Annotated in this window: 47 protein-coding genes and 5 tRNA genes (1 of these 52 running past the window's edge); 14 read left to right on the plus strand and 38 right to left on the minus strand. The window is 70.1% G+C overall.

Annotation, left to right across the window (positions count from 1 at the left end):
- From IEY89_RS26000 to nsdA, 4 genes are all read right to left on the minus strand, one after another.
- Positions 1-752, minus strand: partial view of a [protein-PII] uridylyltransferase gene (locus IEY89_RS26000; RefSeq protein WP_189149919.1) — the 5' end (the start) only. 1,726 nt of this gene lie to the left of the window's left edge; 752 of the gene's 2,478 nt are visible here — the first part of the coding sequence; the start codon lies at positions 750-752; its stop codon lies beyond the left edge, outside the window.
- Between the two features lie 28 nt (positions 753-780).
- Positions 781-1,119, minus strand: coding sequence for a P-II family nitrogen regulator (locus IEY89_RS26005; RefSeq protein ID WP_006379495.1), 339 nt, complete (start codon positions 1,117-1,119; stop codon positions 781-783).
- On the minus strand, positions 1,116-2,456 hold the full coding sequence (locus tag IEY89_RS26010; RefSeq protein ID WP_189149920.1) for an ammonium transporter: 1,341 nt from the start codon (positions 2,454-2,456) through the stop codon (positions 1,116-1,118). Before IEY89_RS26010 ends, IEY89_RS26005 begins: the two co-directional genes overlap by 4 nt.
- Before the next feature lie 309 nt (positions 2,457-2,765).
- Entirely contained in the window at positions 2,766-4,250 is a 1,485-nt protein-coding gene (nsdA, locus tag IEY89_RS26015) for a transcriptional repressor NsdA (RefSeq protein ID WP_189149921.1), read from the minus strand.
- Positions 4,251-4,707: 457 nt separating this feature from the next.
- On the opposite strand from nsdA, the gene IEY89_RS26020 reads away from it, so the two are divergent.
- Positions 4,708-5,370: a bifunctional DNA primase/polymerase gene (locus IEY89_RS26020; protein ID WP_189149922.1), complete on the plus strand. Its 663-nt coding sequence runs from the start codon at positions 4,708-4,710 to the stop codon at positions 5,368-5,370.
- Positions 5,371-5,474: 104 nt separating this feature from the next.
- On the opposite strand, the gene ftsY is transcribed toward IEY89_RS26020, so the two are convergent.
- Entirely contained in the window at positions 5,475-6,674 is a 1,200-nt protein-coding gene (gene ftsY / locus IEY89_RS26025) for a signal recognition particle-docking protein FtsY (protein WP_189149923.1), read from the minus strand.
- Between the two features lie 323 nt (positions 6,675-6,997).
- Here ftsY and IEY89_RS26030 point away from each other — a divergent pair, with 323 nt between their 5' ends.
- Positions 6,998-7,969, plus strand: coding sequence for an LLM class flavin-dependent oxidoreductase (locus IEY89_RS26030; RefSeq protein WP_189149924.1), 972 nt, complete (start codon positions 6,998-7,000; stop codon positions 7,967-7,969).
- A gap of 120 nt (positions 7,970-8,089) precedes the next feature.
- Here the strand turns inward: IEY89_RS26030 and IEY89_RS26035 are convergent, their stop codons facing one another.
- The 4 genes from IEY89_RS26035 to IEY89_RS26050 form a co-directional block, all read right to left on the minus strand.
- The gene (locus tag IEY89_RS26035) at positions 8,090-9,508 is read right to left on the minus strand and encodes a sugar porter family MFS transporter (RefSeq protein ID WP_189149925.1); all 1,419 of its coding nucleotides are present in this window, start codon (positions 9,506-9,508) and stop codon (positions 8,090-8,092) included.
- 186 nt (positions 9,509-9,694) lie between these two features.
- Positions 9,695-13,246, minus strand: coding sequence for a chromosome segregation protein SMC (gene smc, locus IEY89_RS26040; protein ID WP_189149926.1), 3,552 nt, complete (start codon positions 13,244-13,246; stop codon positions 9,695-9,697).
- 303 nt (positions 13,247-13,549) lie between these two features.
- A complete protein-coding gene (locus IEY89_RS26045; protein ID WP_006375438.1) occupies positions 13,550-13,753 on the minus strand; it encodes a hypothetical protein in 204 nt (67 codons plus the stop codon).
- A gap of 390 nt (positions 13,754-14,143) precedes the next feature.
- Positions 14,144-14,425 carry an acylphosphatase gene (locus IEY89_RS26050; RefSeq protein WP_055531124.1) on the minus strand — a complete coding sequence of 94 codons (282 nt, stop codon included), beginning with the start codon at positions 14,423-14,425 and terminating at the stop codon, positions 14,144-14,146.
- A gap of 142 nt (positions 14,426-14,567) precedes the next feature.
- Here IEY89_RS26050 and IEY89_RS26055 point away from each other — a divergent pair, with 142 nt between their 5' ends.
- Both IEY89_RS26055 and IEY89_RS26060 read left to right on the plus strand, forming a co-directional pair.
- Positions 14,568-15,722: a CAP domain-containing protein gene (locus IEY89_RS26055; RefSeq protein WP_189149927.1), complete on the plus strand. Its 1,155-nt coding sequence runs from the start codon at positions 14,568-14,570 to the stop codon at positions 15,720-15,722.
- 91 nt (positions 15,723-15,813) lie between these two features.
- A complete protein-coding gene (locus tag IEY89_RS26060; RefSeq protein WP_189149928.1) occupies positions 15,814-16,209 on the plus strand; it encodes a winged helix-turn-helix transcriptional regulator in 396 nt (131 codons plus the stop codon).
- 13 nt (positions 16,210-16,222) lie between these two features.
- Here IEY89_RS26060 and mutM read toward each other — a convergent pair whose 3' ends face one another.
- The 8 genes from mutM to recG all read right to left on the minus strand — a co-directional run bounded on the left by mutM (position 16,223) and on the right by recG (position 23,740).
- The gene (gene mutM / locus IEY89_RS26065) at positions 16,223-17,083 is read right to left on the minus strand and encodes a bifunctional DNA-formamidopyrimidine glycosylase/DNA-(apurinic or apyrimidinic site) lyase (RefSeq protein WP_189149929.1); all 861 of its coding nucleotides are present in this window, start codon (positions 17,081-17,083) and stop codon (positions 16,223-16,225) included.
- A 124-nt stretch (positions 17,084-17,207) separates the two neighbouring features.
- The gene (gene rnc, locus IEY89_RS26070; RefSeq protein ID WP_189149930.1) at positions 17,208-18,056 is read right to left on the minus strand and encodes a ribonuclease III; all 849 of its coding nucleotides are present in this window, start codon (positions 18,054-18,056) and stop codon (positions 17,208-17,210) included.
- Between the two features lie 19 nt (positions 18,057-18,075).
- Positions 18,076-18,249, minus strand: a complete 174-nt coding sequence (rpmF, locus tag IEY89_RS26075; protein ID WP_030753522.1) for a 50S ribosomal protein L32 — start codon at positions 18,247-18,249, stop codon at positions 18,076-18,078.
- Between the two features lie 2 nt (positions 18,250-18,251).
- Entirely contained in the window at positions 18,252-18,902 is a 651-nt protein-coding gene (locus IEY89_RS26080) for a YceD family protein (RefSeq protein WP_189149931.1), read from the minus strand.
- Positions 18,903-19,031: 129 nt separating this feature from the next.
- Positions 19,032-20,102, minus strand: a complete 1,071-nt coding sequence (locus IEY89_RS26085) for a F0F1 ATP synthase subunit B (protein ID WP_189149932.1) — start codon at positions 20,100-20,102, stop codon at positions 19,032-19,034.
- Positions 20,103-20,228: 126 nt separating this feature from the next.
- Positions 20,229-20,708 (minus strand): pantetheine-phosphate adenylyltransferase, encoded by a 480-nt coding sequence (gene coaD, locus IEY89_RS26090; RefSeq protein ID WP_189149966.1) that lies wholly within the window; start codon positions 20,706-20,708, stop codon positions 20,229-20,231.
- A 26-nt stretch (positions 20,709-20,734) separates the two neighbouring features.
- Complete coding sequence (gene rsmD, locus IEY89_RS26095; protein WP_189149933.1) at positions 20,735-21,319, minus strand: 16S rRNA (guanine(966)-N(2))-methyltransferase RsmD; 585 nt, start codon at positions 21,317-21,319, stop codon at positions 20,735-20,737.
- Between the two features lie 192 nt (positions 21,320-21,511).
- The gene (recG, locus tag IEY89_RS26100) at positions 21,512-23,740 is read right to left on the minus strand and encodes an ATP-dependent DNA helicase RecG (protein ID WP_189149934.1); all 2,229 of its coding nucleotides are present in this window, start codon (positions 23,738-23,740) and stop codon (positions 21,512-21,514) included.
- 171 nt (positions 23,741-23,911) lie between these two features.
- Here recG and IEY89_RS26105 point away from each other — a divergent pair, with 171 nt between their 5' ends.
- Both IEY89_RS26105 and IEY89_RS26110 read left to right on the plus strand, forming a co-directional pair.
- The gene (locus IEY89_RS26105) at positions 23,912-25,756 is read left to right on the plus strand and encodes an HSP90 family protein (protein WP_189149935.1); all 1,845 of its coding nucleotides are present in this window, start codon (positions 23,912-23,914) and stop codon (positions 25,754-25,756) included.
- Positions 25,753-28,695 (plus strand): tetratricopeptide repeat protein, encoded by a 2,943-nt coding sequence (locus IEY89_RS26110; protein WP_189149936.1) that lies wholly within the window; start codon positions 25,753-25,755, stop codon positions 28,693-28,695. The genes IEY89_RS26105 and IEY89_RS26110 overlap by 4 nt, the downstream gene beginning before the upstream one ends.
- 81 nt (positions 28,696-28,776) lie before the next feature.
- On the opposite strand, the gene fakA is transcribed toward IEY89_RS26110, so the two are convergent.
- On the minus strand, positions 28,777-30,501 hold the full coding sequence (gene fakA, locus IEY89_RS26115; protein WP_189149937.1) for a DAK2 domain-containing protein: 1,725 nt from the start codon (positions 30,499-30,501) through the stop codon (positions 28,777-28,779).
- A gap of 279 nt (positions 30,502-30,780) precedes the next feature.
- Here fakA and rpmB point away from each other — a divergent pair, with 279 nt between their 5' ends.
- Positions 30,781-30,966, plus strand: a complete 186-nt coding sequence (rpmB, locus tag IEY89_RS26120; RefSeq protein ID WP_006376789.1) for a 50S ribosomal protein L28 — start codon at positions 30,781-30,783, stop codon at positions 30,964-30,966.
- A 109-nt stretch (positions 30,967-31,075) separates the two neighbouring features.
- On the opposite strand, the gene thiD is transcribed toward rpmB, so the two are convergent.
- Both thiD and IEY89_RS26130 read right to left on the minus strand, forming a co-directional pair.
- Positions 31,076-31,867 carry a bifunctional hydroxymethylpyrimidine kinase/phosphomethylpyrimidine kinase gene (gene thiD, locus IEY89_RS26125; protein WP_189149938.1) on the minus strand — a complete coding sequence of 264 codons (792 nt, stop codon included), beginning with the start codon at positions 31,865-31,867 and terminating at the stop codon, positions 31,076-31,078.
- Positions 31,864-32,829: a thiamine-phosphate kinase gene (locus IEY89_RS26130; protein ID WP_189149939.1), complete on the minus strand. Its 966-nt coding sequence runs from the start codon at positions 32,827-32,829 to the stop codon at positions 31,864-31,866. Before IEY89_RS26130 ends, thiD begins: the two co-directional genes overlap by 4 nt.
- A gap of 217 nt (positions 32,830-33,046) precedes the next feature.
- Between IEY89_RS26130 and IEY89_RS26135 the strand changes: the two genes are divergently transcribed.
- Together IEY89_RS26135 and IEY89_RS26140 are read left to right on the plus strand one after the other, a co-directional pair.
- Positions 33,047-33,280, plus strand: coding sequence for an Lrp/AsnC family transcriptional regulator (locus tag IEY89_RS26135; RefSeq protein WP_164418296.1), 234 nt, complete (start codon positions 33,047-33,049; stop codon positions 33,278-33,280).
- A 20-nt stretch (positions 33,281-33,300) separates the two neighbouring features.
- The gene (locus IEY89_RS26140) at positions 33,301-33,804 is read left to right on the plus strand and encodes a DUF3515 domain-containing protein (protein ID WP_189149940.1); all 504 of its coding nucleotides are present in this window, start codon (positions 33,301-33,303) and stop codon (positions 33,802-33,804) included.
- A gap of 82 nt (positions 33,805-33,886) precedes the next feature.
- Here the strand turns inward: IEY89_RS26140 and IEY89_RS26145 are convergent, their stop codons facing one another.
- Genes IEY89_RS26145 through IEY89_RS26155 form a run of 3 tightly spaced genes read right to left on the minus strand, consistent with a single transcriptional unit; the run spans position 33,887 to position 37,025 of the window.
- Positions 33,887-35,044 carry a D-alanine--D-alanine ligase family protein gene (locus IEY89_RS26145; protein WP_189149941.1) on the minus strand — a complete coding sequence of 386 codons (1,158 nt, stop codon included), beginning with the start codon at positions 35,042-35,044 and terminating at the stop codon, positions 33,887-33,889.
- A gap of 59 nt (positions 35,045-35,103) precedes the next feature.
- Positions 35,104-36,114, minus strand: coding sequence for an NAD(P)H-dependent glycerol-3-phosphate dehydrogenase (locus IEY89_RS26150; protein WP_189149942.1), 1,011 nt, complete (start codon positions 36,112-36,114; stop codon positions 35,104-35,106).
- Positions 36,111-37,025 carry a lysophospholipid acyltransferase family protein gene (locus tag IEY89_RS26155; protein ID WP_189149943.1) on the minus strand — a complete coding sequence of 305 codons (915 nt, stop codon included), beginning with the start codon at positions 37,023-37,025 and terminating at the stop codon, positions 36,111-36,113. Before IEY89_RS26155 ends, IEY89_RS26150 begins: the two co-directional genes overlap by 4 nt.
- Before the next feature lie 215 nt (positions 37,026-37,240).
- Between IEY89_RS26155 and cofC the strand changes: the two genes are divergently transcribed.
- Both cofC and IEY89_RS26165 read left to right on the plus strand, forming a co-directional pair.
- On the plus strand, positions 37,241-37,879 hold the full coding sequence (cofC, locus tag IEY89_RS26160) for a 2-phospho-L-lactate guanylyltransferase (RefSeq protein ID WP_189149944.1): 639 nt from the start codon (positions 37,241-37,243) through the stop codon (positions 37,877-37,879).
- Positions 37,880-37,888: 9 nt separating this feature from the next.
- Positions 37,889-38,101: a hypothetical protein gene (locus IEY89_RS26165; protein ID WP_189149945.1), complete on the plus strand. Its 213-nt coding sequence runs from the start codon at positions 37,889-37,891 to the stop codon at positions 38,099-38,101.
- 113 nt (positions 38,102-38,214) lie between these two features.
- Here IEY89_RS26165 and IEY89_RS26170 read toward each other — a convergent pair whose 3' ends face one another.
- The 4 genes from IEY89_RS26170 to leuC form a co-directional block, all read right to left on the minus strand.
- Positions 38,215-38,865 carry an HU family DNA-binding protein gene (locus IEY89_RS26170; RefSeq protein WP_189149946.1) on the minus strand — a complete coding sequence of 217 codons (651 nt, stop codon included), beginning with the start codon at positions 38,863-38,865 and terminating at the stop codon, positions 38,215-38,217.
- A 138-nt stretch (positions 38,866-39,003) separates the two neighbouring features.
- The gene (locus IEY89_RS26175) at positions 39,004-39,234 is read right to left on the minus strand and encodes an SCO5555 family protein (RefSeq protein WP_189149947.1); all 231 of its coding nucleotides are present in this window, start codon (positions 39,232-39,234) and stop codon (positions 39,004-39,006) included.
- A gap of 266 nt (positions 39,235-39,500) precedes the next feature.
- Positions 39,501-40,094, minus strand: coding sequence for a 3-isopropylmalate dehydratase small subunit (gene leuD, locus IEY89_RS26180; protein ID WP_189149948.1), 594 nt, complete (start codon positions 40,092-40,094; stop codon positions 39,501-39,503).
- Between the two features lie 6 nt (positions 40,095-40,100).
- The gene (leuC, locus tag IEY89_RS26185; RefSeq protein ID WP_189149949.1) at positions 40,101-41,531 is read right to left on the minus strand and encodes a 3-isopropylmalate dehydratase large subunit; all 1,431 of its coding nucleotides are present in this window, start codon (positions 41,529-41,531) and stop codon (positions 40,101-40,103) included.
- A 194-nt stretch (positions 41,532-41,725) separates the two neighbouring features.
- Here leuC and ndgR point away from each other — a divergent pair, with 194 nt between their 5' ends.
- Complete coding sequence (gene ndgR, locus IEY89_RS26190; protein ID WP_055524291.1) at positions 41,726-42,442, plus strand: IclR family transcriptional regulator NdgR; 717 nt, start codon at positions 41,726-41,728, stop codon at positions 42,440-42,442.
- 163 nt (positions 42,443-42,605) lie between these two features.
- Here the strand turns inward: ndgR and IEY89_RS26195 are convergent, their stop codons facing one another.
- Entirely contained in the window at positions 42,606-43,115 is a 510-nt protein-coding gene (locus IEY89_RS26195; protein WP_189149950.1) for a DUF4188 domain-containing protein, read from the minus strand.
- Positions 43,116-43,210: 95 nt separating this feature from the next.
- Between IEY89_RS26195 and IEY89_RS26200 the strand changes: the two genes are divergently transcribed.
- On the plus strand, positions 43,211-43,852 hold the full coding sequence (locus IEY89_RS26200; protein ID WP_189149951.1) for a MerR family transcriptional regulator: 642 nt from the start codon (positions 43,211-43,213) through the stop codon (positions 43,850-43,852).
- Positions 43,853-43,933: 81 nt separating this feature from the next.
- Here IEY89_RS26200 and IEY89_RS26205 read toward each other — a convergent pair.
- From IEY89_RS26205 to IEY89_RS26250, 10 genes are all read right to left on the minus strand, one after another.
- Positions 43,934-44,006: transfer RNA gene (locus IEY89_RS26205), tRNA-Glu, on the minus strand.
- 44 nt (positions 44,007-44,050) lie between these two features.
- Positions 44,051-44,122, minus strand: a tRNA-Gln gene (locus IEY89_RS26210).
- Between the two features lie 19 nt (positions 44,123-44,141).
- Positions 44,142-44,214 (minus strand) — tRNA-Glu (locus tag IEY89_RS26215).
- Positions 44,215-44,276: 62 nt separating this feature from the next.
- A tRNA-Glu gene (locus tag IEY89_RS26220) sits at positions 44,277-44,349 on the minus strand.
- 49 nt (positions 44,350-44,398) lie between these two features.
- Positions 44,399-44,470 (minus strand) — tRNA-Gln (locus tag IEY89_RS26225).
- Between the two features lie 90 nt (positions 44,471-44,560).
- Positions 44,561-45,292 carry an HAD family hydrolase gene (locus tag IEY89_RS26230; protein WP_189149952.1) on the minus strand — a complete coding sequence of 244 codons (732 nt, stop codon included), beginning with the start codon at positions 45,290-45,292 and terminating at the stop codon, positions 44,561-44,563.
- Between the two features lie 31 nt (positions 45,293-45,323).
- Positions 45,324-45,869, minus strand: a complete 546-nt coding sequence (locus IEY89_RS26235; protein WP_189149953.1) for a ricin-type beta-trefoil lectin domain protein — start codon at positions 45,867-45,869, stop codon at positions 45,324-45,326.
- 85 nt (positions 45,870-45,954) lie between these two features.
- Positions 45,955-47,439, minus strand: a complete 1,485-nt coding sequence (gene gltX / locus IEY89_RS26240) for a glutamate--tRNA ligase (protein WP_189149954.1) — start codon at positions 47,437-47,439, stop codon at positions 45,955-45,957.
- The gene (locus IEY89_RS26245; RefSeq protein WP_189149955.1) at positions 47,432-48,208 is read right to left on the minus strand and encodes a fumarylacetoacetate hydrolase family protein; all 777 of its coding nucleotides are present in this window, start codon (positions 48,206-48,208) and stop codon (positions 47,432-47,434) included. The genes gltX and IEY89_RS26245 overlap by 8 nt, the downstream gene beginning before the upstream one ends.
- 208 nt (positions 48,209-48,416) lie before the next feature.
- On the minus strand, positions 48,417-48,605 hold the full coding sequence (locus IEY89_RS26250; protein WP_189149967.1) for a hypothetical protein: 189 nt from the start codon (positions 48,603-48,605) through the stop codon (positions 48,417-48,419).
- Positions 48,606-49,213: 608 nt separating this feature from the next.
- Here IEY89_RS26250 and IEY89_RS26255 point away from each other — a divergent pair.
- Positions 49,214-51,495, plus strand: a 2,282-nt coding sequence (locus IEY89_RS26255; protein ID WP_189149956.1) for a sensor histidine kinase, incomplete at its 3' end; no start/stop codon positions are given.

The raw sequence follows: 51,495 nt of genomic DNA on the forward strand, positions 1-51,495 counted from the left end.
AGGCGGTCGGTGGCGCGGCCGGTGGCGAGGTGGAGGGCGTCGCGGACGTCCAGCAGGCGGCGGCGCGCGTCCGCGAGGCCCTCGCGGGGGGCGTCGGCCAGCCAGGAGGCCGCGACCGCGCGCAGGGCGGTGGCGTCGCGCAGGCCGCCGCGGGCCTCCTTGAGGTCGGGTTCGAGGAGGTACTGCAGCTCGCCCTGGCGTTCGGCCCGTTCGGCGCAGAGTTCCTGGAGTTCGGGAAGGCGTTTGGGAGCCTGGTTGCGCCAGTCGGCGAGGACCGCGGTACGCAGGCCTGCCGTGAGACCGAGGTCACCGGCCAGATGGCGGGCGTCCAGCAGGCCCAGTTGCACCTTGAGGTCCTCGCCCGACACCTTCCTGGCCTCGGACTGTGTCCGGACGGAGTGGTCGAGGGCGAGGCCCAGGTCCCACACCGGGTACCAGAGGCGGTCCGCGAGCGCCGCCACGGCGGCGGAGTCGCTGCCGTCGTGCAGGAGGAGCAGGTCCAGGTCGCTGCGCGGGGAGAGTTCGCCTCTGCCGTAGCCGCCGACGGCGACCAGGGAGACTCCGCGCAGTCCTTGCGGTCCTTCGGTCGCCGCCGCGAACAGGCCGGTCAGCCACTCGTCGGTCAGTTCGGCCAGGGCCGCACGGCGCGGCGGCCCGGACCGCGCCCCCTCAGTGAGGAGGCGCAGCCGGGCCGCCGCATAGCCGCTGGGTCCCGAGTCCTCTGCATCCTTGCGCACGTTCGTACTCGTCACCCAGCGACTCCTGTTCTTCTCTGCTGCCTCAGAGCGCGTCCGGGCCGCGCTCGCCGGTCCGGACCCGGACGGCCGTCTCGACCGGAAGGGACCAGACCTTGCCGTCACCGATCTTGCCGGTCCGGGCCGCCTTGACGATGACGTCGATCAGTCCCTCGGCGTCGTCGTCCTCGGCGAGGACCTCGATACGGATCTTGGGAACCAGGTCGACCGTGTACTCGGCGCCTCGGTAGACCTCGGTGTGGCCCCGCTGACGACCGTAGCCGCTCGCCTCGGTGACCGTCAGGCCGTGGACCCCGAAGGCCTGGAGGGCCTCCTTGATCTCGTCGAGCCGGTGGGGCTTCACAACGGCGGTGATGAGCTTCATGCGTCCACCTTCTTGCTCGCGCCGCCGACAGCGGCCGGGACGGACGTACGGGCCGCGCCGCCGCCGGCGCCGCTGAAGTCGTATGCGGTCTCGGCGTGCTCGGCCTGGTCGATGCCGGCGATCTCGACGTCCTCGGGGACGCGCATGCCGATCGTCTTGTCGAGGAGGAAGGCGAGGATCGCGGAGACGACCAGGGAGTAGCCGAGGACGGCGAAGACGCCCGCGCACTGCTTCCAGAACTGGTCGAGGCCGCCGCCGTAGAAGAGGCCCTGGACCTCGGACTGGCCCTTGCCGCTGGCGAAGAAGCCGATGAGCAGGGAGCCGACGACACCGCCGACGAGGTGCACACCGACGACGTCGAGCGAGTCGTCGTAACCGAGCTTGTACTTGAGGCCGACAGCCATGGCGCACAGCAGACCGGCGATGGCGCCGACCGCGATCGCGCCGACCGGGGTGACCGCACCGCCCGAGGGGGTGATGGCGACCAGACCCGCGACCGCGCCGGAGGCGGCGCCCAGCGTGGTGAACGCGCCGTGGCGGATCTTCTCGTAGATGAGCCAGGCGAGCATGGCGGCGGCGGTGGCGACCTGCGTGTTGACGAACATCAGCGAGCCGACGCCGTCGTCGTTGCCCAGCCACGAACCGGCGTTGAAGCCGAACCAGCCGAACCACAGGAGACCGGCGCCGAGCATGACCAGCGGGAGGCTGTGCGGGCGCATCGGGTCCTTCTTGAAGCCGACGCGCTTGCCGATGACCAGGATCACGCCGAGCGCCGCGGCACCCGCGTTGATGTGGACCGCCGTACCACCGGCGAAGTCGATGACGCCGAGCTCGAAGGCCCAGCCGCCCGCGCCCCAGACCCAGTGGGCGACCGGGAAGTACACGATCGTGGCCCACAGGGCGACGAACAGCGCCCATGCCGAGAACTTGACGCGGTCCGCGAGGGCACCGCTGATCAGGGCGGGCGTGATGATCGCGAACATCAGCTGGAAGACCAGGAAGGCCAGGATCGGGATGGTGTAGCCGTCCCAGAGATCGGCGGTGCCGATGTCGCTGAGACCGACCCAACCCGAGGTCCAGCCGATGAGGCCGCCCTTGTCGGTGCCGAAGGCGAGCGAGAAGCCGTACACCACCCACAGGATGGTGACGATGCCGATGCTGATAAAGCTCATCATCAACATGTTCAGGGTGCTCTTGACCCGGACCATGCCTCCGTAGAAGAAGGCGAGACCGGGGGTCATGAGCAACACCAGTGCCGAACAGATCAGCATGAACCCGGTGTTCGCGGCAGAGAGCTTGGGAGCCTCTGCGGCTAGCGTGATGGCGGCTGATGCCATCGGCGTCTCCTCGTCATTGGTACGGCCCCGTGCGGGCGAAGCCTGAGCGGATTGAGGGGTGGGCCGGTTATGCGCCAGACATTGACGCAGCGCCGTTTCGGTCGACGCCCCTCGATGTTTCGCCGCAGTGACGAAGGTGCCTCGTGTGTTACGGATCGATGAACTGCCGGATGTTGGACGCGCCGATCGTTATCGTGGCGCAACCTTCGCCCGTGACGGTGGGCCGACCGCGGCCGGCCTTCCGATGACCTGGCGGGGGAGCCGAGTCGGGCTGTCGGGAAGGCCTGCCGCGGCCGGGGTTCCGGGGGTTCAGACCGCTTCGGCGGTCTCGGGCAGATCGATCGCGAGCTGGGCGGTCAGGTCCACGACCTCGGCGAGATCCCCGAAGTCGCGTACAGCCGTGTCGACGGTTTTTCGGATACGAGTGGTGACGCGCTCCGAGCGCACCTTCTTGGCGATTTCCATGGCTTCCATGGCCAGCACCGTGGCCCGCTCGGGCTCCCGCTGAAGGAGGTGGACCGTGGCCATGCCGATCAGATTCAGTGCGTACGACCGCTGGTGATCGGTGTCCTTCGCGAACAGGTCGACCGCGTTCCGCATCAGCGGCTCGGCCAGCGAGGCGTAGGTGGGGCTGCGGCCGGCGACATAGGCGAGGTCACGGAACGAGTGGGAGTTCTCGCCGTACAGCTCGGCCCGGGAGAAGAAGCGGATCCAGTCGGGATCCGGCTCGTCCCAATCGTGTACGTCCGCGAACGTGTCCTCGGCCATCCGCACGGCCCGCTTGCACTTTCCGGGTTGCCCCATATTGGCGTATGCGCGCGCCTCCATCGCATACAGCATGGCCTGGGTGCGGGGGCTCGCGCAGTCGCGGCTGCCGTACTGCGCGAGATGGATCAGTTCGAGGGCGTCGTCCGGGCGCCCCAGGTGGATCATCTGACGGCTCATGGACGACAGGACGTACGAGCCCAGGGGCTTGTCACCGGCCTCCTTGGCCGCGTGCAGGGCCAGGACGAAGTACTTCTGGGCGGTCGGCTGGAGCCCCACGTCGTACGACATCCACCCGGCGAGTTCGGCCAGCTCTGCGGCGACCTTGAACAGCTTGCGGGTGGTGGATTCCGGCTGGGGCTCCTGGAGGAGGTCCGTCACCTCGTGCAGCTGTCCGACCACCGCCTTTCGGCGCAGGCCGCCGCCGCACTGCGCGTCCCACTGCCGGAACATCGCGGTGGTGGACTCCAGCAGCTCCAGTTCGGGCTTGGAGAGGCGGCCGGCCCGGCGCGCGGCGGACGGGTGCTCGGGCTCCTCGGGCGGGGCCGGAGGCACCGGGACGAGCCAGCGCTGCATGGGCTCGATGAGGCTGGGGCCGGCGGAGAGGGAGAGCGCGGTCCCGAGGAAGCCGCGCCGGGCCAGCATCAGGTCGCTGCGGGAGAACTCGCTGAGCAGGGCCACCGTCTGCGGGGCGGTCCAGGGCAGGTCGACGCCGGACGCGGACGGCGACTGGCGGGCTGCTCGCAGCCCCAGGTCCTCGACGGAGACGACACAGCCGAACCGCTCGGAGAACAGCTCGGACAGGATGCGCGGGATCGGCTCGCGCGGGTTCTCCCCGTCGAGCCAGCGCCGGACCCGCGAGGTGTCCGTCGAGATGTGGTTGGCACCCAACTGACGTGCCCGGCGGTTCACTTGGCGTGCCAGCTCGCCCTTGGACCAGCCGCTGCGCACGAACCACGAGCCGAGCAGCTCATTCGGGCGCTTGTCAGCGCCAGCCGAAGTCGTCGCGCTTCCGCCGTTGCCGCCCACTGGAACGCCCCCATCCCTGAGACCACTTGTCGCCGAGTGCGCCAAGCCCTATCAGAATGCCGGTAAATAGGCTCCGTGTCCGACAGTTCTCACCCTTCGAACGGGAAGCCGACTTGCCTCCGGCATACCCACAAGAGCATGTGCCCCCAGGCCTCGTGCACTCAAAGTAATCCTGCGATCACGGTCCCGGCCATGGCGATCCGGGAAACGCCACCATTCGCCACCCCTTCGAATGAACTCACGGGCGCCTACACAGGATTCACTTGACAGTGGACGGTCGGGAGTGGGCGGAGCGGTGCACGCGAGGGCGCACGCCGTCGAGCGCACCACCCGAGACACTTCTGGGCGCCGACCGGATCGGGTGAGTGCGGACAGAGGTGACGGGCAGTCGGAAACGCAGGGTTACATTCTGATAGCAGCTCGTAACCACCGGTGCGTCGGACCCGTTGGAGGGGGCATGGGCTTCACGATCGGCAGCAGCCGGGGTATCCGCGAGATCCGGCCCGGCACGCGCCGCCGCGGCCGGTCGTCCGAGTGCACCGCCGTGGCCGAGTACACCGGCCTCTGGGGCTGGGACGTGGTCGCCGGTGCCCGCGCGGCGGGCGGCGCCTGCTCCTGCGGCCTGACCGACTGTCCCGCGCCGGGCGCACACCCCCTGGGCTTCGCGCCCCGGGTCGCGGCCGGCGCCACGCTCGACGAAGTCACCGACACCTGGGGCCAGTTCCCCGGCGCCGCGGTCATGCTCCCCGTGGGCCGCTCCTTCGACGTGATCGAGGTCGCCGAACCGGCCGGCCGCCACGCCCTGGTCCGCCTGGAACGCATGGGCCTCCCCCTCGGCCCGGTCACCGTCACCCCCGAGGGCCGCGCCCAGTTCTTCGTCGCCCCCGGCGCCGCCGCCGAACTCCCCGAACTCCTCTACCGCATGGGCTGGGACGACGCGACACTCGACCTGCACGGTCTGGGCACCGGTACGTATCTCACGGCGCCCCCCTCCGACCGGGGCGGCCTCGGCCCGGTCACCTGGCTCCGCCCACCCGCCCTGGACACGGCGACGAACCCGCCGGCCGCCAGACTGCTGCTGGGGACGCTTGCCTACGTGGCGCACCGGTCGCGGGCGTAGCGCCCAGTTTCACGGCGCGGCGCCGCACAGCAGGGCGCCCGTCCCCAACTGCACCTTGGGGACGGGCGTCTCTTCGTGGGCCTACGGCTTTCCGGAGGTGGTGATCACTCTCCGATAAGAGCGTCAACGAACGCCTCCGGCTCGAACGGAGCCAGATCGTCGGCCCCCTCGCCGAGCCCGATCAGCTTCACCGGCACACCCAGCTCGCGCTGTACGGCGATGACGATGCCGCCCTTGGCGGTGCCGTCGAGCTTGGTGAGCACGATGCCGGTGATCTCGACGACCTCGGCGAAGACGCGGGCCTGGACGAGCCCGTTCTGCCCGGTCGTGGCGTCCAGCACGAGCAGCACCTCGTCCAACGGGGCGTGCTTCTCGACGACGCGCTTGACCTTGCCGAGCTCGTCCATGAGCCCGGTCTTGGTGTGCAGCCGCCCGGCGGTGTCGATCAGAACGACGTCGGCACCGGCCTCGATGCCCTCCTTGACGGCGTCGAAGGCGATCGAGGCGGGGTCACCACCCTCGGGACCCCGCACGGTACGGGCCCCGACGCGGTCGCCCCAGGTCTGGAGCTGGTCGGCGGCGGCGGCCCGGAAGGTGTCGGCGGCACCGAGAACGACGTTCTTGCCGTCGGCGACGAGCACGCGCGCGAGCTTGCCGGTGGTGGTGGTCTTGCCGGTGCCGTTGACACCGACGACCATCACGATGCCCGGGGTGTCGAGGTTCGAGTCGGTCTTCACGGTCCGGTCGAACCCGGGTTCGAGGATCTGGAGGAGTTCCTCGCGCAGCAGCGCGCGCAGGTCGGCGGGCGTACGGGTGCCGAGCACCTTCACGCGCTCGCGCAGCCGCTCGACGAGTTCCTGGGTGGGCTGGACTCCGACGTCGGCGGTGAGGAGGGTGTCCTCGATCTCCTCCCAGGTGTCGTCGTCGAGATGCTCGCGCGCGAGGAGCGTGAGCAGCCCCTTGCCGAGCGCGTTCTGCGACCGGGAGAGCCGGGCACGCAGCCGGACCAGCCGCCCGGCGGTGGGCTCCGGCACCTCGATCACGGGGACGGGAGGTTCCTCGACGGCGACGGACGAGGCGTCCGCACCCCCCGGGAGATCCACCTCCTCTATCGTGCGGCGCGGTTCGTCGCGCGGCGTCTCGGCCTCGTCGCCGACGTGCGGCTCGGCCGGAGGGGCGGTGAGGTCGGGTGTCGTGGGGGGCGCCGGGGGCAGCGGCTTCTTCCTGCGGCTGCCGACGACGAGCCCGCCGAGCACACCGAGCAAGACCACGGCGATGACTACAGCAAGGATGATGGTTTCCATAACACCGCCAGTATGGCGTGACCTCCCGCGCGAGCGTTCGTTTCCACGCGGACAGCAGGGCCCCACGGGCCGGGCCGGCCGGCCCGCTGTTCGACTGCGGTCGGCCCGGAAGCCCCTCGGGGCGGAGTCGCGGCCCGACCGGCGCGCGTCGGCGCCGGCTACGTGAAGCCGCGTCCCCGGGGTGTGTCACGACCCGTCCGGTGGGCCCGTGGCCCACCCTCCCCTCCGACAGCGGTGAGCACCTCGCACGCTCACACCCTGGCCACCTGACGGATCGTCAGTTACCGTCCCCCTTCACACCGCTGACGAAGGGGATCGGTCCCATGCCCGTCACCGTCGTACGTTTCAACCTGGTCGCCCCCGACGCCACCCCCGCCGATCTCCGCGCCCGCTACCAGGCCGCGATCGAGATGGCCGCGTACGCCGACGCCCACGGAATCACCACCGTCCAGACCGAGGAGCACCACGGCGTCGCCAACAACTGGCTGCCCTCGCCGTTCGCCTTCGCGGGGGCCGTGTTCGGGGCGACGCGCCGGATCGCGGTGACCGTGTCGGCGGTGATCGGCCCGTTGCACGACCCCTTGAGGCTCGCCGAGGACATCGCCGTACTCGATCTGCTGAGCGGCGGGCGGCTGGTCACGGTCGCCGGGATCGGATACCGGCCCGAGGAGTACGCGCACTTCGGCGCCGACTGGAAGCGGCGCGGCAAGCTCCAGGACGAGCTGCTGGAGACGCTCCTGAAGGCCTGGACCGGGGAGGAGTTCACCTACCGGGGCCGTACGGTCCGGGTCACTCCGCGCCCGTGCACCGAGCCGCACCCGCTTCTCCTGGTGGGCGGCTCGTCGAAGGCGGCGGCCAGGCGGGCGGCCCGTCTGGGGCTCCCTCTCTTCCCCAGCGCACACCTGCCCGAGCTGGAGGCCTACTACAAGGAACGGCTCGTCGAGTACGGCACGGAGGGCTGGACGATGATGCCGGCCGCCGAGACCCCGCTGCTGCACATCACAAAGGACCCGGACCGGGCGTGGGCCGAGCACGGCCACCACTTCCTGCACGAGGCCCGGACGTACGCCTCCTGGCAGTCCGGCGACATACGGTCCGCCGTGAAGTCGGCGGCCACGACGGTCGAGGAGCTGCGCGCCGAGGGTGTCTACCGGATGCTGACGCCCGAGGAGTGCGTGGCGCAGGGGCTGGACAACTACGTGCTGCATCCGCTGTCGGGCGGGATGCCGGTGGAGGAGGGGTGGAGGAGTCTGCGGCTGTTCGGCGAGCGGGTGGTGCCGGAACTGGCGGGCTGACGCACCTGCTGGAAGCCGCTCCCGGCTCGGGCAGTGGCCGAGCCGGGAGCGGCCGTGGATACGGGGAGAAGGGCAGCGGGGACTTGGCCCTTCTCCCCGGGTCGTGGGGAGGTTCCGGCCCTAGCCCATCTCCTCCAGCGTCTTGCCGTTCGTCTCCTTGACGAACCTGAGGACGAACGGGATCGAGAGCGCGGCGAAGATCGTGTAGATCACGTAGGTCGCGGAGAGGTTCCAGTCGGCCAGCGACGGGAAGCTCGCGGTGATGGCCCAGTTGGCGATCCACTGGGCGGCGGCGGCCACGCCCAGTGCGGCGGCCCGGAGCCTGTTCGGGAACATCTCGCCGAGGAAGACCCAGACGACGACACCCCAGGAGAGGGCGAAGAAGAGCACGAACACATGGGCGGCGACCAGGGCGACCCAGCCCTGTGTGGCGGGCAGCTTGCCGTCGACGAGGTCGTAGGAGAAGGCCCAGGCCTCCAGGGCGAGCCCGATGACCATGCCGACGGAACCGATGAGCGCGAGCGGCCGGCGGCCGATGCGGTCGACGAAGATCATGGCGATCACGGTGCCGACGATGTTGATGATCGACGTCGTGAAGGAGTAGAGGAACGACTCCGTCGGGTCGACGCCGACCGACTGCCAGAGCGTCGCGGAGTAGTAGAACGCGACGTTGATGCCGACGAACTGCTGGAAGACCGAGAGCCCGATACCGATCCAGACGATCGGCTTGAAGAAGAAGGTGCCGCCGAGCAGGTCCTTGAAGACCGACTTGTGCTCGCTCTTCATGGCGTGCTCGATCTCGGCGACCCGGGCGTCCAGGTCGACGCTGTCGCCCTCGACCTCGCGCAGCACCTCACGGGCGCGCTCGCCCCGGCCGACGGAGATCAGGAAGCGCGGCGACTCGGGGATCGCGAAGGACAGCAGCCCGTACAGCACCGCCGGTACGACCATCACCCCGAGCATGACCTGCCAGGCCTCGACACCCAGCAGCTCGCCACGCTGGTCACCGCCCGCCGCGTTCAGGATGCCCCAGTTGACCAGCTGCGAGATGGCGATGCCGATGACGATCGCGGCCTGCTGGAAGGAGCCGAGCCGCCCCCGGTACGCGGCCGGGGCGACCTCGGCGATGTAGGCGGGGCCGATGACGGAGGCCATGCCGATGGCGAAGCCGCCGACGATCCGCCAGAAGGCGAGGTCGTACAGCGCGAAGGGCAGCGCGGAGCCGACGGCGCTGATCGTGAAGAGCACCGCGGAGATCTGCATACAGCGGATACGGCCGATGCGGTCGGCCATGCGCCCCGCGGTGGCCGCGCCTATGGCGCAGCCGATCAGCGCGATGGCGATGACCTGCGCCAGGGCCGCTGAGCCGACGTCGTAGCGGCTCCGGATGGCCTCGACGGCGCCGTTGATCACGGCACTGTCGTAACCGAACAGAAAGCCACCCATCGCGGCCGCCGCCGCGATGAAGATGACATGTCCGAGATGCTCGGGACGAGCCGTTCCGGCTCGTGACTTGAGTGTCTGCTCAGCGCTGGTCACGTTCAACTCCTCGGGCCACCGGCAACGCCGCCGGGTGGGGGACCCTCCCAGGTAGGTGGTACCTGAAGGTAAAAAGGGCATTATCGAGACTATGCCTTCAAGTTTCCACTTCAATCACGGGAAAGATGTGAGATGGAAGGCAGTTTGAACCGACTTGCATTCAAGTCTTGAAGGAGAAGGGAAGGGCTAGCGGAGCCGCTGTGAAATCACCTTCGACACGCCGTCCCCCTGCATGGAGACGCCGTACAGCGCGTCGGCGACCTCCATCGTCCGCTTCTGGTGCGTGATCACGATGAGCTGCGAGGCTTCCTGGAGTTCCTGCATGATGCGGATGAGCCGCTGAAGGTTGGTGTCGTCGAGGGCCGCCTCGACCTCGTCCATCACGTAGAAGGGACTCGGTCTGGCCTTGAAGATCGACACCAGCAACGCCACGGCGGTGAGTGAGCGCTCGCCACCGGAAAGCAGCGACAGCCGCTTGACCTTCTTGCCCGGGGGCCGGGCCTCCACGTCCACACCGGTGGTGAGCATGTTGTCGGGATCGGTCAGGATCAGCCGTCCCTCCCCACCGGGGAACAGCCGGCTGAAGACACCCTCGAACTGCGCCGCCGTGTCCCGGTACGCCTCCGTGAAGACCTGCTCGACCCGCTCGTCGACCTCCCTCACCACCTGAAGCAGATCGATGCGCGTCTTCTTCAGGTCTTCGAGCTGCTCGCTGAGGAACTTGTGGCGCTCCTCCAGCGCCGCGAACTCCTCCAGCGCCAGCGGATTGACCTTGCCGAGCTGCTGGTAGGCCCGCTCGGTCGCCCTGAGCCGCTTCTCCTGTTCGGCCCGGTGGAACCGCTTCGGCTGGTTGCGCGGGTCCTCCGGGTCCTCGGGCAGCTCCTCGCCCTCGGCGGGGGGCGAGGGCGGCACCAGCTGGTGCGGGCCGTACTCGGCCACCAACCCCTCCGGTTCCACACCGAGTTCCTCCAGCGCCTTGGTCTCCAGCTGCTCGATCCGCAGCCGCTTCTCGGCGCCGAGTACCTCACCGCGGTGCATCGAATCCGTCAACTTGTCGAGTTCGGCCTTGAGATCACGGCCGGCGACGCGAGCGGCGGTCAGTTCCTGCTCACGCCGGGCCTTGGCGGCGTCGGCCGCGGTGCGCTCCTCGTCGGCCCGGGAGAGGGATACCTCGACATGCGTGAGCAGTTGCCGCGCCCCGGAGGCGACGGCTTCGGCGACGGCCGCCTCGTGTCTGAGCCGCGCCCGCCGCTGCTCGGCACGCGCGCGCGCCTCCCGTTCGGCACGCGCGGCCCGGTCGAGCGAGTCGGCCCGTCCGGCCAGCCCCTTGACCCGTTCCTCGTGCGTACGGACCTGAAGCCGGGCCTCCATCTCGGTCTGCCGCGCGTTGGCGCCGTCGGCGGCGAGGCGATCCCGTACTCCCGTGTCGGGCTCCTCCTCGACGGGCATCTCCTCGGCGACAGCCAGCCGTTCGGCGAGTTCCTCGGCATCCTGTACGGCCCTGTCGAGCGCTTCCTGCGCCCTCGCCGCGGCGGCGGTGGACCTCTCGGCCTCTCCGGCGGCGCCCCTGGCCTGCCCGGCGAGCCGCCCGAGCTGCTGGGCGACCGCCGACTTCTCCCGGTCGGCGGTCCGCCGCCGCTCCCCCAGCTCCTCGACGAACGCTGCACACTCCTTGCGCCGCTCCCCGGCGAGCCGCTGTGCCCCGGCCAACTCCTCGCACCGCACGGCCAGTTCCCCCAGCTCGGTGGCTGCCTCGTCGACGGAGGCCTGCACCTCCAGCAGGCTCGGCGCCCCGGCGGACCCGCCGTGCGCGAAGTGGGCGCCCAGCAGATCCCCTTCGGCAGTCACCGCGGTCAACTCCGGCCGCGCGTACACCAGTTCCTCAGCGTCTTCGAGCGTCCCGACGAGCACGATCCCGCGCAGCAACCGGCGTACGGCGGGCATGAGTTCGGCTGGGCCACGGACGAGGCCGGCGACGGGGGCGCCCCCCGGCCCTCCCGGAGATTCCGTCTCCTCCGGCGCGCCCGCCAGCAGCAGTGAAGCGCGTCCTGCGTCCTGCTTGCGCAGCAGGCGGATCGCGGCTGCCGCCGAGGCCGGGGTCGTCACCGCGATCGCGTCGGCCGCCGCGCCGAAGGCGGCGGCCACGGCGACCTCGTGGCCCGGGGTGACCGTCAGCAGTTCCGCCGCCGGGCCGAGCAGTCCGGTGAGGCGGTCCTGGGCGGCCAGCAGCACGCCCGTGCCGTCCTTGCGGCGCAGGCCGAGCGCCAGGGCCTCGTGACGGGCCCGGGTGGCGGCGCGCCGGCGTTCCGCCGCCGTGGCCGCCTCGCGGGCAGCCGTGAGGGCCGCTTCCGCGTCGGCGAGGGCGGCCCTCGCCGTGTCGTGCCGCTCCGCGAGGTCCGCGTCGCCCGCGTCGAGGCCGTCGACCTCGGCCTGCAGGATCTCGTACTCCTCCTGGGCCGCGACCGCCCGTTCCTGCGCCTCGTCGCGGGCGGCGGCGAGCCGGTCGATCTCGGCCTGGGCGCTCGCCGCACGCGAACGGGCGGCGTTGACCTGGCCGTTCAGCCTGGCCAGGCCTTCGCGGCGGTCGGCGATCGCGCGGGCCACGTCCTTCAGGCGCCGTTCCTCGACCGCGAGTTCGCGCTCCAGCCCGGCCCGGTGCTCGACCGTGTCCTCCAGCGCGTGTTCGGCCGCTTCCAGGGCCGCTTCCAGCTCGGCCTCCTGCTCACGGATGCGCGCGGCCTCACGCTCCATGTCCTCGGGCTCCCGTCCGCGCCGCTCCTCGTCGGGGGCGGAGGTGGCGCTCTTCACGCGTGCGTCGGCAAGCGAGACGGTGCCGCGCACCCGTTCAGCCAGCTGGGAGAGCTCGTACCAGGTCTGCTGCGCGCGCTGGAGGCGGGGCGTGAGCTGCCGTACCTCGTCCTCCAGCAGTGCCTCGCGCTGGAGTGCCTTCCTCAGCTCGGCCTCCGCCGCGTCCTTGCGTTCCTTGAGCGCGGCCTCGTCCGCGACCTCCGTCCGGAGGGCCCCCCGCAGCCGTACGAGATCGTCGGCGAGGAGCCGCAGCCGGGCGTCGCGCAGGTCCGCCTGGATGACCGCGGCCCGGCGTGCGACCGCCGCCTGCCGCCCCAGCGGCTTCAGCTGGCGCCGTAGTTCGTCGGTGAGGTCCTGGACACGGGCGAGGTTCGCCTGCATCGCGTCCAGCTTGCGCAGCGCCTTCTCCTTGCGCTTGCGGTGCTTCAGTACGCCCGCCGCCTCCTCGATGAAGGCGCGGCGGCCCATCGGATCGGCGTGCAGTACGGAGTCCAGCTGGCCCTGGCCGACGATGACGTGCATCTCGCGGCCGATGCCGGAGTCGGACAGCAGCTCCTGGATGTCCAGCAGCCGGCAGGTGTCGCCGTTGAGCTGGTACTCGCTGCCGCCGTTGCGGAACATGATCCGCGTGATGGTGACCTCGGCGTACTCGATGGGCAGCGCGCCGTCGGAGTTGTCGATGGTGAGGGACACCTCGGCGCGGCCGAGCGGCGGGCGCCCGGTGGTGCCGGCGAAAATGACGTCCTCCATCTTGCCGCCGCGCAGCGACTTGGCGCCCTGCTCGCCCATGACCCAGCTGAGGGCGTCCACGACGTTGGACTTGCCCGAGCCGTTGGGCCCCACGACACACGTGATGCCGGGTTCGAACCGGAGCGTGGTCGCCGAGGCGAACGACTTGAACCCTCGGAGGGTCAGGGCCTTGAGGTGCACGCCGCTGGACTCTACCTTCCGCCGGTATGTCACACGATGAACCCCTGGATACCCCCCGGCGGTTTCACCGATGAACGTGCAGGGCACATCAGACGTTAAAGAGAGTGGACGCCCTGGGGAAACAACCACTCCGGATCATGGGGGAGCAGACGGGCAGCACGGGGAAATAAAGAAGGGACGCCGAAGCGTCCCTTGCAATACTCTGGCCAAACTCTGACAGCTCAGCGGTCGATACGGGCAGCTCGACCACTGGGTGCCTGGTGCGAAGCGCAGTGCTGATGCAATGCGTTACCGATGCAGGGATCAGGTGAGCGCGGGCTCCGCCTGGCGTGCGTCGATGCTCTCGAGAAGCGAATCGTGAGAAGCGGCAGCCGTCAGCTCGTCGTTCTCAGCCTGGATGCGTCCGAGTTCGGATTCCAGGTCCTGTACGCGCTGCTGGAGCCGTCGCATCTCGGCGAGGAGTCGCGGGTCAGAGCCGCCGACGTAACCGAGAAGCGCCTTTGCCATGATGGATGGTCCTCCACACTGAGTGACCGACCGAAGCGGTGTGGGTCGTGAGGGAATCGCACCCGCGATGCTTGGCACAGTGGAGCTCTTGCTTGAGTTTTACTGCCGTTCATACATGCCAAACAGCTAAGGTGCGCGGGGCTTTCAGCGTCTCACCAAAAAGTTTGACGGTCAACACGATCACGCCCCGTATTGGCGGGCGGCGCGGGGCACGCAACCCCTGGCGGGCGGCGCGGCGACTCCTGCGGGGCCCGAGGGCGTGGCACCAAGCTTTTGCCGCGGAGCCTGCCACGACCTGCGCTTCTTGGCAACCACCAGCCAGTTTCTGCTGAGGACAGGTGCGCGTGGCATGTCCACGGGCCGCCGCCTGGGCCTCCTTACAGAACCGCCTCAGCGGATCGCGAAGCCGTCGTAGATCCGGCGAGGTGTGTCCCAGATCTCGGTGACGCCGTCGACGCGGCCGGGCGTGTCGTCACCGCGCAGCCAGTCGAGCAGTCCTTCGCAGTCCTGACGCGCGCCTTCCGCGACCACTTGCACACGTCCGTCGTCCAAATTGAGAGCAAAACCACTCAGCCCGCCGATCTCCAGGGCCCTGGCCCGCGTGAACCAGCGGAATCCCACGCCCTGGACACGTCCGCGCACCCAGGCGACCAGTCGTACATCCTCGTTCATGGACGCACGCTAACGGGCCAATGTCTCTCTGCGCACTTCCTCCCCTTGCGCCATGGGGTACCGTCCCCACCCAACGAATCTCATATGAAACTCACTCGTTCGAGTGAGTAGCCCTGACCGCAAGGACGAGGAAGGCCACAACATGGGACGCCACCGACGCTCCGCCGCCGGAAGCGCCACCACAGGTCGCGCCACGGGGGTCACGGAAACGCACGATTCGGACACGGGTGGTTATGGGTCAGGCCAAGGGCCGTACGACTCCCCCGTCCCGCACACCCCTCACACCGCGTACAGCACGCTGTGGGAGGACGCGCCCACCACGGTGGGTATCGCCCCGTACCTGAACCCCGAGGCGCACTCCGACGCCTACGCGACGAGCGACGCCTACCTCTTCGCGCCGGACGACATGGGTGCCCACACCGCGGTGAACGGCGACGGCTCCTTCGACGGAGGCCGCAACGGTGGCAGCCGCCGGCGCCGCAAGAAGCGGTCGTCCATGCCGGTCCGCACGGGCCTGCTGGGCGTCTCCGCCGCGGTCGCCCTGGGTACCGTCGCGGTCGCCACGGGCGTGCTGCCCGGCGGTGACAAGTACACGATCGGTGGCAGCAGCAGCGGCGACAAGGTACAGGCCGCGGACTCCCCGACGAACGCCGAGACCCAGCAGGGCGGTACGTCCGGCAACGCCGACGAGGACCGCGACAGTGGTACGTCGACCAGCCGCGACGCGGACCGCGACACGTCACCCCCCTCCCCGTCCCCCTCGCAGTCGACCGCTTCGGCCGCCCCGGCGACCAAGGCCCCGCCGAAGAAGTCGGCGGTCACACCCAGCGAGGCACCGAAGACGACTCCGGCGCCCACTCCGACGAAGTCGAAGGAGAAGTCGAGTCAGCGGTCCTCCGCCCCCATCACCGTGTCCGCGCAGGCCGCCGCCGAGGCGGAGGTGCTCCAGCTCGTCAACGAGGAGCGGGCGAAGGTGGGCTGCAGCGCGGTGTCCGCGAACAGCGCGCTGCGCGATCTGGCGGCGGCGTTCAGCGAGGACATGGCAGCCCGGGACTTCTTCGACCACACCGACCCCGGCGGACTCTCGCCCTGGGACCGGGCGGAGAAGGCCGGCATCACCAGCCTCGGCGGCGAGAACATCGCCCGGGGACAGGCCGACGCGGCGGCGGTGATGGAGGCCTGGATGAACAGCCCCGGCCACAAGGCGAACATCCTGAACTGCGACTTCAAGACGCTGGGAGTGGGTGTCCACTTCGGCTCGGGCGGCCCCTGGTGGACGCAGGACTTCGGTTACTGACCAGCACGATCGCCCGAGCCGGCCGAACATCGCACTAACTTTTGGTTAGCGCAATATTCAGGTTAGCGCTGCGCTCGCGTACGCTGGAGTCATGATGAACGCCATGGAGGAGCCACCCCTCCCCTACGACGTGTTCGCCAAGGCCTGTCCGTCGCGCGGCACGCTGGAGCACGTCACGGGCCGCTGGGGCGCGCTCACACTCGGCGCCCTGCAGGAGGGCTCGCTCCGCTTCAACGAGCTGCGCCGCCGCGTCGACGGCGTGAGCGAGAAGATGCTCTCCCAGACCCTCCAGGCACTGGAGCGCGACGGCCTGGTCCACCGCGAGGCCCAGCCGACGAACCCGCCCCGCGTGGACTACGAGCTGACCCCTCTGGGCCACGAGGTCGCCGCACGCCTGCTGGCGCTCATCCACTTCGTGGAGGGCCGCATGGACTCCGTACTGGCAGCACGCGAGAAGTACGACGAGACACGCGCCCCCCGCCGGTAGCGCCCGCGTCCGGCTACGGCGAAAGGCGCGGCGCCCGCTGGCACTTCGGGCAGAAGTAGCTGGACCGGTTCATCCAGGGGCGACGGAACATCGGCGTCGCACAGCGCTTGCAGGGCAGCCCCTCGCGGCCGTACGCGTCGAGCGAGCGGTCGAAGTACCCCGATTCGCCGTTGACGTTGACGTACAGACTGTCGAAACTCGTGCCGCCCACGGCCAGCGCGGCGTTCATCACATCCCGTACGTGGCCCAGGAGTTCGGCCGTACGCGGGCGGGTGAAGCCCGCGGTCGGACGTTCGTAGTGGACGCGGGAGCGCCAAAGGGCCTCGTCCGCGTAGATGTTGCCGACCCCGCTGATCAACGACTGGTCGAGCAGGGCCCGTTTGATGGTCGTACGCTTCCGGCGCAGCGCCTGATGGAAGGCCCCGTCGTCGAACAGCGGGTCGAGGGGGTCACGTGCGATGTGGGCGATGACGTCGGGCAGCCCGTCGGGGGTGTTGTCGTGCAACGACAGTCCACCGAAGGTGCGTTGATCGACGAAGCGCAGCTCCGTGGAGAGGTCGTCGGCGAACCGGACGCGAATCCGCAGATGCTTCTCGTCGGCGGCCTCGTGCGGCTGCACCAGAAGCTGACCGCTCATCCCGAGATGCGCCAGCACCGACTGCCCGGTGTCCTCCAACGGGAGCCACAGATACTTCCCACGCCGACTGGGCGTACCGATGCGATGCCCCTTGAGCCGATGCGCGAAGTCATCGGCTCCGGCGACATGCCGCCGCACGGCCCGAGGATGCAGCACCTCGGCCTCGGCAACGGTGCGCCCGGCCACCCAGCGTTCAAGCCCGCGTCGCACGACTTCGACTTCAGGCAACTCGGGCACAGGACATCCCCGTCTTTAGGGGCGCGGGGAACTGCGCGACAAGCCACAACGGACCCGCGGCCGAAGAACAACCGAAAAACACCAGTGCCCGTCCCGCCAGGGACAGACACTGGTGCACACAACCTCAGGCAGACGTTGAGGATGACGCCGCGGCGTCATCCTCAACAGGCACCGCAGCCTCGACTGCGGCCTCAGCCGCGGCTTCAGCCACCGCCTCCGCGGCAGCGGCCTTCGCACGTTCGTCCGCATCAGCACGGATGGAACGCCAGGCCGACTCCGCGGCCTGCTGCTCCGCCTCCTTCTTGCTGCGGCCGGTGCCGGTGCCGTACGAGACGCCTCCGACGCGGGCGGCAGCAGTGAAGGTCTTCTCGTGGTCCGGACCGGTCTCCGTGACCAGGTACTCGGGCACGCCGAGCCCTTCGGTCGCGGTGAGCTCCTGGAGACTGGTCTTCCAGTCCAGGCCGGCACCGAGGTTCGAGGACTTCTCGATCAGCGGGTCGAAGAGACGGTGGACGAGTTCGCCCGCCGCGTCGAGACCCTGGTCGAGATAGACAGCGCCGATCACCGCTTCAAGGGTGTCGGCGAGGATGGACGCCTTGTCCCGCCCGCCCGTGCCCTCTTCACCCCGGCCGAGCCGGATGAAGGAGCCGAGTTCGAGCCCACGGCCCACCTCCGCGAGCGCACGAGAGTTGACCACCGCGGCCCGCAGCTTGGCCAACTGGCCTTCTGGGAGGTCGGGGTGGGTGCGATACAGCGTGTCCGTGACCACCAGACCGAGCACGGAGTCCCCGAGGAACTCCAGCCGCTCGTTGGTGGGCAGACCGCCGTTCTCGTACGCGTACGAACGGTGGGTCAGCGCACGCACCAGAAGGGCGGACTCCAGCTGATAGCCGAGCCGCCCTTCCAGAAGCGTGTGGGACGAGGCTGTGTCCGCCTTTTTCTTGGCGGTCGAGTCCGCCTGGGCGTCAGACATGAAGCCTCTCACCGGCCGCTCAGACCTCGAGGACCTGGCGCTTGTTGTAAGTGCCACAAGACGGGCACGCGATGTGCTGCAGCTTGGGCTCCTGGCAACGCTCGCACGCAACCAGGGTGGGGACCGCAGCCTTCCACTGCGACCGGCGGTGGCGCGTGTTGCTGCGCGACATCTTCCGCTTCGGAACAGCCACGGCTACTTCTCCTGCTTCTCGTCGACGCCCGCTTCCGCTTCGGCGTCGCTGATCTCGTCCTTCTCGCCGGGTTCGAGTGAACCTGCGAGTCCCTGCAGCGCCGCCCAACGGATGTCGACGGCGTCATGGTGGTGCCCCGGGGCGTCCGCCAGCCGCACTCCGCACTCGGAGCACAGACCGGGACAGTCGTCCTGGCACACCGGCTGCATCGGCAGTGCGAGCACCACCGCATCACGCAGCACGGATTCGAGGTCGAACAAGCCGTCCTCGATGAAGAGCATGTCCTCGTCGTCCTCGGCGTCGTCGGCCGGCTCCGCTTTCACACGGCCCCGGTCGTCGGCGTCAGGGTACGAGAACATCTCCTGGAAGTCCGCTACGAGCTTCTGCTCAAGCGGCTCCAGACACCTTACGCACTCCCCCTTGGCCCGTGCACGGGCGGTGCCTGTGACAAGCACACCTTCCATGACCGACTCCAGGCGGAGTTCGAGCTCCACCGGCGCGCCTTCCGGCACTCCGATGACTCCCTGGATCCCGAGATCACTGGGAGCGTCGATCTCACGGGTCAGGCGCTGCAGCGCGCCAGGCCGCCGGCCCAGCTCGTGTGTGTCGAACACGAGGGGGTTGCGGTGGTCGAGGCGGGCGTTCAGAGCCATTCCTGCTTTCGATCTTCGATGCTCAGCTGCTCGTCCTCCGGGCAGCGGTGATCGCAGAAGTACACGCGACCGAAGAGCCAGGATACTGGACCTTCCGCCCACGGCCCAATCCGGTCCCCGTGCGGGCGTTCACTGCCCGCCGCGCCCCTGTTCGTAGGCGCGCAGCTGCTCGGCACTGATCATGCCTGTGTCGAAGAGACTGGTCTCGTCGAGGGCGTGCGACGGCTGCTGCTGTTCCGGCTGGGCATAGCCCTGCTGGCCCTGAGCGGGGTCGTAGGCGGCCTGCGAGCCGTCGTAGCCCTGGTAGGCGTACGGGTCGGCGGACTGCTGATAGCCGTACTGGTCCTGCTGCTGGGCGTACGCCTGCTGGTAGCCGCCATAGGGGTCGGCGGGCTGCTGGTAGCCGTACTGGTCCTGCCGGCCGTACTGCTGCTGGGCCGGGATCTCCGGCGCCCGGGGCTGTTCCCCGAGGGAGTCCGGGGAGTCGGCGAGGTCGGCCAGGTAGTCGGCGTCGCTGGTGTGCTGCCTGGGGGTGCCGTCGTCGTCCTGGCCGAGGGCGCCGAGGTCGTCGCTGGCGATGCGGCCGTGCAGGGTCTGCCGGCCGCGGCCGACCGCCTCCAGGGTCTTGGCGAGGACGGCCTCGAAGGCGCCGAGCTTCACGTCGACGTATTTGTCGGCGTTGAGGCGCAGGGTCTCGGGGTCATGGCTGCGCTCGGGGGCGTCCTCGTCCTCGTACCCCTGGTCGTCGAGACCGGGGCCGGTGCCGAGCAGCTTCTCGCGTCCGCGGCCGACCGAGCCGAGGGTCTTGGTGAGGACGACCTCGAAGTTGGCGAGCTTGGAGTCGACGTAGTCGTCCGCCTCGGCGCGGACGTCCTCGGCCTCCTTGCGGGCCTCGGCGAGGATGCGGTCGGCCTCGTTCTGGGAGCGGCGGGCGACCTCCGTGTCGGAGATCAGGGAGCCGCGCTCCTCGTGCGCGGTCCGGATGATCCGGTCGGCCTCCTGGCGGGCCTGCTCGACCAGCTGTTCCCGGCCGCCGATCAGCTCCTGTGCCTGCGCGAGGGAGCCGGGCAGGGCCGCGCGCACCTCTTCCAGCATCGCGAGCAGGTCGGCGCGGTTGACCACGCACGAGGCCGACATGGGCATCGACCGGGCACTGGAGACCGAGGAGACGATCTCGTCGAGCTTCTTCTGCACGTCCACCGTGTGCTCGCCACTCTCTACAGCTGTGATGAAGACGGACGGGTCGACTGTACGACTCCTGCCGACCCGCCCGACACCGAGTGACGGATTGCCCGTCCTTCGCCGGTCCGTCCCGTCAGTGCCGCCTCAGTCCTTCCTGAGGCGCCCGTCGAGTGCTTCCAGGACCAGCGGCGGCACGAGGTGGGAGACGTCCCCGCCCCAGGCGGCGACCTCCTTGACGAGCGAGGAGGAGAGAAAGCTGTAGGTGGGGTTGGTCGGCACGAAGAGTGTCTCGACACCGGACAGCCCGTTGTTCATCTGGGCCATCTGGAGTTCGTAGTCGAAGTCGCTGACGGCCCGCAGGCCCTTGACGATGGCCGGAATGTCGCGCTGCTTGCAGAAGTCGACGAGGAGGCCGTGGAAGGACTCGACCCGGACGTTTCCGAACTCGGCGGTCACCTGGCGGATCAGGTCGATCCGTTCGTCGACCTCGAAGAGGCCCTTCTTGGATTTGTTGATCATGACCGCGACATAGACCTCGTCGTACAGACGGGAGGCGCGGGAAATGATGTCGAGGTGTCCGTTGGTGATCGGGTCGAACGACCCGGGACAGACGGCGCGGCGCACTAGTGATCCCTCGCTCTCCGGTCCGGTCATCGTGCGTCTTCGCACGTAGAGGCGGCGCGACCGTACCAAAACGTTCCCTCGCCGTAGCGACGGGACCGGAGCGCTTCGAAGCCGTCCGGCCAAGGGAATTCACCGCCTCTGGTGCTGCGCTCCACGGTGACGAGGGCTTCGGCCGCGAGCCAGCCCCCCGCCCGGAGTGTGAGCAGAATCTCCCGAAGATCGTCGTCGGGTACGGCGTACGGCGGGTCGAGGAAGACGATGTCGTACGGCTGTGCGGATGCCGTCTGAACAACCTGTTCCGCCTTGCCGGCCCGGACCTCGGCGCCGGGCAGCCCGAGCGCCTTCACGTTCTCGCGGACGACGCGGGCGGCGCGGGCGTCGGCCTCCACCAGCAGGGTGTGCCCGGCGCCGCGGCTGAGCGCCTCCAGGCCCACGGCTCCCGATCCGGCGTACAGGTCGAGGACCCGCTCACCGTCCAGGGGGCCGCCGAGGAGGGCCTGCCAGGTGGAGAACAGGCCCTCGCGGGCGCGGTCGGAGGTGGGGCGTGTGCCGGTGCCCGGCGGGACGGCTAGGCGTCGTCCGCCGGCTGTGCCGGCGATCACGCGGGTCATCTGGGGTCCTTGGTCGAGGGATTCGAGGGACGAGTGCGGGTTCAGTTTGGCAGGCGGGGGTGGGGAGTGCCTTGTGTTGTGGGCGACTGCGGGCCTGTGTGGCTGGTCGCGCAGTTCGCCGCGACCCTGGGGTCGCCCCCGCGGGGCTGCCCCCAAAGGCACCGGCCTCCCAGGAGCCAGCGTCAAAGTGCCTCACCCCTTGTCCAAGTACTGCTCCCTCTCCTCGTCCAGTAGCGCGTCCAGGGCCGTACGCAGGCCGGGGAGGTGCTCCAGGTCCGGGTCTGCGGCGACCACGGCCGCCGCCTCCTCCCTGGCCTCCGCGATGATCTCCTCGTCGTCGATGACGGTGAGCATCCGCAGGGAGGTGCGGGCGCCGGACTGGGCCTGGCCCAGGACGTCGCCCTCGCGGCGTTGTTCGAGGTCGACGCGGGAGAGTTCGAAGCCGTCGAGGGTGGCCGCGACGGCGTCAAGGCGCTGGCGGGCCGGGCTCGCCTCGGGCATCTCGCTGACCAGGAGGCAGAGCCCGGCGGCCGAGCCACGGCCGACACGGCCCCGGAGCTGGTGGAGCTGGGAGACGCCGAAGCGGTCGGCGTCCATGATCACCATCGCGGTCGCGTTGGGCACGTTGACGCCGACCTCGATGACCGTGGTGGCCACCAGGACGTCCGTCTCCCCGGCGGTGAAGCGGCGCATCACGGCGTCCTTGTCGTCGGGGTGCATCCGGCCGTGCAGGATCTCGACCTTCAGCCCCTGGAGAGGACCCCGGGTGAGTTGCTCGGCCACCTCCACGACGGCGAGCGGCGGGCGTTTCTCGGCCTCGTCCTCGGGAGACTTCTTCTTCCCGGCCTTCTTCGGGTCGTCCTCCTCGTCGCCGATACGGGGGCAGACCACGTACGCCTGATGGCCGTTGCCCACCTCCTCGCGCACGCGCTCCCACGCGCGTGCCAGGAAATGGGGTTTGTCGGCGGCCGGGACGACATGGCTGGCGATCGGCGAGCGGCCGGCCGGGAGCTGGTCCAGGACCGACGTCTCCAGGTCGCCGAAGACCGTCATGGCGACCGTGCGCGGGATCGGCGTGGCCGTCATCACGAGGAGGTGCGGGGGCTGTTTGCCCTTGCCGCGCAGGGCGTCGCGCTGTTCGACGCCGAAGCGGTGCTGTTCGTCGACGACGACCAGGCCGAGGTCGTGGAACTGGACCTTGTCCTCGATCAGCGCGTGCGTGCCGATCACGAGCCCCGCCTCACCGGTGACAAGGTCCAGCAGCGCCTGACGGCGGGCGGCGGTGCCCATGGAGCCGGTCAGGAGCACCACCTTGGTGGCCCCGTCGGCGCCGCCGAGCATGCCGCCCTCCGCCAGCTCCCCCATCATCTCGGTGATCGACCGGTGGTGCTGCTGGGCGAGCACCTCGGTGGGAGCGAGCATCGCGGCCTGGCCGCCCGCGTCGACGACGGCGAGCATGGCGCGCAGGGCCACCATCGTCTTTCCCGAACCCACCTCCCCTTGGAGCAGCCGGTGCATCGGGTGTTCCGCCGCCAGGTCGTCGAAGATCTCCTTGGAGACCTTCTGCTGGCCGTCCGTGAGGGTGAACGGGAGTTTCGCGTCGAAGGCGGTGAGCAGGCCGTCCGGGGACGGTCTGCGGGGCACCGCCGGGAGTTGGGCGTCCGCGTGGCGGCGTCGGGCCAGGGCGACCTGGAGGACGAACGCCTCGTCCCACTTGAGGCGGTCGCGGGCGGACTCGATGTCCGCCTTGGTGTGGGGACGGTGGATCTTCAGGAGGGCTTCGGGGAGGGTGGCCATGCCTCGGCCCTCCCGAAGGGAGTCCGGAAGGGGGTCGACGGCCTCCTGGGCACTCGGGAGGACCGTCTGGACAGCCTTGGCGATCTTCCAGGACTCCAGCTTCGCCGTGGCCGGGTAGATCGGGATCAGGGCGCCCGCCCAGGAGTCGACCGCCTCCGCCGCCTCGTCGGTGTCGCCGCGCAGCAACTCGTACGCCGGATGGGCCAGTTGGAGGCGGCGGTTGAAGACCGAGGCCTTGCCCGCGAACAATGCGCGGGTGCCGGGGAGGAGTTCCTTGTGGGGTTTGTGGACTCCGTGGCCGAAGAAGACCAGTTGGAGCCGGCCGCTGCCGTCCGTGATGGTGACTTCCAGGCGCTGGCCCTTGCCCCGGGGGGCCTTCGAGGACGCGAAGGTGTGCAGGCGTGCGTCGGCCACCTGGGCGACCACCGTCACGTGCTCGTCCATGGGGAGGTCGGCCAGGTGGGTGAGCTGGCCGCGCTCCTCGTACCTGCGCGGATAGTGGTGCAGGAGGTCGCCGACGGTGTGCAGGCCGAGGTGCTCGGCCATCACCTTCGCGGTGGCGGGGCCGAGCACTGACTTCAGTGGTTGTTTCAGTGGTTCTTCCAGTGCGGGCACGAGATCCATTGCACACCACGCCACTGACATTGCCGTATATGTACTGGGAATCCGCTGGTCAGACGGCTCGTTCGGGGCCTAGGATGGCGCGCCCGGCCATCCCCCGCGGTCACCGCCTCACCGGGACCGCCCGACCCCGCGCCGTCGCCAGAACCTGGTCCCCCCTCCGGCGCTGCGACGATGGACTCCCAGACCTCACAGGCATCCCAGTCACCGCATACGTTCCAGGTCGACCTGCGCGGCCTCGTGGACCTGCTCTCCCATCACCTCTACTCCAGCCCCAGGGTCTATCTGCGCGAGCTGCTGCAGAACGCCGTGGACGCGATCACCGCCCGGCGCGCCGAGCAGCCCGACGCCCCGGCGCGGGTGCGGCTGTACGCCGGGGGCGGCACCCTGCGGGTCGAGGACTCGGGGGTCGGCCTCACCGAGGCGGACGTGCACAACCTTCTTGCGACCATCGGCCGCAGTTCCAAGCGGGCGGATCCCGGCGGCATCCAGGAGGCGCGTTCGGAGTTCCTCGGCCAGTTCGGCATCGGGCTGCTGGCCTGTTTCGTCGTGGCCGAGCGGATCAGGGTCGTCAGCCGCAGCGCCCGTACGCCGGACGCGCCACCCGTGGAGTGGACGGCCGCGGACGACGGTTCGTACACCGTGCGGACGCTGCCCGACTCGGCCCGGCCCGAACCGGGCACGACCGTGCACCTGGTGGCGCGGCCGGGGGCCGGCGAGTGGCTCACCGAGGAGCGGGTGCTGGCGCTGGCGCGGGACTTCGGTTCGCTGCTGCCGTACGACGTGCGGGTGGGCGACGAGGCCGTCACCGATCTGCCGGCGCCCTGGAACCGCCCGTATCCGTCGCCCGCCACCAGAAGGGTGGCCCTGCAGCGGCACTGTCACGACCTGTTCGGGTTCACGCCGTTGGACTCGATCGACCTGGACGTCCCGCTCGCCGGGATCCGCGGGGTGGCGTACGTCCTGCCCTCGTCGGTGAGTCCGGCGCAGCGCGCGAGTCACCGGGTGCATCTCAAGGGCATGCTGCTCACCGAGCGGGCCGAACAGCTGCTGCCCGACTGGGCCTTCTTCGTGCGGTGCGTGCTCGACACCGACAGCCTGCGGCCGACGGCTTCGCGCGAGTCGCTGTACGAGGACGAGACGCTGGCCGCCGTACGGGAGGCGCTGGGGGAAAGGATTCGCTCCTGGCTGACCGGTCTCGCCGCCGGGGATCCGGAGCGGCTGGCCGCGTTCCTGTCGGTGCACCACCTGGGCGTCAAGTCGCTGGCCAGGCACGACAAGGAGATGCTGCGCACGATGCTGCCGTGGCTCCCCTTCGAAACGACCGACGGGCAGCTGTCCCTGGAGGAGTTCGCACAGCGGCACCCGGTGGTGCACTTCACGCGCACCGTCGAGGAGTTCCGGCAGGTCGCGCCGATCGCGTCCGCGCAGGGCGTCGGCGTCGTCAACGGCGGCTACACGTACGACAGCGAGCTGATCGAGGCGCTGCCCTCGGTGCGCCCGGGGACCGTGGTCGCCGAGCTGGACGCCGACACGGTGACCGCGCACCTGGACGCGGTCGACCCGGCCGAGGAGCTGGCCCTGGCGGCCTTCCTGGGGGCCGCGCGCGCCAAGCTCGACGCCCTCGGATGCGATGTCGTGCTGCGCGCCTTCCACCCGCTGTCCGTGCCCGCGCTGCACCTGGACGACCGGGCGGCCCGGCACGAGCAGGCGCGCGCGGAGGCCGAGGAACAGGCCGACGACCTGTGGGCCGGCATCCTCGGCTCGCTGCGGGGCAGCACCCCTCGCGCGCGGCTGGTGCTCAACCATCTCAACCCGCTGATCCGGAGGATCAGTTCGCTGGAGGACCGGGAACTGATCGGCACCGCCACGGAGTCCCTGTACGGGCAGGCCCTGCTCATGGCGCAGCGCCCGCTGCGGCCCGCGGACTCCGCGCTGCTGAACCGTGCGTTCATCGGCCTCCTGGAGTGGGCCACCCACAGCGATCCCACGGAGCCCACGGAGGACGGCCGGCGATGAGCGAGATCAAGGACTTCGACGCCCTCCGCGAGGCCATGGCGCTGAACTCGGAGCAGCCGGAGGGACCGGCCCGCAACGCGCGCGCGGAGCAGTTGCTGGCCGAGGCCGAGAGACTGAACATCCCGCTCGCCGTGATCGAGGCGCTCGGCCACCAGCTGAAGGCCTACAACTACAGCTCCGAGAAGGACCGGATGTTCGTCCCCTTCGCGCGTCTGCTGCGCATGTGGGACGAGCGGCCCGAGGACTTCGACGAGTACGAGGTCCACACGCTGCACTGGGTCTTCAAGTGGATGACCACGGGCATGCTGGACCAGCCGCACATCCCGCTGGCCTCCGTCGAGAAGTGGCTCGGCGAGATGGAGCAGCGCTACCGGCTCGCCGGGCACTCCGAACGGGCCGTGCGCGGTGCCGAGTTCAGTGTGGCCGCCCATGTCGGCGACCTGCCGCGGGCCGAACGGGCGTACGCCGCCTGGCTGGCCGCCGACCGCGACAGCATGGCCGACTGCCACGCCTGCGAACTGCACAGCCAGGGCTGGTGGCGGGCCGAGCGGGGCGCGGACGCCGAGGCGCTCGACCTGTGGCGGCCGGTCCTGGAGGGCGAGTTCACCTGCGCCCACGAACCGCACACCGTCCTGGCGTCCTCGCTGGGCCCGCTGCTGCGCCTGGGCCGCCTGGACGAGGCCCGCGCGCACCACCTGCGGGGCTTCCGGCTGGTGCGGCCCATGGAGAGCATGCGGGGCGCGTACGCGGACCACGTCGAGTTCTGCGCGCTGACCGGCAACGAGGCGCGTGGCCTGGAACTGCTCGCGGAGCGCCCCGCGTACTTCACGGACTCCGGACAGCCGCGCAGCCGGATGGACTTCCTGGCCGCCGTGGCCCTCCTCATGGACCGGCTGACCGCCATGGGTATGGGCGCCCAGTCGGTCCCCGGACCGGCCGAGCGTGCCTGGACGGCCCGCGAACTCGCCGTCCACGCGCGCGAGGAGGCCCTTTCCCTGGCCGCGCGCTTCGACCTGCGCAACGGCACGCCGTACGTCGGCGAGAACATCCGCGCACGCATGGACCAGGCTGCGCTGGTGGACCGGCTGCCCCTGGGCGTGCGGGCTGCGAGGGCCGTCCCCGCGCCCCGCAGGGCGCCCGCCGATTCCACGGTGTCCCCGGAGAAGCCGGCCGACGGCCCGCCGGACCTGCCCGCGCTGCTCGCCGACGCGCGCCGGATGTCGGACGCGCTGCTTCCGCACGCGATGGAGGCGTGGGCGGCCGTCTGGCGGGCCGCCGAGGGTGTGGACCTACCGGCGGCCGACCGGGCGGAGATCGTCGACCACAGGGCCATGGAGGGCGGCCCTGAGGGCATCGCGCTCTTCGAGCGGGCCGCCGAGCTGTACGCCGAGGCGGGCGACCCCGGCGAGGCCCTGGCCGCCCGCGCCCGCGCCGCGTACGCCCGCGCCCTGGAGGGCGACGTCGCCGCGGCCCTGAGAGCCGTTTCCGAGCCGTACGAGGAGGTCCTCGCGCTCTACTCCGACGAGGGCACCGGCGTCCGGCAGGCCGCGGCCGTCCTGATGGGGCGCGCCCGCATCCTCATGCGGCAGGTCGAGGAGGACGACACCGACCAGGCCCTGGCCGCCGCCGAGAACGCCGTACGGGAGCTGCTGGCGCTCGTCGACGGGCACGCCGGGGACGATGTGCGGCTCGCCTCACGCGGCGCGGAGGCGCAGGCCATGCTCGGGGAACTGGCGACGCGCACCGGGGACCTGGCGGGGGCCGCCGAACTGTTCACGTGGGCCACGGAGGCGTTCGTCGCGGCGGGGCTGCCGTGGTTCGCGGTGGAGTACGAGGCGCGGCTGGCCGGGCTCGCCCACCACCTCGGCGACATCGCCGGGGCCGAGCGGGCACTGCGGGGAGCCCTGGAGCACGGCGGGGCGTATCTGGAGGCGGCGGGCCAGGCCCAGCTGAACCTGCAGCTCGCCGAGATCCTCGGGGCGCGCGACGAGGTCACCGAGGCCGCGGACCGCGCCCTGGAGGCCGCGCACTGGGCCGACGAGGCGGGCGAGGGCCCGACCCTGGGCGCCTGGGCCCGGCATCTGCTCGGCGGTTTCCTGCTGCGGCGGGGCCGGTGGGCGGAGGCGGCCGAGGTGCTGGAGTCGGCGCTGCCGGACCTCGGCACCGAGACGCACGGCGAGGGAGCGGTCGTACAGACGCTGTGGTGGCTCGGTGACTGTCTGGGCGAGCTGGGCGAGCACCGCGAGTCCGCCGAACGCCGGCTGAGGGCCGCGGAGATCGCCCGGCACTGGCCCGAGCAGCAGGATCACGCGACGCTCGCCCACCTCGCCGCCGAGTCCCTCGGCCAGGCCGGGCTGCCCGCCGAGGCCGACCAGGCCTACGAACGCGCCGGCGACCTGTGGCGCTCGCTCGGCAACGTGCACGGCCTGGTGCGTGCCCTGCGCGCCCGCGCGTGGCTCGCGCTGCGGATGGAGGCGGGGCTCGACGGGGCCCGGCAGCGGATGGCTGAAGCGGTCCGGGAGTGCGCGCAGGCCCTGTCCGAGGCGGAGGAGCTGGAGTCCCGCGAGCAGCTCGGCGCCGAACTCGCCCACACCCACCGCCAGTTCGGCGATCTACTGGCCCGCTCCGCCGCCGAGGACGCCGAGGACGGCGCGATCGAGGCCGCGTTCGAGGCGGCGTTGGCCCAGATGGCGAAGGCGATCGCCGTGTTCTCCTCCCTCGGCGAGGAGGGCCTGCACGGCCGTACCGGCGCCGAACTGGCCGCCGGCTGGCTGGAGGCGGACCTGAGCCGCCCGTCGGAGGCGGCGGCACGCGCGCGCGGGGTGCTGATCGCGTACGACAACTTCGAGGCCCACGAGGAGGAGGCCGAAACGGTACGGTCCCGGCGGGCCGAGGCGGAACAGATGCTCCAGCTCATGGAGGAACAGGAGTCCGACTGATTCAGCCCGTCTGGGGTCCCCCTCTGGGGGAGGGACGGGTAGGGGCGGCGGGGGCGAGAACCCTCCGCCGCGCACCCTCCCTCACTCCACCCCGATGAGCAGCAACGCCCCCTGCCGTCCCCCCCGGTACACCACGGTGTCGACGGCGAGATATCCCTCACGGACCCGCCCCTCCAGGTGCCCGGCGATGGCCTCGGGCGCCTCGTCGCCGAGGACGAGGGTGACCATCTCGCCGCCCGCCTGGAGCATGCGGTCGATGACCGCCTCCGCGGTGGCCGTGACGTCCGAGCCGATCACGGCGACGTCGCCGTCGATGAGGCCGAGGACGTCCCCGGTCTGGCAGATGCCGGCCATCGTCCAGGACTGGCGTTCCGCGACGACGAGTTCGGCGTAGCGGGTCGCGCCGGCCGCGGAGGTCATCGCGACGACATCCTCGTCGAACCGGCGGTCCGGTTCGTGCACGGCGAGTGCGGCGATGCCCTGGACCGCCGACCGGGTCGGGATCAGGGCCACGCGGATGCCCTCCGTGCGGGCCTGTTCGGCCGCGGCGGCGGCGGTGTGACGCAGCTCGGCGTCGTTGGGCAGCAGCACGACCTCGCGCGCGTGGGCCCGCCGCACGGCCTCGACGAGCTCCCCGCTCGCCGGTGGCTCCCCGGGCCGCGCGAGCACGATGGTGGCCCCGGCCTCGCCGTACAGCCCGGCCAGCCCCTCCCCCGGCACGACGGCGACAACGGCCCGCTGCACCCGCTCCCGGGGCGGCCGACCGACGCCACCGGTGTGTACGTCACCGATTCCGAAGTGCGTGATCCGGATCCGGTACGGCCGCCCCGCCTCGACGCCGGCCTCGACGGCGGCACCCGCGTCGTCGACGTGGACGTGCACGTTCCACAGCCCGTCGCCCCCGACCACCACGAGCGAGTCCCCGAGCCGGTCCAGCCGCTCCCTGAGCCGGTCGACGGCCGCGTCCTCGGCCTCCAGGAGGTAGATGACCTCGAAGGCGGGCCCGGAGTCGTCCTCCGCACACTCGTCCGGGCCGTCGGGAGCCTGCGCATGAGCATCAAGTGCGTCGGACCGAGCCGGCACGCGCACGCGTGCCGCCCACGCGGCCCCTGTCGCGCCACCTCCCGGCGCCTCCCCCGTGAACGTCTCCACCAGCGCCCCGAGCACCGCCACCAGTCCCCGCCCGCCCGCGTCGACGACGCCCGCGCGCTCCAGGACGGCCAGCTGGCCCGGGGTGGCGGCCAACGCGGCCGAGGCACCCTCGTACGCGGCTCTGGCCACCGTCCCGCAGTCGCCCCGCGTCCGTGTGGCGGCGTCGGCCGCGGCCGAGGCGACGGTGAGGACCGTGCCCTCGACCGGGTGGGCCACGGCCTGCCGGGCGGCGTCGGCCGCGTGCCGCAGGGCCAGGCACAGGCCGGGGCCGTCGATGGGGGCGCTCTCGCCGTCCGCGCCGGCGGCCAGTACCTGGGCCATGCCGCGCAGCAGCTGCGCCAGGATCGTGCCGGAGTTGCCGCGCGCCCCTATCAGCGCGCCGTGGGCCATCGCCCGGGTCGCGTCGGCCAGGGTCGGAGCCCCGGCGGCGCCGGTCGGGCCGGCCCCCGCCTCGTGCCCTGCGAAGGCCGCCTCGACCGCCGCGTACGCCGACTCCAGCGTCAGATAGAGGTTGGTGCCGGTGTCCCCGTCGGCGACCGGGTAGACATTGATCGCGTCGATCTCCTCGCGGGCCCGCCCGAGCGCGGCCAGCGCGAGTCCGCACCAGGTGCGCACCGCGAGAGCATCGAAGAATGTCTGCGGCACCTGCGGCACCTGCGCCTCCTTGAGCTGCTGGACGTGGCACGCAGCGTAGACCCCGGGTGAATGCCGGGTGGCCCGGGGCCGGGAGTGAAGCCCTGATCAGCCATGGTAGTTTCGTTGCACTGGCGCAGTCGTTGTATGCTGCTCCGGTTGCCCGATCGAGAAGGCCATCGCCAGATGGCCGTCGTACATCGGGCCTTCTCCCTGGCACTGCCACTTCAGATCCTCTGATCCTGATCCCGGCGTGCCGGGATCAACCCGTAAGAGCATCTGAAGTCTTTGGAGTGACCCGTGGCTGCCAACTGCGACGTCTGCGGCAAGGGGCCGGGCTTCGGCAACAGCATCTCCCACTCGCACCGCCGTACACCCCGTCGCTGGAACCCGAACATCCAGCGCGTTCGTACCGTGGTCAGTGGGACGCCGAAGCGCGTGAACGCTTGCACCTCGTGCATCAAGGCCGGCAAGGTCTCGCGCTGACGCTCAGCTAGCGCGCGGCCACTGCTGGTTCGCTGCACAGAGCCGGTCCACCTCGGTGGACCGGCTTTTTGCCGTACCCGCAGATCGAACGCTCGCCGGCGGATTCCGTCTATGCGCGCAGCCGCCACCCGTGATCCACCGGCCCGATCCCGGCGCCCAACGCGAACCCGGCCGCGATCGCCCCGGTGACGTACTCCTTCGCCGCCGCCACCGCCGCCGGCACCGACTCGCCCTTCGCCAGCCCCGACGCGATGGCCGACGCCAGTGTGCAGCCCGTGCCGTGCGTATGCCGGTTGTCGAGGCGCGGGGCACGCAGCCAGTGCTCCTCGGACCCGTCCGTGAGCAGGTCGACGGCCTCGCCCGGCAGATGCCCGCCCTTGATCAGCGCCCACTGCGGCCCGTACGCCAGCACGGCCGCCGCGGCCTCGCGCAACTGTTCCTCCGACTCGACCCGTACACCCGTGAGCTGCGCCACCTCATCGAGGTTCGGGGTCGCCACGGTCGCCACCGGCAGTAGTTTCGTGCGGACGGAATCCAGTGCGGACGCGGCCAGCAGCGGGTCCCCGTGCTTGGAGACGCCCACCGGGTCCACGACCGTCGGCACGTCCGTCGCCGCGATCAACTCGGCGACCGCCTCGACCAGTTCGGCCGAGGCGAGCATTCCCGTCTTCAGCGCGGTCACGCCGATGTCGTCGACGACGCTGCGGAACTGGGCCCGTACCGCCTCCACCGGCAGCTCCCAAGCGCCCTGTACGCCGAGGGAGTTCTGCGCCGTGACCGCAGTGAGCACGCTCATGCCGTGCACCCCGAGCGCCAGCATCGTCTTCAGGTCGGCCTGGATCCCGGCTCCCCCTCCGGAGTCGGAGCCCGCGACCGTCAGGACGCGCGCAGGCGGGGTCACGACTCGATGTCCGCGAAGTGGTCCCAGCCGCCCTTGCTGGTCCATGGTGCCCCGTCGACCGTCACCTGGGGCAGCGCCGACGGGTTGAGGACCTCGCCGATGACCCTCCAGCGGGCGGGCAGCTTCACGTCCGGCGGGAAGGTCGCCACGATCGCGTGGTCCTCGCCCCCGGTGAGCACCCACTGCATGGGGTCGACGCCGACGGCCTGCCCGATGTCGTTCATCTGGGTGGGGATGTCGATCGCGCCCGAACGGATGTCGATACGGACCTTGCTGGCCTCCGCGATGTGCCCGAGGTCGGCGATCAGGCCGTCACTCACGTCGCACATCGCGGTAGCGCCGAGGCCGGCCGCCGCCGGGCCCGCGTGGTACGGCGGTTCGGGACGCCGGTGGGCCTCGACGAAGGCGCGCGGCGAGCGGAAGCCGCGCGACAGCACCGCGTGCCCGGCCGCCGACCAGCCCAGCCAGCCCGTCACGGCGACGACGTCACCGGGCCGGGCACCACCCCGGATGACAGGCTCGTGGTTGCGCAGATCGCCGAGCGCGGTGATCGACACGACGATCGTGTCCCCCCGTACGACGTCACCGCCGACCACGGCGGCGCCCGCGACCTGGGCCTCGTCCCGCAGACCGTCCATCAGTTCGACGGGCCACGTGACCGGGAGTTCGGCGGGGACGACCAGCCCGAGGAGCAGCGCGGTGGGTACGGCGCCCATGGCGGCGATGTCCGCGAGGTTCTGGGCGGCTGCCTTGCGGCCCACGTCGTACGCGGTGGACCAGTCGCGGCGGAAGTGCCGCCCCTCCAGGAGGATGTCGGTGCTCGCCACGACCCTGCGGTCGGGCGCGGCGACCACGGCGGCGTCGTCGCCGGGGCCGACCCGGACCGCCGGGGTGGTGGTGAGCCGGGAGGTGAGCTCCCTGATGAGCCCGAACTCCCCCAGTTCGCCCACAGTGCCCTTCATAGTCGTACGTCCCCTTCTGGTGCTGTCCCCGTTGCTGTCCCTGCCCGGTCGCGAGGCTCTGTGGACCTCTGTACGGTCGAGGTGACCGTCAACCTGTGCCGCGTGTGCACCCCGGTGCGGGTTCCCGGTCGCCGCAGGTCTCCCCGTGGCGCGTGACGACGCGATACCGTGGCGTTCCTTTTCCCCACATGATCCTCGTGGCCGCCCTGGAGGTTCCGTGGTACAGGCGTACATCCTGATCCAGACCGAGGTCGGCAAAGCGTCGACCGTCGCCGAGACGATCAGCAAGATCCCGGGGGTGACCCAGGCCGAGGACGTGACAGGACCGTACGACGTGATTGTGCGCGCCCAGGCCGACACCGTGGACGATCTCGGCCGCTTGGTGGTCGCGAAGGTCCAGCAAGTGGACGGCATCACCCGCACTCTGACCTGCCCGGTGGTGCACTTGTAGCCCCCGTCTACCCTGTGCCGGTGAACTTCTTCCGTCACCGGCCGCTCGCTCTGCCCGCGCTCGCCCTGTTGATCGTCGTCACGGGCTGCTCCTCAGCAGACGACAGCGCCGCAGTCACGGTTCCCGAGCCGGACGGGAAGGCCACGACACTGTGCCGGAACCTGGACAAGGCGCTGCCGGCGAAGGTGGACGGCCTGAGCCGCGACGACCCCGAGCCCCGGTCCGCACTGACCGCGGGCTGGGGCAGCAGCCCGGCGATCATACTGCGCTGCGGTGTCGTACGGCCGCCCAAGATGACCGACCCCAAGGTCGCCACCGGCTCGGATCCGGATGCGGTGGGGGGTGAGGTGAACGGGGTCGGATGGCTGATGGAGAAGCGGGACGACGGGTCGTCCCGCTTCACCACTTCGTCACGGCTCGCCTATGTGGAGGTGACGGTTCCGTCGGGGCGGGACACCTCGGGGGCGCTCGTTGATCTGGCTGCCGCCATCAAGAATGCGGTGCCTGAGGGGATTGCCAACTAGGCGCCGTATTTGACCTGTTGCGTTGTCGGGTGCGGGTCCGTCGTGGCTGGTCGCGCAGTTCCCCGCGCCCCTTCAGGGCGCTCTACCTCAGGCCCGTTGAGCGGCGCAGAGCCGCCTGCACAAGGCGGTCCACCAGCTCCGGGTAGTCAACGCCCGTCTCCTGCCACATCCTCGGGTACATGGAGATGGGGGTGAAGCCGGGCATCGTGTTGATCTCGTTGATGACGAACTCGCCGTCCTCGGTGAGGAAGAAGTCCGCGCGGACGAGGCCCTCGCAGGACGCCGCGTCGAAGGCCTCGACCGCGAGGCGGCGCACCTCCACGGTCTGCTCCTCGGTGAGGGGGGCGGGGACGATGCCGTCGGCCGAGTCGATGTACTTCGCCTCGAAGTCGTAGAAGGCGTGCGCCTGTACGGGCGGGATCTCGGCGGGCACGGAGGCACGCGGGCCGTCCTCGAACTCCAGCACCCCGCACTCGATCTCGCGCCCGCGCAGCGCGGCCTCCACGATGATCTTCGGGTCGTGGCGCTGTGCCTCGGCGATCGCCTCGTCGAGGCCACTCGGCTCGTCGACCTTGGTGATGCCGAACGAAGATCCCGCGCGCGCGGGCTTCACGAACAGCGGCCAGCCGTGCTCGGCGGCGAAGTCGACGATCTTCTTGCGGGCGGCCGGCTCGTCGCGCTCCCAGTCACGCGGCCGGATCACCACGTACGGGCCCACCTTGAGGCCGAACGAGGTGAACACCCGCTTCATGTACTCCTTGTCCTGGCCGACGGCCGAGGCGAGCACGCCCGCGCCGACGTACGGGACACCGGAGAGCTCAAGCAGCCCTTGAAGGGTGCCGTCCTCGCCGTACGGGCCGTGCAGGACGGGGAAGACGACGTCCACCTCGCCGAGGGCCTTGGGCACCGATCCCGGTTCGCTGTAGACGACTTCGCGGTTCGCGGGATCGACGGAGAGCACCACGCCACCCTCGCTCGACTCGGCGAGCTGGTCGACGTTCGGCGCCTTGCGGTCGGCGATCGCCATGCGCTCCGGTTCGTCCGCGGTGAGCGCCCAGCGGCCGTCCTGGGTGATGCCGATCGGCAGGACGTCGTACTTCGTCCGGTCGATGGCACGCAGCACGGCGCCGGCGGTGACCACGGAGATCCCGTGTTCGGAGCTGCGACCGCCGAAGACGACGGCCACGCGCGGCTTGCGGGACGGCTGCCCGGGGCTCTGGGGGAGGTTCTCGGTGCTCATATCGCGTTGAGGGTACCCGTTGGCAGAGCGCTGAGTCAGCGCCCGCAGCCCCCTGTTGCTCAGCGTCGTTCGGGCTTGGCGCTGCGCGACATCAGCTCCTTGAGGGCCACGACTGGCGGCTTGCCCTCGTGCACGATGCCGACGACCGTCTCCGTGATCGGCATGTCGACACCGTGCCTACGGGCCAGATCCAGCACGCTCTCACAGGACTTGACGCCCTCGGCGGTCTGCTTGGTGACCGCGATGGTCTCCTGGAGGGTCATGCCCCTGCCGAGGTTGGTACCGAAGGTGTGGTTGCGGGACAGCGGCGAGGAGCAGGTCGCCACCAGGTCACCCAGGCCCGCGAGTCCGGCGAAGGTGAGCGGGTCGGCGCCCATCGCGAGGCCGAGGCGGGTGGTCTCGGCGAGGCCACGCGTGATGAGCGAGCCCTTCGCGTTGTCGCCGAGGCCCATGCCGTCGGCGATACCGACGGCCAGACCGATCACGTTCTTGACCGCGCCGCCGAGTTCGCAGCCGACGATGTCGGTGTTGGTGTACGGCCGGAAGTACGGGGTGTGGCAGACGCTCTGGAGTCGCTGGGCCACGGCGTCGTCCGTACAGGCGACCACCGCGGCGGCCGGCATCCGGGCGGCGATCTCCCGGGCGAGGTTGGGGCCAGTGACGACCGCGATGCGGTCCTGGCCCACCTTGGCGACGTCCTCGATGACCTCGCTCATCCGCATCGCGGAACCGAGTTCGACGCCCTTCATCAGGGAGACGAGGACCGTGTCCGGGGCGAGCAGGGGTGTCCACTCGGCGAGATTCCCGCGCAGGGTCTGCGAGGGGATGCTGAGTACCGTGAAGTCGGCGTCGCGCGCGGCCTGTGCCGGGTCCGTGGTGGCCCGGAGGTTCTCCGGGAGTTCGACGCCCGGGAAGTAGTCCGGGTTCGTCCGCGTGGAGTTGATCGCCTCGGCGAGTTCGGGGCGCCGGGCCCACAGAGTCACCTCGCAGCCGGCGTCGGCGAGCACCATGCCGAAGGCGGTCCCCCATGATCCAGCGCTGAACACCGCCGCCTTGACCGGCTCGCTCACTTGCCCTGCCCCTCTTCCCGGACTTCCCGTACTTCTGCCGCTTGGTGTGCTGCTGCTCCGTGTACCGCTGTTTGATGCACTGCCGCTTGGTGTGCTGCCGTCGGCTTCGCCGACGGTCCTTCGCCGGCCGCCTCGGCGACGGCTCTCTCGTGCGCGTCCAACGCGTCCTGCGCCTCTTCCGCGGCCGTGCGGCGGCGCTGCTCGATCCGCACCTCGCGCGGGTCGTACGGCGTCTCGGGCGCCTTCTCGCCGCGGATCTCCTCCAGCAGGCGGGTGACGGCGGCCATGATGACCTCCGTCGTCTCCTGCAGGAGGTCGGGGCTCATCTCCTGGTCGTAGAACCGCGTCAGGTCGACGGGCGGGCCCGCGAGGACGTGGTGGGTCTTGCGCGGAAGGACGTTGAGCTTCCTGGCGTAAGGCGGCAGCAGTTCGTTCGCCCCCCACTGGGCCACCGGGATCACCGGGCACCTGGTCTGCAGGGCGACCCGGGCGGCGCCGGTCTTGCCGGTCATGGGCCACTGGTCCGGGTCGCGGGTGATGGTGCCCTCGGGATAGAAGACGACGCATTCGCCGCGCTCCACGGCGGCGATTGCGGCGCGGAAGGCACTCAGCGCGTCGGTGGTCTCCCGGTAGACGGGGATCTGTCCGGTACCACGCATCATGGTGCCGACGAATCCCTTCTTGAAAAGCTCGCTCTTCGCCAGGAAGCGCGGAACACGGCCGCTGTTGTACTGGTAGTGCGCGTAGGCGAAGGGGTCCGCATGCGAATTGTGGTTCACCGCGGTGATAAATCCGCCCGCAGCCGGAATGTTCTCCATTCCACGCCAGTCCCGGTTGATCAGAACCACCAACGGCGGTTTGCAGATGACCGCGGCGAGGCGGTACCAGAAGCCGATTCTGCGGCGGGGCACGCGGGACACCTTCCTCTAAAACCTGGACCAGGACCTCCGCCGGCGGACCCGGGGGCCGCACAAGTGTCGCCCCGGGCTTCCGGTCTGTCGAGAACACCGTACGCCCCGGTACCGACACCGCCGGATGGGCTTTGATGACAGCCAGGTGACAATGGTTGCGGCCAGGAGAGCAGCGGAAGAGCAGCCGGGGTGAACGAGGGAGGGACGGAACGCTCGTGCAGTGGACAGTGGTCATACCCCTCAAACCCCTGGCTCGGGCCAAGAGCAGGCTCGCGGACACCGCCCACGACGGACTCCGCCCCGGTCTCGCCCTGGCCTTCGCCCAGGACACGGTGGCAGCGGTGCTCGCCTGCGCGGCGGTCCGCGATGTGGCGGTCGTCACGGACGACGCCCTGGCCGCCCGTGAGCTGTCGGCCCTGGGGGCGGCGATCGTCTCCGACGAGCCCCTGGGCGGCCTGAACGCCGCCCTGACGCACGGAACGGCCGTGGTACGGACGCGACGGCCCGACAGCCCCGTAGCGGCTCTGAACGCCGATCTGCCGGCACTGCGCCCCCTGGAACTGGCCGGCGTCCTGGCTGCCGCCGCCGAATTCCCGCGCGCTTTCCTCGCGGACGCGGCCACTGTCGGCACCACTCTGCTGACCGCCCGGCCCGGTCAGGAATTGCTTCCGCTTTTCGGCCCGCATTCCCGAATCCGCCACCACGACTCCGGCGCCGTGGAACTCGGACTCACCTCGGTGAATTCCGTGCGCCAGGACGTGGACACCGGCGACGATCTGCGGGCGGCGCTCGCCCTGGGCGTGGGGACACGGACGGCGGCCGCGGTCGAGGGGCTGCTGATCGCGGGCCAGTAGGCTGCCGCCATGCAGGCGACCGCGTACACGTACGACGCCGGGACACGCAGCGGCAGTGTGCTGCTCGACGACGGCACCCCCGTTCCCTTCGACGCGCCGGCGTTCGACGCGGGCGGGCTGAGGCTGCTGCGCCCCGGACAGCGGGTGCGCATCGAGGTCGAGGGAGCGGACGGGCCCCAGGGCATCCCCCGGATCACGCTCGTCACGCTGCAGACCTTCTGAACGCTGCAGACCTTCTGAGCTGCCGATCTTCCGGGCGCCCTCCGGACGGTCCGGACACGCCGCGGGCCGGACTCCCTCGGGGAGTCCGGCCCGGCGCGTGAGTGCTTGCGCCCCTACTTGGTGCGGGCGGTTGCCTTCTTGGCGGTGGTGGTGCGCGCCGCCGACTTGCGGGCCGGGGCCTTTGTCGCCGCCGACGTCTTCTTGGCAGCCGGGGCCTTCTTGGCGGCGGTCTTCTTCGCCGTGGCCGTGGTCTTCTTGGCCGTCGCGGTCTTCGCGGTGGTCTTCTTGGCCGTGGTCTTCTTCGCCGTCGCCGTCGTCTTCTTCGCCGGCGTCGCCTTCTTCGCCACGGTCTTCTTCGCCGCCGTCGCCTTCTTGGCGGTGGTGGCCTTCTTCGCCGCGGCCTTCTTGACCGTTGCGGCAGCACTGCCGCCGGTCAGGCTGCCCTTGGGCGCCTTCTTGACCGCGACCTCGCCGCCACGGGGGAGCTTCTTCGAGCCGCTCACCAGGTCCTTGAAGCCCTGGCCCGCACGGAAGCGGGGGACGGAGGTCTTCTTGACCCGAACCCGCTCACCCGTCTGCGGGTTGCGGGCGTAACGGGCCGGGCGGTCGACCTTCTCGAAGGAACCGAAGCCGGTGACCGAGACCCGGTCCCCACTGACCGTCGCGCGGACGATGGCGTCCAGGACCGCGTCGACCGCCTCGGCGGCCTGCTGACGGCCACCGACCTTGTCCGCAATGGCTTCTACGAGCTGCGCCTTGTTCACGTCTTCCCCTTCGGAGACATTGCCAGAACGAAAGTGTTCAAGCTTTTTCGCACGTTAGGCAGATATATACCGCAAATCAAACACGAAACGGGCTAATCACCCTTGTGCCGCAACGAAATCGGGCTGTCACAGAGTTCCTCAGCGGTCCTCGTCGGGGATTCGACCCTCGTCGAGGTCCGCCGTGAAGCGTTCCAGCCGCCTTGTCGCGTCGGCGAGATCGTGCTTGGCCGCGGCCGTAATGACCAGCAGCTTCCGGGTCAGCGCCATCCGTACGCCCTCCGGGACTTGCAGTGCGCGCACTGTTGTGTGCGCTTCCTTTAGTTGGGCCGCGACCGCCGTGTAGAGCTCGAGTTGGCCGTCGTGTTCCATGCACAGATTGTGCCATCTGGGGCGAGTTGTCGCCTGCTCAGGGGGCAACTGCTGCCTCAAACGGCCTTCCGCGCCCACCTCGAAGTCGCGGTGTCAAGACCCGGGTACCCCATCAACACCCTTTCTAACATGGGAAGTTGGCGGGTCCGGGGACGGTGCGCGAGAGGCTCCGGAGGCAGAAACAGCTGTACCCCCAATCGTGGCGATCGGGGGTACAGACGGGGTGTCGCGGTGGCCGAAACCCTACTTGCGAAGGGCCTTCCGGCTCAGACCTTGAGCGTCCACGGCTTGTGCGAGGGCCGCTTCGCCTCGTACGCCGAGATGTCGCCCTCGTTCTGCAGGGTGATGGAGATGTCGTCCAGCCCGTTCAGCAGCCGCCAACGGGCGTTCTCGTCGAGCTCGAAGGCCGCGGTGATGCCCTCGGCGCGCACCTCGCGGGCCTCCAGGTCGACCGTGATCTCGGCCTGGGGGTCGTTCTCCGTCAGCTCCTGCAGCGCGTCCACGATCTTCTGCTCCAGAACCACCGTGAGCAGGCCGTTCTTGAGCGAGTTACCGCGGAAGATGTCGGCGAAGCGCGACGAGATGACGGTCTTGAAGCCGTAGTTCTGCAACGCCCAGACCGCGTGCTCGCGCGAGGACCCCGTACCGAAGTCGGGGCCGGCCACCAGGACCGTCGCACCCTTGCGCTCGGGGCGGTTGAGGACGAAGTTCTCGTCCTTGCGCCAGGCCTCGAACAGCCCGTCCTCGAACCCGTCCCGCGTGACCTTCTTCAGCCAGTGAGCAGGGATGATCTGGTCGGTGTCGACGTTGCTGCGGCGCAGCGGGACGGCCCGGCCGGTGTGTGCGGTGAATGCTTCCATGGCTGATCAGACTCCAGCGGGCGTACGGGCGTCGGCGTCGGACAGGTCGGCCGGGGAGGCCAGATGGCCCAGTACGGCCGTCGCGGCGGCGACCTGCGGCGACACCAGGTGCGTACGGCCGCCCTTGCCCTGCCTGCCCTCGAAGTTGCGGTTGGAGGTGGAGGCGGAGCGCTCACCGGGGGCCAGCTGGTCGGGGTTCATGCCCAGGCACATCGAGCAGCCCGCGTGCCGCCACTCGGCGCCGGCCTCCTTGAAGACCACGTCCAGGCCCTCGGAGACGGCCTGCAGACCGACCCGCACCGAACCGGGGACCACCAGCATCCGTACACCGTCGGCGATTTTGCGGCCCCCGACGATCTCGGCGGCGGCGCGCAGGTCCTCGATACGGCCGTTGGTGCACGAACCTACGAAGACGGTGTCCACCTTGATGGAGCGCAGTGACTGCCCGGCCTCCAACCCCATGTATTCCAGGGCCTTTTCGGCGGCGAGGCGCTCCGAAGCGTCTTCGTACGAAGCAGGGTCGGGGACGTCCGCCGAAAGCGGCGCGCCCTGACCGGGGTTGGTGCCCCAGGTGACGAACGGCGACAGTGCGGCGCCGTCGATGACGACCTCGGCGTCGAAGACCGCGTCGTCGTCGGTGCGCAGCGTCTTCCAGTACTTCACCGCCGCGTCCCAGTCCGCGTCGGCGGGCGCGTGCGGGCGGCCCTTGAGGTACTCGAAGGTGGTCTCGTCGGGGGCGATCATGCCCGCGCGGGCGCCGGCCTCGATCGACATGTTGCAGATGGTCATCCGGGCCTCCATCGAGAGCTTCTCGATGGCGGGGCCGCGGTATTCCAGGATGTAGCCCTGGCCGCCGCCCGTACCGATCTTGGCGATGATGGCGAGGATCAGGTCCTTGGCGGTGACGCCGTCGGGCAGTTCACCGTCGACCGTGATGGCCATGGTCTTGGGGCGGGCCAGCGGCAGCGTCTGGGTGGCCAGCACGTGCTCGACCTGCGAGGTGCCGATGCCGAACGCCAGCGCGCCGAAGGCGCCGTGCGTGGAGGTGTGGGAGTCGCCGCAGACGACGGTGGTGCCCGGCTGGGTCAGCCCCAGCTGCGGTCCCACCACGTGGACGACGCCCTGCTCGACGTCGCCCAGCGGGTGCAGCCGCACACCGAAGTCGGCGCAGTTCTTGCGCAGCGTCTCCAGCTGGACCCGGGAGACCGGGTCGGCGATGGGCTTGTCGATGTCGAGGGTCGGGGTGTTGTGGTCCTCGGTCGCGATGGTGAGGTCGAGGCGCCGCACCTTACGGCCGTTCTGACGCAGACCGTCGAAGGCCTGCGGGCTGGTCACCTCGTGCAGCAGGTGCAAGTCGATGAAGAGGAGGTCGGGCTCGCCCTCGGCGCGCCGGACGACGTGGTCGTCCCAGACCTTCTCCGCGAGTGTCCTACCCATCGCTTTCCCTCCGGCCGGCCCGTGCGGGCACCGGCCCAACTAGATAGAGATCTTGTGGAGGCGACCGCCCGTACCCCTTGTCCGGGCATCCGCCGCCGGGCCCGTTGGTCGGCGGGCCGCTGTGTCTTCCAGAGTGGCGCGTTCCACCGGAAAATGAACTTGCGTTTCACAGAGTGAGACGCGAGTATCGTTTCATGGACAACAGTAGCGGCGTCGGCGTTCTGGACAAGGCAGCCCTTGTCCTGAGCGCTCTGGAGTCCGGTCCGGCCACCCTCGCGGGCCTGGTCGCGGCGACCGGACTGGCACGACCCACGGCACATCGTCTCGCCGTGGCGCTGGAACACCACCGCATGGTGGCGCGCGACATGCAGGGCCGTTTCATTCTCGGCCCGCGCCTGGCGGAACTGGCGGCGGCGGCGGGCGAGGACCGCCTCCTCGCGACGGCCGGCCCGGTGCTCACCCATGTCCGCGATCTGACGGGCGAGAGCGCGCAGCTCTACCGCCGCCAGGGCGACATGCGTATCTGCGTCGCCGCGGCCGAGCGCCTCTCGGGCCTCAGGGACACGGTCCCGGTCGGCTCGACGCTCACGATGAAGGCGGGCTCGTCGGCCCAGATCCTGATGGCGTGGGAGGAGCCGGAGCGCCTGCACCGCGGTCTCCAGGGCGCCCGCTTCACAGCGACGGCGCTGTCGGGCGTACGCCGCCGGGGCTGGGCCCAGTCCATCGGCGAGCGCGAACCCGGCGTCGCCTCGGTCTCCGCTCCCGTCCGGGGTCCGTCGAACCGCGTGGTGGCCGCCGTCTCGGTCTCCGGCCCCATCGAACGCCTGACCCGCCACCCCGGCCGCATGCACGCCCAGGCGGTCATCGACGCGGCGGCCCGCCTCTCGGAGGCGCTGCGCCGCACGGGCTGAGCAGACAGACGGGTACGAACGTCCGAGAGGGTCGGCCTCAACGCCGCGGCAGACCTTCACCGGCGAACACCCCGAAGGTCACGCTTCCAGGGCCGCGGGGAACTGCGCGACCGGCCACCCACGGTCTGCACGGTGAGCACACACCGCAGCCGCCCGAGAGAAATCAATCGTTCGCGTCGGAAGACCGGTAGGCGAACCGGTCCCTCCCCCGATGCCCCCGCCTCTCCACCGGCAGCACCCCGTGCGCCGCCGCCAGCCCAAACGCCGGCATGTCCGCGTAGATCGACTCGTAGGACCCCTCGGGCACGACATACGTCTCGTGCCACAGCCCCACGTGCTGCCGGACCCTCCCCTCCCGCTCCTTGCGGTTGAGGGCCCCCCACGCCTTGTGATGGAACATGTCCGGGGCCGCGGCGTACGCGTACAGCTTCTCCTTGGACTCCCAGTACTGGACGACGTAGTACGTGCGTGGCGAAGCCGTCAGCAGGACGTGCTTCAGCAGCCCGCGCGAGGGATCCCTCGCCAACTCCCGCAACATCCGCGGCATGGCCGTGAACACCGGGAGCCAGTGATGCACGGCCCAGAAGTGGTTGATGCGCATCCCGATGAGCAGAACGACGACATCCCCCTCGGCCGCCGCTGTCGTACGGCCGGCGTTGGGCTTCGCGAACATGAGACCTCCCCGTCGGGACTGTGGCCATTGGCTAGCGGCACTATCCAACCACCGCGTGCTTGGATCGTGCCGTTGTCCGAGGAAAGGCGCAAGGCATGCGGCTGGCCGAGTTGAGCGAGCGCAGCGGTGTGTCCACCGCGACGATCAAGTACTACCTGCGCGAGGGCCTGTTGGCGCCCGGCCGGCAGATCAACACGACGACCGCGGAGTACGACGAGGGTCATCTGCGCCGACTGCGACTGGTGCGCGCGCTGATCCAGGTGGGCCGTATCCCCGTCGCCACCGCCCGTGAGGTGCTCGGCCACGTCGACGACGACTCCCTGGGCCGCACGATCCGGCTGGGCGCGGCCCTGTGGGCATTGCCACAGGGCGCCGAGCCGGACGAGGAGGATCCGGCCGTGGTCGCCGCCCGCCGGGAGGTGGACCGGCTGCTGGCGGGCCTCGGCTGGGAGACCGCGCGCGAGCTGAGCCCTCTCTCCCCCGTGCACCGCTCGCTGGTGGTGGCGGTGGCCGCGCTGATCCGGCTGGGGTATTCCTGGGACGCCGAACTGATGGCGCCGTACGCGGAGTTGATGCACCAGGTGGCGAGACGGGACCTGGACTATCTGGAGACGCACGCGTCGGACGCGGAGCGGGTCGAGACGGCGGTCGCGGCGACCGTGCTCTTCGAACCGGTACTCACGGCACTGCACCGGCTTGCCCAGGAGGAGGAGTCGGCGCGGCGGTACGGCCTGTAGCGGGCGGCCGGGCGCGTGGCCGCACAGGGCCGCACACGCGAAGTGGCCCCCCGCCGAAGCGGAGGGCCACCGTGCCTGATGTACCCCCGACCGGATTCGAACCGGCGCTACTGCCGTGAGAGGGCAGCGTGCTAGGCCGCTACACAACGGGGGCGAGGATCTTGCAAGCGTTCAAAACTGCATCGCCGCAGATCCGAGCTGGTCTACCTGGACTCGAACCAAGAATGACGGTACCAGAAACCGTAGTGTTGCCAATTACACCATAGACCAAGGCAATTCAAGTAAAGCGTACCCCCGACCGGATTCGAACCGGCGCTACTGCCGTGAGAGGGCAGCGTGCTAGGCCGCTACACAACGGGGGCCCTAGCGATCCTGCATGAGAGTCAGTGGGTGCGACCCTGCCTGACCCTCCGGGAAGGATCTGTACCCCCGACCGGATTCGAACCGGCGCTACTGCCGTGAGAGGGCAGCGTGCTAGGCCGCTACACAACGGGGGCTGGTGTGGATTCTGATCTCCACGGGTGCAGATTTGAAGCAATCTGCGAGCTGGCCTACCTGGACTCGAACCAAGACTAACGGAACCAGAAACCGTCGTGCTGCCAATTACACCATAGGCCACTGGAACGCGAGCCCCTGCGGACTCTTGCTCTAGCTTGCGCTTCCGGTGCCTGGCCTTTCGGCCCGCTGTCCGGCGGCGCAGGAAGAACATTACCCGAAGGTGGACGGCGCTCCAAAACGGGTATCGGCACCGAGGATCGCGGGGAGTTCGGCGAGGGAGGCGATCCGGTACGGGCCCGTGGGGGCCTGCTCGACGGCGGCGAAGCCGCCGCGGTCGATCCACACGGACAGCATTCCGGCGTCGACGGCACCCCGCCCGTCGATCTCCGGGTGGTCGCCGACGTACGCCACCTGCTCCGGAGGCAGGCCCAGTGCGTCGCAGGCGGCGTGGAAGGCCTCGGCGTCCGGCTTGTGGAAGCCCAGCTCGGCCGCGCACAGGACGGCCTCGAAGCGGTCGCGTACGCCGAGCACGCGCAGCTTGCGGTCCTGCACACGAAGACTGGAGTTGGAGAGCACCCCGTGCCGGTGGCTGGCGGCGAGCAGGTCCAGGACGGGCAGTACGTCCGGGAAGAGCGCCCAGGCGGCCTCGTAGTGCCCGATGTAGCGGTCGAACCAGGCATCGGCCTCGGCGTCGGTCAGTTCCTCGGCCAGGAACATCCGCACCCGCTCCCGGCGCTGCCCCTGGAAGTCGATCTCCCTCGCCGCGAACCGCGCCCACTGCCGGTCGGTGACCTCCCGCCAGCGGACGAGGGCCTCCTCGACGGTCGCGTACCCGTCGAGTAGGCCCTCGGCCACGAGTTGCTCCCGCATGCCGGCGCGGTCCGCCGTGGTGTAGTCGAAAAGGGTGTCGTCGATGTCCCAGACCACGGCTCGGATCGTCATGGCACCGACGGTACCGCCCTGGCGGAACGTGTCAGTCGTGCTGGCCCCACCACGTGAACCGGGACGGTTCGATGCCGTACTGCTCGACCACGCTGTACGGGCTGGTGTAGAGGCCGTCTCCGCTGGCGGAGGTGCGCAGGTAGTTGCCGTTGGCGTTCCGGAACCTGCGGTCGTCGCCGTTCCACCACTGCCCGCCCGTGGACCCGCAGGGGCTGGTCCAGACCGAGTTCGTGACGGTCTTCTCGTCGGTGGTGAGGCACTCGCCGTTGGCCCTGCTCACGAACCTGCGGTTGACCCCGTAGACGTTGGTGTACGTGTCGCTGCCCCAGGACCAGTTCCGGGTGGCGAGGGCGTCGTTGCAGGTGCCTCCCCAGACCGAGTCACTCACGGTCGACGAGGTGATACAGGCACCGGTGCGCTCGTTCGAGTACGACCACCAGGTCTCGGCGGACGCGGTGGACAGGGAGCCCGCGACGGCGAGCATGAGGGCGCCGAGTCCCACGGGGACGGTGACCCGCAGGATTCTTCTCCGGGAAGTCATGATCGCGACGATTCCGCGAACGGCGAACGTCTCCATGAACCCATCGTGAACATGTCATCGCCGTCGCGGGAACAACGCGGAGCGGCGACCGCGGCCGCCGCCCCGCGTCCCGGGTGCCGTGCTATGCCGCCAGCTTCGCCAGTGCCGCGTCGACGCGGGCCAGGGTCTTCTCCTTGCCCAGGATCTCCAGGGACTCGAAGAGCGGCAGGCCGACCGTGCGGCCGGTGACGGCCACGCGGACCGGCGCCTGGGCCTTGCCGAGCTTGAGGCCGTGCGCCTCGCCGGCGGCCAGGACGGCCTCCTTGAGGGACTCGGCGGAGGACCAGTCGGCGGCCTCCAGCTTCTCCCTCGCCGTGGTCAGCAGCGCGTCGCTGCCCTCCTTCATCGCCTTCGCCCAGGACGCCTCGTCGAAGGCCGGCTCGGGCAGGAAGAGGAAGTCGACGTTGTCCGTGATCTCCGAGAGGACCTTCAGGCGGGTCTGGGCGTGCGGGGCGATCGCCTGCCACTGCGTCTCGTCGAAGTCCTCCGGCGCCCAGGGGGCGAAGGGGGCCCGGAGCCAGGGCGCGCAGCGCTCCGTGAAGTCCTTCACGTCCAGCAGCCGGATGTGGTCGGCGTTGATCGCCTCGCACTTCTTCAGGTCGAAGCGGGCCGGGTTGGGGTTCACGTCCGACACGTCGAAGGCGGCGACCATCTCGTCGATCGTGAAGATGTCCTGGTCGGCCGAGAGCGACCAGCCGAGCAGGGAGAGGTAGTTGAGCAGTCCCTCCGGGAGGAAGCCGCGCTCCCGGTAGAGGTTCAGCGACGACTCCGGGTCGCGCTTCGAGAGCTTCTTGTTGCCCTCGCCCATCACGTACGGCAGGTGACCGAAGGCGGGCACGGACTTCGCGATGCCCAGTTCCGTGAGTGCCTTGTACAGGGCGATCTGCCTCGGCGTCGACGACAGCAGGTCCTCGCCGCGCAGGACGTGCGTGATCTCCATCAGCGCGTCGTCGACCGGGTTGACCAGCGTGTACAGGGGCGCGCCGTTGGCCCGTACGATCCCGTAGTCCGGGACGTTCTCGGGCGTGAACGTGAGTTCGCCGCGGACCAGGTCCGTGAAGGTGATCGTCTCGTCGGGCATACGGAAGCGGACGATCGGCGTACGGCCCTCGGCGGTGTAGGCCGACACCTGCTCGTCGGTCAGCTCGCGGCAGTGGCCGTCGTAGCCGGAGGGCCTGCCGGCCGCGCGGGCGGCGGCGCGGCGGGTGTCCAGCTCCTCAGTGGAGCAGTAGCAGCGGTAGGCGTGGCCCGCTTCCAGAAGCCTGGCCGCCACGTCCTTGTAGGTGTCCATCCGCTGCGACTGGCGGTACGGGGCGTGCGGACCGCCGATCTCGGGGCCCTCGTCCCAGTCGAAGCCCAGCCAGCGCAGCGAGGTCAGCAGCTGCTCGTACGACTCCTCGGAGTCGCGGGCCGCGTCGGTGTCCTCGATGCGGAAGACGAACGTGCCGCCGGTGTGGCGGGCGTACGCCCAGTTGAACAGCGCCGTGCGGACCAGGCCCACGTGGGGGTTACCGGTGGGCGACGGGCAGAACCGTACTCGGACGGCGGGGTCGGATGCGCTAGCCACGCTTGACAACCTTGTTGGTGAGAGTGCCGATGCCTTCGATGGTGACGGCGACCTCGTCGCCGACGGTGAGCGGTCCGACGCCTGCCGGGGTGCCCGTGAGGATCACGTCGCCGGGGAGCAGCGTCATGGCCTCGGTGATGTTGACGATCAGGTCCTCGATGGAGTGGATCATCTCGCTGGTGCGGCCCAGTTGGCGCTGTTGGCCGTTGACCGTGAGCTGGATCGTCAGGTCGGACGGGTCGAGGTCCGTCTCCACCCAGGGGCCGAGGGGGCAGCTGGTGTCGAAGCCCTTCGCCCGGGCCCACTGCTTCTCGCGCTTCTGGACGTCCCGCGCGGTGATGTCGTTGGCGCAGGTGTAGCCGAGGATGACGTCCTTGACGCGCTCGCGCGGGACCTCGCGGCACATCCGGCCGATGACCACGGCGAGTTCGGCCTCGTGGTGCAGTTCCTCGGTGAAGGAGGGGTACTGGATGTCGTCGCCGGAGCCGATCACCGAGGTGGACGGCTTGAAGAAGGCGAACGGGGCGTCGGGCACCTCGTTGCCCAGTTCCCGCGCGTGGTCCGCGTAGTTGCGGCCGTAGGCGACGACCTTGTTGGGAAGCACCGGCGGCAGCAGCCGGACCTTGTCGAGGGGGACCTTCGTGCCGGAGAGCTCGAAGTCGGCGAACGGGATGCCCTTGATGATGTCCAGGACTAGTTCGTCCGGCTTGTCGCCCTCGACCGCGCCGAAGGCGACGTTCCCGTCGATGGAGAATCTGGCGATGCGCACGGGATTCCTGCGCCCCTCTGCTGGTCCGGCTGGAGTCTGACGGTCCAGGCTAACGCGCCACGGGCGGGCGCCTCGCGCAATGAGCGAGGGCGCCCATGTCCTTCGTGGACCTCCGCACGGCGGAGACCGGGTACGAGGGGCACAGGCGCCCTTGACAGACAGACATTCTCGGCGTCCGCCCTGAGTAACCGGGCGGCGCTCGTGCGTACTACTCCCCGACGGAGGCCGCGACCGGGGCGTCCATGAGAATGGTGCGGCGGGGGTTGGCGGTCTGGGTGGGGAGGTCCACGGAGTGCTCCGGCTGCTCGACGGGCGTCAGCTCGTCGGCGTCCGTCAGGTGCGCCAGCGTCGTGCGGCGCGGGTTTGCGATGTTGTGGAACATCGTCGTCGTCTTCACTGTTGTCGTCCTCGACCCTGTCGTGTCCGGGCGCCCGGACGGGCGAGGAGCCGCTGTCCGCGCACGGGTTGTCGGATTTGCCATCCCTGTAAAGCGTCAGGCTAAACATGCGACTCCCTGGGGAAGTCATCGCGACCGCCCGAACAGCGTGTGAGTTTCCTCACGAATCCATGGGCAAACCGGTCAATTCCGGCCCTCAACCCTCCTCCACGAAACGGACATTGCGCCACTGAAGCTCTCATTCCGCTCCTGATCATGGCGACCTGGACACCGTGACTATCCATGCGACTCGTGGCATTTGGTCCGGTATGAGGGGAATCGCTTTCTACGCCTCGTGACACAGCGCTCACGAGGTGTCATCGTCGTCACACCGTGACCCATTGGCCTTGTTGGAGATCCTGCACTGTGCTGGAATTCCACGGACCGCCGCGGGATTCGAGCCGGCGCACAGGGGGCGCGATCACAGCGCCGAGCGGCGGCACGTTAGGGGGAACCGCGCCGGGTTACTCACGACCATCATGGGGGGCGTATTTCAGGGCGCCCCCTAGACGCCGACACCGTCCGTCCGTTCACGCGGAAGGGCGCCTGGTCCAGAGGTTGCGACGCTAGTGCAGGGACGTTTCAAGAGGGATGGCAGCGCTTCGGCGGAGCCGGAGCCACACAACGGAGCCGGTAACGGTTCCTCCCCCCAGCACGCCCAGAACCCGGGCCAGGCAGCTCTGACCGGCGACAACGGCGAGCGGTCGACGCGCCTCGGCAGTGGTGCGCCCGGCGGCAAGGCCTCGGCCACCGGTGGGCCCGCGCCCGCCACGCCGCCCGTGAAGCCCCCCAAGGGTTCGACCGGCCCCGGTGCGCGCATCGCCCTGCGCAACTGGCGTATCTCGACCCGTCTGGTCTCGCTGCTCGCACTCCCCGTGGTCGCGGCGACCTCGCTCGGCGCGCTGCGCATCAGCGACAACATGGACGACATCCAGCAGCTCGACAACATGCGGCTGCTGACCGACATCACCAAGCAGGCGACCGAGCTGTCGGCCGCGCTCCAGGAGGAGCGCGACCAGTCGGCCGGTCCGCTCGCGCACGGCGCGCCCGCCAGTGACTACAGCGTCAAGGGCGTACGCGACAAGACCGACCGGGCCCTCGCCAACTTCATCGACGGCTCCGAGGAGATCGACACCGCCAGCAAGAGCGGCACCCTGGAGGGTGTTCGCGACAGCCTGGTCGGCCTCGTCTCCGAGCTCGCCAAGCTCAGCGAGATCCGCAGCAACGCCTACGAGGACCCGAACAACTCGACGCAGACGGTCGAGTCCTACCACCGGCTCGTCACCCAGTTGCTCGACCTCTCCCAGGACATGGCCGAGGCGACCAGCAACCCCGAGATGATCACGCGTACGCGCTCGCTGGCCGCCTTCTCCTCGGCCAAGGAATACGCGTCGATCCAGCGCGCTGTCATCGCGGCGGCGCTGCCCGAGAACAACAAGACGCAGGGCAGGCTGTCGGAGAACGACCGGCTCTACGCCGAGTCGGCGCTGAACAGCCAGGACTCCGAGCTCGACAGCTTCAAGAGCATCTACGGCGGCGGTTCCGAGGACCTCCTCAAGCCGATCGACGACGGCAGCCCGACGATCACGGCGGCCGATCTCTACGCCAAGCGCATCCTGCAGAGCAGGGACGGCATCCAGGGGCTGCAGAAGCGCTCCTACAAGGACTGGGTCGACGACGACTCGGCGAAGATCGCGCAGATGAAGACCATCGAGATCACGCTGCTCAGCGAGATGGAGCAGAAGGCTCGTGAGCTGCGCAACGAGGCCGAACAGGAAGCGATCTTCTCCGGTGCGCTGATCCTGCTCGTGCTCGGTGTCTCGCTGGTCGGCGCCTTCGTCGTCGCCCGGTCCATGATCCGCTCGCTGCGGCGGCTCCAGGACACCGCGACCAAGGTCGCCCAGGACCGGCTGCCCGAGCTGGTCAAGCAGCTGTCCGAGTCCGACCCGCAGGACGTCGACACGTCCGTCGAGTCGGTCGGTGTGCACTCCCGGGACGAGATCGGCCAGGTGGCCGCGGCCTTCGACGACGTGCACCGCGAGGCGGTCCGACTGGCCGCCGAGCAGGCCCTCCTCCGAGGCAACGTCAACGCGATGTTCACCAACCTCTCGCGCCGCTCCCAGGGCCTCATCCAGCGTCAGCTGTCGCTCATCTCCGAACTGGAGTCCCGCGAGGCCGACCCGGACCAGCTGTCCTCCCTCTTCAAGCTCGACCACCTCGCGACCCGTATGCGCCGGAACGGCGAGAACCTCCTCGTCCTCGCCGGTGAGGAGCCCGGCCGCCGCTGGACCCGTCCGGTCCCGCTGGTGGACGTGCTGCGCGCCGCCGCCTCCGAGGTGGAGCAGTACGAGCGCATCGAGCTCTCCTCGGTCCCGACCACCGAGGTCGCCGGCCGGGTCGTCAACGACCTCGTGCACCTGCTCGCCGAGCTGCTGGAGAACGCCACGTCGTTCTCCTCCCCCCAGACCAAGGTCAAGGTCACCGGTCACGCGCTGCCCGACGGCCGCGTCCTGATCGAGATCCACGACACCGGCATCGGCCTCTCGCCCGAGGACCTCGCGGCGATCAACGAGCGGCTCGCCGCGCCGCCCACCGTGGACGTGTCGGTCTCCCGCCGCATGGGCCTGTTCGTGGTCGGCCGCCTCTCGCAGCGCCACGGCATCCGGATCCAGCTGCGTCCGTCCGACTCCGGTGGTACGACCGCGCTGGTCATGCTCCCCGTCGATGTCGCCCAGGGCGGCAAGAAGCCCGCTCCGGGCAAGGCCGGCCAGGGCGGTGCCCCCGTGGGCGGCCCCGGCGCGGCGCAGGCCGCCGCCGGTGTGGCCGCGGCTCGCCGGGGCGGTGGCCAGGG

The sequence above is a fragment of the Streptomyces lacrimifluminis genome (assembly GCF_014646095.1).
GTDB lineage: Bacteria > Actinomycetota > Actinomycetes > Streptomycetales > Streptomycetaceae > Streptomyces > Streptomyces lacrimifluminis.

Excerpts from the sequence above, each read along its gene's own strand:
- IEY89_RS26005 (WP_006379495.1), bottom strand. The coding sequence starts at position 1,119 with ATGAAGCTCATCACCGCCGTTGTGAAGCCCCACCGGCTCGACGAGATC.
- IEY89_RS26010 (WP_189149920.1), bottom strand. The coding sequence starts at position 2,456 with ATGGCATCAGCCGCCATCACGCTAGCCGCAGAGGCTCCCAAGCTCTCT.
- IEY89_RS26020 (WP_189149922.1), top strand. The coding sequence starts at position 4,708 with ATGGGCTTCACGATCGGCAGCAGCCGGGGTATCCGCGAGATCCGGCCC.
- ftsY (WP_189149923.1), bottom strand. The coding sequence starts at position 6,674 with ATGGAAACCATCATCCTTGCTGTAGTCATCGCCGTGGTCTTGCTCGGT.
- IEY89_RS26030 (WP_189149924.1), top strand. The coding sequence starts at position 6,998 with ATGCCCGTCACCGTCGTACGTTTCAACCTGGTCGCCCCCGACGCCACC.
- IEY89_RS26045 (WP_006375438.1), bottom strand. The coding sequence starts at position 13,753 with ATGGCAAAGGCGCTTCTCGGTTACGTCGGCGGCTCTGACCCGCGACTC.
- IEY89_RS26050 (WP_055531124.1), bottom strand. The coding sequence starts at position 14,425 with ATGAACGAGGATGTACGACTGGTCGCCTGGGTGCGCGGACGTGTCCAG.
- IEY89_RS26055 (WP_189149927.1), top strand. The coding sequence starts at position 14,568 with ATGGGACGCCACCGACGCTCCGCCGCCGGAAGCGCCACCACAGGTCGC.
- IEY89_RS26060 (WP_189149928.1), top strand. The coding sequence starts at position 15,814 with ATGATGAACGCCATGGAGGAGCCACCCCTCCCCTACGACGTGTTCGCC.
- rnc (WP_189149930.1), bottom strand. The coding sequence starts at position 18,056 with ATGTCTGACGCCCAGGCGGACTCGACCGCCAAGAAAAAGGCGGACACA.
- IEY89_RS26080 (WP_189149931.1), bottom strand. The coding sequence starts at position 18,902 with ATGGCTCTGAACGCCCGCCTCGACCACCGCAACCCCCTCGTGTTCGAC.
- rsmD (WP_189149933.1), bottom strand. The coding sequence starts at position 21,319 with ATGACCCGCGTGATCGCCGGCACAGCCGGCGGACGACGCCTAGCCGTC.
- recG (WP_189149934.1), bottom strand. The coding sequence starts at position 23,740 with ATGGATCTCGTGCCCGCACTGGAAGAACCACTGAAACAACCACTGAAG.
- IEY89_RS26105 (WP_189149935.1), top strand. The coding sequence starts at position 23,912 with ATGGACTCCCAGACCTCACAGGCATCCCAGTCACCGCATACGTTCCAG.
- IEY89_RS26110 (WP_189149936.1), top strand. The coding sequence starts at position 25,753 with ATGAGCGAGATCAAGGACTTCGACGCCCTCCGCGAGGCCATGGCGCTG.
- IEY89_RS26130 (WP_189149939.1), bottom strand. The coding sequence starts at position 32,829 with ATGAAGGGCACTGTGGGCGAACTGGGGGAGTTCGGGCTCATCAGGGAG.
- IEY89_RS26145 (WP_189149941.1), bottom strand. The coding sequence starts at position 35,044 with ATGAGCACCGAGAACCTCCCCCAGAGCCCCGGGCAGCCGTCCCGCAAG.
- IEY89_RS26165 (WP_189149945.1), top strand. The coding sequence starts at position 37,889 with ATGCAGGCGACCGCGTACACGTACGACGCCGGGACACGCAGCGGCAGT.
- IEY89_RS26175 (WP_189149947.1), bottom strand. The coding sequence starts at position 39,234 with ATGGAACACGACGGCCAACTCGAGCTCTACACGGCGGTCGCGGCCCAA.
- leuD (WP_189149948.1), bottom strand. The coding sequence starts at position 40,094 with ATGGAAGCATTCACCGCACACACCGGCCGGGCCGTCCCGCTGCGCCGC.
- leuC (WP_189149949.1), bottom strand. The coding sequence starts at position 41,531 with ATGGGTAGGACACTCGCGGAGAAGGTCTGGGACGACCACGTCGTCCGG.
- ndgR (WP_055524291.1), top strand. The coding sequence starts at position 41,726 with ATGGACAACAGTAGCGGCGTCGGCGTTCTGGACAAGGCAGCCCTTGTC.
- IEY89_RS26195 (WP_189149950.1), bottom strand. The coding sequence starts at position 43,115 with ATGTTCGCGAAGCCCAACGCCGGCCGTACGACAGCGGCGGCCGAGGGG.
- IEY89_RS26200 (WP_189149951.1), top strand. The coding sequence starts at position 43,211 with ATGCGGCTGGCCGAGTTGAGCGAGCGCAGCGGTGTGTCCACCGCGACG.
- IEY89_RS26230 (WP_189149952.1), bottom strand. The coding sequence starts at position 45,292 with ATGACGATCCGAGCCGTGGTCTGGGACATCGACGACACCCTTTTCGAC.
- IEY89_RS26235 (WP_189149953.1), bottom strand. The coding sequence starts at position 45,869 with ATGGAGACGTTCGCCGTTCGCGGAATCGTCGCGATCATGACTTCCCGG.